General features: G+C 33.2%; 56 protein-coding genes (2 of these 56 cut by a window edge). 21 read left to right on the forward strand and 35 right to left on the reverse strand.

Annotated elements, in window-relative coordinates; translation table 11 throughout:
- The 5 genes from WPG_RS03120 to WPG_RS03135 all read right to left on the reverse strand — a co-directional run.
- Positions 1 to 1,107: the 5' portion of a putative porin gene (locus WPG_RS03120; protein ID WP_052471131.1), read on the reverse strand. 693 nt of this gene lie to the left of the window's left edge; 1,107 of the gene's 1,800 nt are visible here — the first part of the coding sequence; its start codon is at positions 1,105 to 1,107; the stop codon falls past the left edge of the window.
- A gap of 348 nt (positions 1,108 to 1,455) precedes the next feature.
- Complete coding sequence (locus WPG_RS03125) at positions 1,456 to 2,169, reverse strand: hypothetical protein (protein ID WP_045469230.1); 714 nt, start codon at positions 2,167 to 2,169, stop codon at positions 1,456 to 1,458.
- A 22-nt stretch (positions 2,170 to 2,191) separates the two neighbouring features.
- Positions 2,192 to 3,415, reverse strand: coding sequence for a RagB/SusD family nutrient uptake outer membrane protein (locus WPG_RS03130; protein WP_231850243.1), 1,224 nt, complete (start codon positions 3,413 to 3,415; stop codon positions 2,192 to 2,194).
- 30 nt (positions 3,416 to 3,445) lie between these two features.
- Complete coding sequence (locus WPG_RS18505) at positions 3,446 to 3,688, reverse strand: hypothetical protein (RefSeq protein ID WP_231850244.1); 243 nt, start codon at positions 3,686 to 3,688, stop codon at positions 3,446 to 3,448.
- Between the two features lie 18 nt (positions 3,689 to 3,706).
- Positions 3,707 to 6,931, reverse strand: coding sequence for a SusC/RagA family TonB-linked outer membrane protein (locus WPG_RS03135; RefSeq protein WP_045469233.1), 3,225 nt, complete (start codon positions 6,929 to 6,931; stop codon positions 3,707 to 3,709).
- Between the two features lie 214 nt (positions 6,932 to 7,145).
- Here WPG_RS03135 and WPG_RS03140 point away from each other — a divergent pair, with 214 nt between their 5' ends.
- The 5 genes from WPG_RS03140 to WPG_RS03160 all read left to right on the forward strand — a co-directional run bounded on the left by WPG_RS03140 (position 7,146) and on the right by WPG_RS03160 (position 12,629).
- Positions 7,146 to 7,748, forward strand: a complete 603-nt coding sequence (locus WPG_RS03140) for a ribonuclease HII (RefSeq protein ID WP_045469235.1) — start codon at positions 7,146 to 7,148, stop codon at positions 7,746 to 7,748.
- Positions 7,749 to 7,780: 32 nt separating this feature from the next.
- Positions 7,781 to 10,153, forward strand: coding sequence for a hypothetical protein (locus WPG_RS03145; RefSeq protein WP_045469238.1), 2,373 nt, complete (start codon positions 7,781 to 7,783; stop codon positions 10,151 to 10,153).
- Positions 10,154 to 10,444: 291 nt separating this feature from the next.
- The gene (locus WPG_RS03150) at positions 10,445 to 11,494 is read left to right on the forward strand and encodes a nucleoid-associated protein (RefSeq protein WP_045469241.1); all 1,050 of its coding nucleotides are present in this window, start codon (positions 10,445 to 10,447) and stop codon (positions 11,492 to 11,494) included.
- A gap of 12 nt (positions 11,495 to 11,506) precedes the next feature.
- The gene (locus WPG_RS03155) at positions 11,507 to 11,788 is read left to right on the forward strand and encodes a hypothetical protein (RefSeq protein WP_045469244.1); all 282 of its coding nucleotides are present in this window, start codon (positions 11,507 to 11,509) and stop codon (positions 11,786 to 11,788) included.
- A gap of 103 nt (positions 11,789 to 11,891) precedes the next feature.
- Positions 11,892 to 12,629, forward strand: coding sequence for a M50 family metallopeptidase (locus tag WPG_RS03160; protein WP_045469247.1), 738 nt, complete (start codon positions 11,892 to 11,894; stop codon positions 12,627 to 12,629).
- On the opposite strand, the gene lipB is transcribed toward WPG_RS03160, so the two are convergent.
- From lipB to WPG_RS17695, 3 genes are read right to left on the reverse strand one after another with little or no spacing between them, the layout of a single operon-like run.
- A complete protein-coding gene (lipB, locus tag WPG_RS03165) occupies positions 12,610 to 13,308 on the reverse strand; it encodes a lipoyl(octanoyl) transferase LipB (protein WP_045469250.1) in 699 nt (232 codons plus the stop codon). The genes WPG_RS03160 and lipB overlap by 20 nt on opposite strands.
- 3 nt (positions 13,309 to 13,311) lie before the next feature.
- On the reverse strand, positions 13,312 to 14,091 hold the full coding sequence (locus tag WPG_RS03170) for a hypothetical protein (RefSeq protein WP_045469253.1): 780 nt from the start codon (positions 14,089 to 14,091) through the stop codon (positions 13,312 to 13,314).
- Between the two features lie 39 nt (positions 14,092 to 14,130).
- Positions 14,131 to 14,289 (reverse strand): YqaE/Pmp3 family membrane protein, encoded by a 159-nt coding sequence (locus WPG_RS17695; protein ID WP_084221509.1) that lies wholly within the window; start codon positions 14,287 to 14,289, stop codon positions 14,131 to 14,133.
- A 112-nt stretch (positions 14,290 to 14,401) separates the two neighbouring features.
- Here WPG_RS17695 and WPG_RS17205 point away from each other — a divergent pair, with 112 nt between their 5' ends.
- The 7 genes from WPG_RS17205 (at position 14,402) to WPG_RS03210 (ending at position 23,591) form a co-directional block, all read left to right on the forward strand.
- The gene (locus tag WPG_RS17205; RefSeq protein ID WP_052471132.1) at positions 14,402 to 15,457 is read left to right on the forward strand and encodes a response regulator transcription factor; all 1,056 of its coding nucleotides are present in this window, start codon (positions 14,402 to 14,404) and stop codon (positions 15,455 to 15,457) included.
- Positions 15,458 to 15,566: 109 nt separating this feature from the next.
- Complete coding sequence (locus WPG_RS03185; RefSeq protein WP_045469259.1) at positions 15,567 to 15,974, forward strand: DUF1573 domain-containing protein; 408 nt, start codon at positions 15,567 to 15,569, stop codon at positions 15,972 to 15,974.
- A 113-nt stretch (positions 15,975 to 16,087) separates the two neighbouring features.
- Positions 16,088 to 16,978: a thioredoxin family protein gene (locus WPG_RS03190; protein WP_045469262.1), complete on the forward strand. Its 891-nt coding sequence runs from the start codon at positions 16,088 to 16,090 to the stop codon at positions 16,976 to 16,978.
- A gap of 57 nt (positions 16,979 to 17,035) precedes the next feature.
- Positions 17,036 to 18,724: a lysine--tRNA ligase gene (lysS, locus tag WPG_RS03195; RefSeq protein WP_045469265.1), complete on the forward strand. Its 1,689-nt coding sequence runs from the start codon at positions 17,036 to 17,038 to the stop codon at positions 18,722 to 18,724.
- Positions 18,725 to 18,727: 3 nt separating this feature from the next.
- The gene (locus WPG_RS03200; protein WP_045469269.1) at positions 18,728 to 19,633 is read left to right on the forward strand and encodes an endonuclease/exonuclease/phosphatase family protein; all 906 of its coding nucleotides are present in this window, start codon (positions 18,728 to 18,730) and stop codon (positions 19,631 to 19,633) included.
- Positions 19,634 to 19,759: 126 nt separating this feature from the next.
- On the forward strand, positions 19,760 to 21,007 hold the full coding sequence (locus WPG_RS03205) for a fibronectin type III domain-containing protein (RefSeq protein WP_231850245.1): 1,248 nt from the start codon (positions 19,760 to 19,762) through the stop codon (positions 21,005 to 21,007).
- A gap of 91 nt (positions 21,008 to 21,098) precedes the next feature.
- Positions 21,099 to 23,591, forward strand: coding sequence for a zinc-dependent metalloprotease (locus WPG_RS03210; protein WP_045469272.1), 2,493 nt, complete (start codon positions 21,099 to 21,101; stop codon positions 23,589 to 23,591).
- A gap of 75 nt (positions 23,592 to 23,666) precedes the next feature.
- Here WPG_RS03210 and WPG_RS03215 read toward each other — a convergent pair whose 3' ends face one another.
- The 7 genes from WPG_RS03215 to WPG_RS18170 all read right to left on the reverse strand — a co-directional run bounded on the left by WPG_RS03215 (position 23,667) and on the right by WPG_RS18170 (position 28,693).
- A complete protein-coding gene (locus WPG_RS03215) occupies positions 23,667 to 24,977 on the reverse strand; it encodes a hypothetical protein (protein ID WP_045469275.1) in 1,311 nt (436 codons plus the stop codon).
- A 97-nt stretch (positions 24,978 to 25,074) separates the two neighbouring features.
- On the reverse strand, positions 25,075 to 25,896 hold the full coding sequence (locus WPG_RS03220) for an alpha/beta hydrolase (protein ID WP_045469278.1): 822 nt from the start codon (positions 25,894 to 25,896) through the stop codon (positions 25,075 to 25,077).
- Positions 25,856 to 26,734, reverse strand: a complete 879-nt coding sequence (locus WPG_RS03225) for an alpha/beta hydrolase (protein ID WP_045469280.1) — start codon at positions 26,732 to 26,734, stop codon at positions 25,856 to 25,858. The genes WPG_RS03220 and WPG_RS03225 overlap by 41 nt, the downstream gene beginning before the upstream one ends.
- A 40-nt stretch (positions 26,735 to 26,774) precedes the next feature.
- Positions 26,775 to 27,467, reverse strand: coding sequence for a CPBP family intramembrane glutamic endopeptidase (locus tag WPG_RS03230; RefSeq protein WP_045469283.1), 693 nt, complete (start codon positions 27,465 to 27,467; stop codon positions 26,775 to 26,777).
- A 71-nt stretch (positions 27,468 to 27,538) separates the two neighbouring features.
- Positions 27,539 to 28,018 carry a hypothetical protein gene (locus WPG_RS03235; RefSeq protein ID WP_045469286.1) on the reverse strand — a complete coding sequence of 160 codons (480 nt, stop codon included), beginning with the start codon at positions 28,016 to 28,018 and terminating at the stop codon, positions 27,539 to 27,541.
- Positions 28,019 to 28,047: 29 nt separating this feature from the next.
- Complete coding sequence (locus WPG_RS03240) at positions 28,048 to 28,515, reverse strand: hypothetical protein (protein WP_045469290.1); 468 nt, start codon at positions 28,513 to 28,515, stop codon at positions 28,048 to 28,050.
- A 1-nt stretch (position 28,516) separates the two neighbouring features.
- The gene (locus WPG_RS18170; protein ID WP_171817148.1) at positions 28,517 to 28,693 is read right to left on the reverse strand and encodes a hypothetical protein; all 177 of its coding nucleotides are present in this window, start codon (positions 28,691 to 28,693) and stop codon (positions 28,517 to 28,519) included.
- 151 nt (positions 28,694 to 28,844) lie between these two features.
- Between WPG_RS18170 and WPG_RS03245 the strand changes: the two genes are divergently transcribed.
- The 3 genes from WPG_RS03245 (at position 28,845) to WPG_RS03255 (ending at position 31,304) form a co-directional block, all read left to right on the forward strand.
- Positions 28,845 to 30,344 carry a hypothetical protein gene (locus WPG_RS03245; RefSeq protein WP_045469292.1) on the forward strand — a complete coding sequence of 500 codons (1,500 nt, stop codon included), beginning with the start codon at positions 28,845 to 28,847 and terminating at the stop codon, positions 30,342 to 30,344.
- 90 nt (positions 30,345 to 30,434) lie between these two features.
- A complete protein-coding gene (locus WPG_RS03250) occupies positions 30,435 to 30,875 on the forward strand; it encodes a hypothetical protein (RefSeq protein ID WP_045469295.1) in 441 nt (146 codons plus the stop codon).
- Between the two features lie 102 nt (positions 30,876 to 30,977).
- Positions 30,978 to 31,304: a hypothetical protein gene (locus WPG_RS03255; RefSeq protein ID WP_045469298.1), complete on the forward strand. Its 327-nt coding sequence runs from the start codon at positions 30,978 to 30,980 to the stop codon at positions 31,302 to 31,304.
- 53 nt (positions 31,305 to 31,357) lie between these two features.
- Here WPG_RS03255 and hemL read toward each other — a convergent pair whose 3' ends face one another.
- Genes hemL through WPG_RS03270 form a run of 3 tightly spaced genes read right to left on the reverse strand, consistent with a single transcriptional unit; the run spans position 31,358 to position 34,360 of the window.
- A complete protein-coding gene (gene hemL / locus WPG_RS03260; RefSeq protein WP_045469302.1) occupies positions 31,358 to 32,644 on the reverse strand; it encodes a glutamate-1-semialdehyde 2,1-aminomutase in 1,287 nt (428 codons plus the stop codon).
- 1 nt (position 32,645) lies between these two features.
- Positions 32,646 to 33,452, reverse strand: coding sequence for a glucosaminidase domain-containing protein (locus tag WPG_RS03265; RefSeq protein WP_045469305.1), 807 nt, complete (start codon positions 33,450 to 33,452; stop codon positions 32,646 to 32,648).
- Positions 33,449 to 34,360: a 1-aminocyclopropane-1-carboxylate deaminase/D-cysteine desulfhydrase gene (locus WPG_RS03270; RefSeq protein ID WP_045475117.1), complete on the reverse strand. Its 912-nt coding sequence runs from the start codon at positions 34,358 to 34,360 to the stop codon at positions 33,449 to 33,451. The genes WPG_RS03265 and WPG_RS03270 overlap by 4 nt, the downstream gene beginning before the upstream one ends.
- 381 nt (positions 34,361 to 34,741) lie before the next feature.
- On the opposite strand from WPG_RS03270, the gene WPG_RS18175 reads away from it, so the two are divergent.
- From WPG_RS18175 to WPG_RS03295, 5 genes are all read left to right on the forward strand, one after another.
- Entirely contained in the window at positions 34,742 to 34,906 is a 165-nt protein-coding gene (locus WPG_RS18175; protein ID WP_171817149.1) for a DUF5522 domain-containing protein, read from the forward strand.
- Positions 34,907 to 35,033: 127 nt separating this feature from the next.
- Positions 35,034 to 37,028 (forward strand): urocanate hydratase, encoded by a 1,995-nt coding sequence (locus WPG_RS03280; RefSeq protein WP_045469311.1) that lies wholly within the window; start codon positions 35,034 to 35,036, stop codon positions 37,026 to 37,028.
- A 10-nt stretch (positions 37,029 to 37,038) separates the two neighbouring features.
- Entirely contained in the window at positions 37,039 to 37,605 is a 567-nt protein-coding gene (locus WPG_RS03285) for a DUF4136 domain-containing protein (protein ID WP_045475120.1), read from the forward strand.
- Positions 37,606 to 37,722: 117 nt separating this feature from the next.
- Positions 37,723 to 39,399: a SulP family inorganic anion transporter gene (locus WPG_RS03290; RefSeq protein ID WP_045469314.1), complete on the forward strand. Its 1,677-nt coding sequence runs from the start codon at positions 37,723 to 37,725 to the stop codon at positions 39,397 to 39,399.
- Positions 39,400 to 39,530: 131 nt separating this feature from the next.
- Complete coding sequence (locus WPG_RS03295; RefSeq protein WP_045469316.1) at positions 39,531 to 39,722, forward strand: cold-shock protein; 192 nt, start codon at positions 39,531 to 39,533, stop codon at positions 39,720 to 39,722.
- A gap of 69 nt (positions 39,723 to 39,791) precedes the next feature.
- Here WPG_RS03295 and WPG_RS03300 read toward each other — a convergent pair whose 3' ends face one another.
- The 4 genes from WPG_RS03300 to WPG_RS03315 are packed head-to-tail and all read right to left on the reverse strand — an operon-like array spanning position 39,792 to position 45,361.
- Complete coding sequence (locus WPG_RS03300) at positions 39,792 to 40,853, reverse strand: bestrophin family protein (RefSeq protein WP_045469318.1); 1,062 nt, start codon at positions 40,851 to 40,853, stop codon at positions 39,792 to 39,794.
- 54 nt (positions 40,854 to 40,907) lie between these two features.
- Positions 40,908 to 42,956, reverse strand: a complete 2,049-nt coding sequence (locus WPG_RS03305; RefSeq protein ID WP_045469321.1) for a thiamine pyrophosphate-dependent enzyme — start codon at positions 42,954 to 42,956, stop codon at positions 40,908 to 40,910.
- Positions 42,957 to 44,024: a branched-chain amino acid aminotransferase gene (locus tag WPG_RS03310; protein WP_045469324.1), complete on the reverse strand. Its 1,068-nt coding sequence runs from the start codon at positions 44,022 to 44,024 to the stop codon at positions 42,957 to 42,959. It lies immediately after the preceding gene.
- A 47-nt stretch (positions 44,025 to 44,071) separates the two neighbouring features.
- A complete protein-coding gene (locus WPG_RS03315; protein ID WP_045475122.1) occupies positions 44,072 to 45,361 on the reverse strand; it encodes a dihydrolipoamide acetyltransferase family protein in 1,290 nt (429 codons plus the stop codon).
- A 188-nt stretch (positions 45,362 to 45,549) separates the two neighbouring features.
- Between WPG_RS03315 and WPG_RS03320 the strand changes: the two genes are divergently transcribed.
- Positions 45,550 to 46,023, forward strand: a complete 474-nt coding sequence (locus tag WPG_RS03320) for an Lrp/AsnC family transcriptional regulator (protein ID WP_045469327.1) — start codon at positions 45,550 to 45,552, stop codon at positions 46,021 to 46,023.
- Positions 46,024 to 46,028: 5 nt separating this feature from the next.
- Here the strand turns inward: WPG_RS03320 and WPG_RS03325 are convergent, their stop codons facing one another.
- From WPG_RS03325 to WPG_RS03385, 13 genes are all read right to left on the reverse strand, one after another.
- Complete coding sequence (locus tag WPG_RS03325; protein WP_045469330.1) at positions 46,029 to 46,625, reverse strand: transferase hexapeptide repeat family protein; 597 nt, start codon at positions 46,623 to 46,625, stop codon at positions 46,029 to 46,031.
- Position 46,626: 1 nt separating this feature from the next.
- Positions 46,627 to 47,379 carry an enoyl-CoA hydratase/isomerase family protein gene (locus tag WPG_RS03330; RefSeq protein ID WP_045469333.1) on the reverse strand — a complete coding sequence of 251 codons (753 nt, stop codon included), beginning with the start codon at positions 47,377 to 47,379 and terminating at the stop codon, positions 46,627 to 46,629.
- A 1-nt stretch (position 47,380) separates the two neighbouring features.
- A complete protein-coding gene (paaZ, locus tag WPG_RS03335) occupies positions 47,381 to 49,879 on the reverse strand; it encodes a phenylacetic acid degradation bifunctional protein PaaZ (RefSeq protein WP_045469336.1) in 2,499 nt (832 codons plus the stop codon).
- Between the two features lie 2 nt (positions 49,880 to 49,881).
- Positions 49,882 to 51,090: a 3-oxoadipyl-CoA thiolase gene (pcaF, locus tag WPG_RS03340; protein ID WP_045469339.1), complete on the reverse strand. Its 1,209-nt coding sequence runs from the start codon at positions 51,088 to 51,090 to the stop codon at positions 49,882 to 49,884.
- Between the two features lies 1 nt (position 51,091).
- Positions 51,092 to 51,499, reverse strand: coding sequence for a PaaI family thioesterase (locus WPG_RS03345; protein ID WP_045469341.1), 408 nt, complete (start codon positions 51,497 to 51,499; stop codon positions 51,092 to 51,094).
- Positions 51,500 to 52,654, reverse strand: a complete 1,155-nt coding sequence (locus WPG_RS03350) for a 3-hydroxyacyl-CoA dehydrogenase NAD-binding domain-containing protein (RefSeq protein ID WP_045469344.1) — start codon at positions 52,652 to 52,654, stop codon at positions 51,500 to 51,502.
- Positions 52,655 to 52,663: 9 nt separating this feature from the next.
- On the reverse strand, positions 52,664 to 53,599 hold the full coding sequence (locus WPG_RS03355; RefSeq protein WP_045469347.1) for a threonine/serine dehydratase: 936 nt from the start codon (positions 53,597 to 53,599) through the stop codon (positions 52,664 to 52,666).
- On the reverse strand, positions 53,600 to 54,385 hold the full coding sequence (locus WPG_RS03360) for an enoyl-CoA hydratase-related protein (RefSeq protein WP_045469349.1): 786 nt from the start codon (positions 54,383 to 54,385) through the stop codon (positions 53,600 to 53,602).
- Between the two features lie 17 nt (positions 54,386 to 54,402).
- On the reverse strand, positions 54,403 to 54,903 hold the full coding sequence (gene paaD, locus WPG_RS03365; RefSeq protein WP_045469352.1) for a 1,2-phenylacetyl-CoA epoxidase subunit PaaD: 501 nt from the start codon (positions 54,901 to 54,903) through the stop codon (positions 54,403 to 54,405).
- Positions 54,897 to 55,652, reverse strand: a complete 756-nt coding sequence (gene paaC, locus WPG_RS03370; RefSeq protein WP_045469355.1) for a 1,2-phenylacetyl-CoA epoxidase subunit PaaC — start codon at positions 55,650 to 55,652, stop codon at positions 54,897 to 54,899. Before paaC ends, paaD begins: the two co-directional genes overlap by 7 nt.
- 100 nt (positions 55,653 to 55,752) lie before the next feature.
- On the reverse strand, positions 55,753 to 56,040 hold the full coding sequence (gene paaB, locus WPG_RS03375) for a 1,2-phenylacetyl-CoA epoxidase subunit PaaB (RefSeq protein WP_045469357.1): 288 nt from the start codon (positions 56,038 to 56,040) through the stop codon (positions 55,753 to 55,755).
- Between the two features lie 10 nt (positions 56,041 to 56,050).
- Complete coding sequence (paaA, locus tag WPG_RS03380) at positions 56,051 to 57,007, reverse strand: 1,2-phenylacetyl-CoA epoxidase subunit PaaA (RefSeq protein WP_045469359.1); 957 nt, start codon at positions 57,005 to 57,007, stop codon at positions 56,051 to 56,053.
- A gap of 17 nt (positions 57,008 to 57,024) precedes the next feature.
- On the reverse strand, positions 57,025 to 57,671 hold the 3' portion of the coding sequence (locus WPG_RS03385) for an FAD-binding oxidoreductase (protein ID WP_045469362.1). Its footprint extends 427 nt past the window's final position; only the last 647 of its 1,074 coding nucleotides appear in the window; its start codon lies beyond the right edge, outside the window — the gene reads right to left on this strand; its stop codon occupies positions 57,025 to 57,027.

Below are 57,671 nucleotides of genomic sequence, written 5' to 3' on the forward strand. Positions count from 1 at the left end.
ATTAATACCGCCTTTTAAGCTAAAATCTTTAAATAGCTTTACATTTATTTCACCATTTAAATGACTTCCAACGAATTCATCTGAGAGATTTACTCCTCCATTTCCTTTTATATTAAATCCTTTATAGGTTTTCGCATAAGAAGCTTCTACACCAAAATAATTCGACTTAATTCTATTAGGTATAGTTTCATTTGGAAATAATACTACACTATCATATCCATAGTTAAGGTCAGTAAAATTAACAGCGAACATAAAGTCACCTAATAGATTATTAGAATAATATAATCCAAGTGCTGATTTAAAATTCTCTAATTTAACTTTATCGTTAATATTGTTGGTAAAAGAATCACCAAAAAAACTTGTTACTGGAGTTGTTTGGGAAAACTGGTAATATTTATCTTCTAAAGAAATGGTATTAAATACAGCAAGTCTATTCTTACTTAATGAGTCTTTTATCTTTCCAAAATCATAAGAATGCTTGATATAAAATGTTTTACCTCTTAAAATATTTTCAGCATTTTCAAAATTAGGATCGAAAACAGACCTGTCAATAAAATCTTCGTTACCCGATTCAAAGTTTTCAAGATCTTCGTCCTTTAAACCACCGTTTTCTTGATTTAATATATCCTGCATAACAACATGTAACTTAGCGTCATATCTTTCATTCTTGGACTTAATATTTGACGTAAATCTAAAATTACCTGAACTGGTAAGTGAATTTTGATAATTACCTAACGACCTTAACCCTTTATAGGCAAGTGAAAAATTAAATTGTCTTGATAAATTAACAGCGATGAAAGCATCCAGCATTTGCCCTTGCTCAAAAGCAGTTTTGTATGTTAATCGTGTCCATGGAGTAGGCACTTCATAGTATCTAATATCATCACTTTCCATATAATTAAAATGACGAGCCCTTGCTCCGAACAAAGGTGATGTATTATCAGATAATAAATTAAATGTTAATGAATTATATGTTTGCCCTATATTGGCAAAAGGCATTAACCCAAAATTATCTCTTTGTAAGTAATTAAATTTATAATCCTTTTTAATTGACAATGTAGTATCTACCACTGAAGTATCAATCTCAGTATTAAATTGTAAGTACATATCTATAGAAGCCAGCTTTTTAAAACCTTTTGATTTTTTTTACAGCAGAAGAATCATTGGCAAATGGATTTTCACGATTTTCAACATTTCCTTTATTTAATTTTGTCTGACCTAGAATACCATAAGTGCAAAAAAGTGAAAGAATTAAAAATATGAAATGTTTTGAGTTTAACATGAAAAGATTTATATACAAAAACTATTATTAATGGATATTATTATGGCAAAAATAGATAATAATACTATAATTAAAATGTAAGTGTTAAAAGTTAAATAATAAACTTAAGTTAAATCCATAAAAAAACCACCTTAATAAAATTAAGGTGGTCTAAATATTATTAGATAGATATATTAATCTATTGTAAAAGTTTCTGTATTTCCTGTACCAGAAACTGTACCAGAAACTAATGAAGCACCACCAACTGATACATCATAAGCTGGTCCACCATCTCCCCAAGAATCATTAACTTCTAGAGTGTAAGTACCAGAGGCTAAACAGAAATCCCAACTGTAAGTTACAAAATCGTCAGCTGGATTATCATATGGTCCACCTGCAGCAACTTCAGATCCACCACCGTCTGTAAGAGACCAAGTTGTTTCATCTGGATAGTTATCCATAGTAATAGAAAGCGTCGCAATTGTATTAGGACAGTCTTCTGCTACGTTAATAGTTAAACTTCCACCTAAACTAGCTCCACTTAACTCAGCAAACTCAACTATTAATGTTTGAGCTACATACTGTAAATTAGCGTCATCTGTAACAGAAACTGGTAACACTCCTACATTAGAATTTGCAGGAATAGTCACTGTACTTGGTACAGAATAACTAGTTGCAAGAGTAGAACCTTCGTTTACTAATACTGAATAAGTACGGTCAGATCCTGTTTTATTTCCAGCGTATACCATTACATCTTTTGTTGATGTAGCATTTTCAGCAACTCTAAATGTAGTTGGACTAGATTCAAAAGTTACATAATCTACGCTATTTGAAGTAGCATCTTCATCACAGCTGTAAGCAGCTGTGATAAAAACACCAAGAACTATATATTTAAAAATTTTCTTCATGAGATAAGTCTTAGTTTATTAATTAGTTTTGTTCGTTAATGAAAACGTTACTTTGAATCTCTAATTCAGGGATTTCAAAAGTCATTTGCTCAGAGTTATGTGCAAAAGATTCACCTACAAAAGATAAGTGATTACTTCCTCTTGCTCCTGTCATCTGCTGATTACGCTTAAGCGATAAGTAAGATTTACCCTCACCCCAGAACTCTATACGAGTTTGTAAATGAATTTCATCTTGTAAAGCTGTTCCTGATAATCCATTTAAATAAGATGTATCTGGCAAACGCTGATCTAATACATTTGCTAATGCTGTTCTAGCTGCTCCATCTTGTCCCATCTTAGCTAATGCTTCTGCTTTTAACATATGTAATTCTGCAATTCTCATATATACGTAATCTGCAACTACTGTTCCACTTGGACCACCAATGATTCTACTAGCATCGTAAAACTTATCTAATGGCATTAAGTTATAATAACCTGTACCTGGGAAGAATTGTGCCTTTCTTGCATCATCTGCAGGAATTGCATCATATAAATTCTGATCGATTGCTTTTGCATCACCTGCCCAAGCATAACTGTATGAAAACGCATCAACTTGTCCCCACCAAGATACTAATCTCAATCCGATATCTGGGTTAAGGTCTACACCCCAAATCCATCCCGGAGTTGCTAAGTTGTTAAATCCACCTGTTATTTCTGCTGCACTCATTACTGTTGCACCAGACTCAGCGATAACTGCATCACATAGAGAAACCACTTCACCCATACGAGATACATCACGTGTTGCTGCAATAGTGTAAGCTAATACTGCTTTAGCTATTGTCTTATCAGCTTGTGTTTTTGTCGGTCTTGTATAATCCGCCATTAACACTATCGCTCTGTTTAAATCACTTTCAATTAATTCAAATACTTCTGCCGTTGTAGACTTACCAACACCAATGTTAGAAACACCTCTGTATATTGGAAGTATCTCCGCTGATGGATTATAATCATTAGACATGTACTGAGTTAAGTAAAAATAAGAGTGAGCTCTCATTGTTAAAGCTTGACCTAAATTTGCTCTGTTAGTAAGGTTTTCTGGATCAGCTGCCTCACCACCTAAAGCATCAATAACTGTATTTGCAGAACGAATTACTCTGTAGTAATGTCTCCAAACTTGGTAGTTATCAGTAAAGGTGAAATCTTCTGTACACTGATATTCAGTAATACTAGCTCTGTACCATCCATAAGTACTTACAGATAAAGCCATATCACTAGTTAGAAAGTCAGCAAATAAATCTTAAGCTTTATGACCAAAATCATCGTGACCAGTAGTACCACCAGTACCTGTTGTATACATATTTGAGTATACACCTTCAATGAAACCAGATAAAATATCTGGATTTGACTCAGCAATCTCACCAAACTGATTTATTGTTTGAAACCCACTTTCAGGTGCCTCATTTATAAAATCATCAGAACAGCCAAACACTGTTAGGACTAATCCCGAGATCATCATTAATTTAATTACACTTTTTTTCATTTTTCGCTTTTTTTTAAGTTAAAATTTTAATCTCACACCTAATGTAAATGTACTTAATGGCGCATATAATCTACGACCAGTATTTCCACTTTCACTTGTTCTTGGGTTGAAACCTTCTCTAGCACTTGTTAGAAACAAGTTATCACCAGAGACATATACGTTTACTAAATCTAATCCTGTTTTATCTAAGAATTTAGATGGTAATGTGTAACCTACTAAAATATTATTTAAAGCAAGGAAGTCAGTTTTAGTTAAAAATCTTGTTGATGTAGATGTACCATTAACGATAGCATTATCTGTTAATGCAGGTACGTTAGTGATATCACCTGGATTTTGCCATCTAGCTCTAATATCTGAATGGAAGTTATTACCAGCGGCACCAAAACGATCACTCATTAATTCACCATATTGGTTATCTAATGCGTATCCTCCTATTTGATATGTGAATTGTGTTGAAAGATTCCAGTTCTTATACTTAGCTGATAAACGGAAAGCACCAGATACATCAGGAATACCTCCTTTACCTACATACTTTTGAGTAGCTGCAGAGTAATCCTTAGTAATTGTTTTTCTGATATTAGCATCTTCATTTGCTGCTAAATACTGAGTTAATCCTAAACCAAGTTCTTCACCAGTATCTAAAATACCATTATCATTAGCATCATCATAATATTGATTCCACATTGGGGCACCATCTGAAGGATCTACACCAGCCCATTCTCTAATATAGAAATCAAAGATAGAACTACCTACAGAATATCCATAAGGAGCGTTTCTATTATCTAATATTTCTTGCTCTCCAGTCTGAGGACTGATATACATTTCTTTAATTTCGTTATCAGTGATTGCTCCGTTAACAGATAAATCTAATTTAAAATCACCTGAATTTATTATGTGACCAGTAAAATCAAATTCTAAACCATTGTTTCTAAGAACACCTTCATTAATAGTTAATGTTGCTACACCTGTAGATGCTGCATTCGCTCTTGTGAAGAATAAATTTTCTGTATCCTTGATAAAGTAATCAATAGAACCATCTAACCAAGAACCTAAACTAAATTCTACACCAGCTTGGTACTGCACTGCAGTCTCCCAAGTTAATTCAGGGTTCTGGAAAGTATCTGCTGGGAAAGAAAATGCACCAGCACCATTGTTATTTAAACTGAATGTATCTATACCTGTGTAGAAACCTACACCAGTTTCATCACCTGTAATACCATAAGAACCCTTTAACTTTAAATAGCTAAATACACTATCAGACATAAAATCTTCATTAGATATAATCCAAGCAGCACCTATAGAACCAAAGTTATCCCATTTGTTGAATGCGAACTTAGAAGACCCATCACGACGACCAGATAATGTTAAATAATATTTATCATCAAAATCATAATTAATCTGAGCAAAGTAAGACTCTAAAGTTCTTGCAGATCTACCACCTATTACTTGACCATTCTGAATAATATATTGATTTAGCTCATCAATATCTGGGTTAACCACCTTAGTTTTTGAAGATTCAATAAAGTTTGTTTCAAACCTATTACCTTCATGCGCCACTAATGCTTCTACAGAGTGATCTCCAAAATCTTTACGGTAACGTAATAACTGTAGGAAGTTTGTTGTTAATCTTTCTGTATTAGATTGTGTAATATTACCTTCATCATTTACTGCAGTTCCATAAAAAGGATTACCTACAGATTTAAATATCGCATTTGAATATTGCGCTCCAAATGTAGTTTCAAAAGATAATGCATCAGTTATTTTAAACTTCGCATTAAAGCTACCGTTTAATTCATGTCTATCTGTACCTACATGATCATATAATGCAGTACCAATTGGATTTAAAAGGTTGGCATTTGGTCTTGCTCTAAACCCAGAAGGAGTTCCATAATCTAACTGATTACCACCAAAAACTGGATCTGGTACCAATTGAGCGTTATCATCTCTTAAATAAACTGGGAAAAATGGTTGCATTTTATCAGCAAATTCAAAAACGTTTTCTGAACCAGCTGTTTGACCATTATTTAAACTTTCTGAAAATGCATAACCTAAGTTAGCACCAACAGTTAACCACTCTTTAACTTTAGAATTAACATTAATTCTTGTCGTGTATCTTTTATAACCAGTGTTTAAAGCATAACCATTGTCATCTAAGAAACCAAAAGACACAAAATATCTTGAATCAGCATTACCACCACCCATTCTTAAGTTAGCCTCTGTTCTGTAAGCTGCATTAAAAGCAACATCTTGATAACGTAAAGGATCATATTTTCTTGTAACACCTGCTCTTACAGATCTAGTTACTGGATCAATTAATTCACCACCATCAGCAGCATTCCACATATTATATCCTGGATCCACACTGTTTCCAAATAAATAAGAATTTGCAAAAGCAACAGGGTCTGCATTACCAGTTACACGTCCTCTTCCTAAGCCACCTTCCCAAACAAGAGCTATACTCTCTTCTGGAGAACTAATGACGTCGTAACGAGGAATTAATTGTGTATTGATACCAGTTCTTACGTCTAATTCAACATAAGATTCAGTAGAACTTCCACCTTTAGTTGTAATCAATACTACACCATTCGCACCACGAGAACCATAAATGGCAGTTGCCGTCGCATCCTTTAAGATCGTTGTTGATTTAATATCTGATGGGTTAATTGAGTTCAAACTCCCAGAGAAAGGAACTCCATCAATTACATATAGAGGAGATCTATTCCCATTAATAGAACCAAAACCTCTAATACGTACTGTTGAAGTTGTACCTGGCTGACCGGATGTGTTAATTACTGTTACACCGGCAGCTTCACCTGCAAGTGACTGAGATACATTAGAGAAGTTTTTCGTCTCAATGTCTTCAGATTTTACCACTGTAGCCGTACCAGCGTACGCCTTTTTGGTTGTGGTACCATAACCTACAACAACAACTTCATCAAGAGTATTACCCTCCTCTAAAGCTACGTCATAAGTATTACCAGCAGCGATTGTAACTTCAGAAGGCTCCATACCTACATAAGAAATTACTAATACATCTCCTTGATCAACCTTAATAGTATACTTACCATCAAAATCTGTTTGAGCACCACGAGCGGTACCTTTTACAATTACACTAGCACCAGGAAGGGGTAAACCATCTGAAGCAGTTGTAACTGTACCTGTGACAGTTTTTTCTTGTGCAAAAGAAAATTGCATCACGAACGCCATAAAAAGCGTTAATAACCATGTTAACTTTAATTTCATAAAACAATTATTTGAGTTAGTCTAGTTGCAAACATCTTAATTTAATATTAAATATACAAGTGTTTTTGCCAAAAAAATGTTAATACTTTTGCGAATTCATCAGCAATGCTTTCAAATCATTTTTTCAATGTTTTACTCAATTAACTCAGTATTTAGATGTAAAAACTGTAAAAGGGTTGCGTTAAAATTTTAACTTTGTTTAAACTTTAACATTTTGACGCTTCAAATTCAGTTTTCATCTTTCGATTTAGAATGTGGTACCGACGAGGCTGGTAGAGGTTGTTTGGCTGGCCCTGTTACTGCAGCAGCAGTTATCCTCCCTCTATCATTTAACAACACTTTATTAAATGACTCAAAACAACTTTCAGAGAAGAATAGAACTATTCTAAAGCCTCTTATTGAATCTAAAGCCGTAACGTTTGCATTTCAACATATTTATGAAACCGAGATTGATAATATTAATATCCTGAACGCATCTATAAAAGCAATGCATGGTTCTATTGAAAAACTTAAACCCATTCCTAAATACATAATAGTAGACGGCAACAAGTTTAAACCTTACAAATCCATTCCTTACCAAACCATTATTAAAGGAGATAGTAAATATTTAAGTATTGCAGCCGCTTCAGTATTGGCAAAAACGTATAGAGATGAATACATGGAAAAAATTCATAAAGAATTCCCCATGTATAATTGGAAACAGAATAAAGGTTATCCAACCAAAGAACATAGAGCAGCAATAAAAAAATATGGGATTACAAAATATCACAGAAAATCATTTAGATTATTACCTGAGCAATACCGTTTAGATATTTAACTTTTTATATTTGTAATCATAATACTATTTTAATGAAACGACTTGGTTTTTTATTGGTTTTGTTTTCCTTTCTATTAGGCTGTCAAAAAAACTACAACAAAACTAATTTCCCATATCAACTTATTCCTAAGCAAACAAAAACTGTTATAAAAGTAAATGAAGTTAACAGCTTTATAAATAGCATTAATAATCATGATGTACTTTCCTCTATATATAATAAGGAGCTTAAAAATGCATCTACTATTTTAAAACACCTTAACACAACACAACAAATATTTATTGGTATTAAGGAATCTTCAGATAAACAATCAGACTTTTTAATCCTTACAAAAAATGATTCTACATTGTTTGTAATTGATTCTATTCCTAATCATATTTCAGAATCCTTAATAAAATTAGATATTAAAAAAACACAAATAGACACTACAACATTCTACCATAAAATTATAGGAGGTGTATTTGCGGGATCAAGTAACTTAGAACTTCTGAAAGACATAGATACTGAAAAAGAAAACACCAAACTAAGCAAGTTAATTGAAACCACTGATGATAAATCCATCGCTTCAATACTATTTAAAGTAGACGCAACTAATTACTCAAAACTATTGTTTTCAAATTTGAATGATAATAGTGATGAATCTAATTACGGTGTTCTTGATATAGACTTCACAGATAAAAGTCTTCTGTATAATGGTATCATTACATCTAATGATTCAATCAATAATTATTTAGATAGTTTTAAAAATACTATTCCTCAAAAAACTAACACCCCAAAATTATCGCCTTTCAATACAAAATCCTTATTAAGTATTGCTTATGATGATTTCTCTGCCTTCCAAAAAAACTTAACTCACAGAACTAAGCAAACTATTGATAGTACAGAAACATTTTTAAATTTAACTAATGAGATTGCCTTAATAGATAATGCTCTGGTATTATATTCATTAGATCCAAACTTAATTCTAGAGTCTATTGAGGAAAAAACAAATATTGAAACATTTAGAGATATAGATATATACGAATTTGGTAACCCAGATTTTTTTCAATCACGCTTAACGCCTTTTATGAGTTTTGACAATGCCGAATTCTTTTCGGTTTACGAAAATTTTATTGTGTTTTCAAATTCTGTAGAATCATTAAAAGCTATACTAATTAATGCACTCAATAATAATACGCTAGCTAATACTGATGCATATCTTAGCATAAGTGAAAACCTTAGCGATGAAGCTTCATTATTTGTTTTTAAAAATTCTGATGGTTTATCAGAGGTTTTAGAGAAAAAAACAAAAGGCTATAACGCTAACGCTGTACAGTTTATATATGAAGACAATTATGCTCATATTAATGGCATCATTCAAAAGTTCAAAAAGAGAGCATCAACCAATTCAGTAATTGAAGCGTTTACCACTCAAGTTGAAGCAGAACTTATTTCATCACCACAAATTATAAAAAATCATGTCACCAAAGCACATGATATAGTTTTGCAAGATGTTCATAATATGCTTTACCTTATTTCTGATTCAGGAAGTATACTATGGAAAAAACAACTTCAGGGAAAAATACTTGGTAATATTGAGCAAATAGATATTTATAAAAATGGAAGATTACAATTAGTTTTTGCTACTTCTAATCGTATATACGTTTTAGATAGGAATGGTAATGATGTCTCTCCATTTCCATTAAAGTTTAATGATGCGATTACACAACCACTTTCTGTTTTCGATTATGATAAAAGAAAAAATTATAGGTTATTAATCACTCAAGGCAAAAACCTTTTAATGTATGATGTAAAAGGTAAATCTGTATCTGGATTTAATTACAACAATAATGGCTCAGATATTCTTACCCAACCAAAACATTTTAGAATAGGAAGCAAAGATTACATAACATTCGGTGCAGGTGAAACATTAAAAATATTGAACAGACAGGGAAAAGTGAGGATTAATGTTAAGGACAAAATTCGTTTTTCAGAAAATAAACTGTATTTATATCAAAATAAGTTCACCACTACTAATACACTTGGTCAATTGATACAAGTTGATACCAAAGGGCGATTAAATACTAAAGATTTAAACCTAACAGATAAGCATCATATTACTACTACAAGTAAAACTCTAGTTTCTTTGAGTGAGAATAAATTAAAAATTAAGTCTAGAACTATAGATTTAGATTATGGAGATTATACTATACCGAAAATCTTTTACCTCAACGATAAAATCTACGTCACTACTACAGATTTACAATCTAAGAAAGTTTATCTTTTCGATAGCCAAGCTAAGTCCATTCCAAATTTTCCTGTATTTGGGACTTCTACAGCAGAGCTACAGAAATTAGATAAGAGTAATGGTTTGGAGCTCATTACAAAAAGTGATGCTAAAACCATTGTGGTATACAAACTACATTAATTTTTCACCAATTATACATTTCATTTTTTAGTATCAATAGTTATCATTATTTTTATACAACTATTAATCAGTTACTTAACAATGAAAGAATTCAGAACATTGAAGTTACTTGTATAATATATTTGTTTCTTTTTTTGCTCCTTGAATTATAGACTCAAAAAAAGTAAACCATAACGATAACCAAATCTCAAGTCCTCGAGTCTGAAAACGCCAAATTTAATTTGGCGTTTTCTTATTTTTAAGCTCATGCTTTCGTAGTATTGTATAACTAAAAAACACATCTTTTTTGCTATGATAAAAAGACAAAAAGCTTCAATCAAAAGTTGTATTATTCATAAAGTTGGCAACAAATTTAATGACACAAAAAATGCATTTTCAGATACTACTATAGATTTTGACGAAGCCACTTATAATCTTATGTTGCCATATCTATTAAAACCTTTTGTAAGTGCTACTGAAAGTTATCGTTTTCATCATCATAGTGATATAGGACTCAATGAGATTAACACTTATAGCGAGCAAATTTTTAAAGATGAAGCAGATTTTGTAGAAGTATCAAAACACATTGTAACACATCTATTTGAGCAAAGCAATTCTGCACAAATAAAAACAGGAGATGTCTTAGTTTGTCATTTTGAAAACGTGCAATACGAAGACTATTTCACAGATGCATTTGGCATCTATAAAATTGAAAATAAAACAGAGTTTTTTCAGACGTATTTAGAATCTGGTAGCTACGATATTTTAGTGCAAAAAGGCATACAAGCCAAAAAGGTAGATAAAGGCTGTTTAATCTTAAATACCTCTGATATGGAAGGCAAGATTGTATTTAGTGTAGATAACAATACTTACGACACGCAATACTGGATTAAAAGCTTCTTAAATATTAAATATCCTGATGACTCTAACCAACATACCAAGAACTGTATAGAGTTATGCAGAGAGTTTTCTAAAGAAGTATTACAACCAAATTTTGGCGGACAGGCCCAAAGTAATTTCTTAGCAAATACGGTTGATTTCTTCAAAGAAAATGAAATTGTAAATATCGAAACTTTTAAAGAACAAGTCTTTGACGAAGAAGATCAAATACAACTATTTGAAGACTATAAAAAAACCTACGAAGCTGAAAATAAGGTCCTCATTAGAAATCAATTTGATGTCTCTGAACGGGTCTTAAAAAAGCAAAAACAAAAGATTAAAACTGAGATTAAATTAGACACCAACATACAAATAAAGCTTGATGTGGATGCACCAGATGCATCAGCTGAATATTTAGAGCGTGGCTACGACGATGAGAAAAAAATGCATTTTTATAAGGTGTTTTTTAATGCTGAAAACTAAAAATAAATACTTATGAAAGTTTTCATTAAACTATTTGTAATAGTTTTTATTCTCCATATCACATTAGGATTTTCAATGTCATATATAGTTGGTAATTCTGAACCTAATCTTCTAATTAAAATCATCGATGAGATTATTTCTTTCCCAACAAGTTTATGGAATAGATTAGTACCAGAAAAAGGTGTCTATGCCGCTACTTCAAATGTGTTTTGGCTTGTGATTTTTTTCAATGCACTAATTCAAACACTTGTAATATTTAGATTGCTAAAATTCTTAAAAAAGAAGAAAATATAGATAAACTAAGCTTTAAAAACTCATTGAAATATTTCAAGAGTTTATAATTATTTTTAAATTAACAAATCTATTTTAAAGCTATAACTGACATTGTTTATTTAAAATGGCTAAGTACTTTAAAACAAATTATCAAGCAATTCTAGGATTTATTCTAGCCTCAATTATTTTAGTTCTTATTTGGCGGACTTACTATGGGTATTACATTTTATATACATTTACTATTCTTGGCACTTGGTTTCACGAAATGGGTCATGGCATTACGTCTATAATTGTAGGCGGTAGTTTTACGAGATTAGAAATCTTTAATAATGGTTCTGGTTTAGCATTCAGTAGTTATTTGGATTCTAATTTTTATTTAGATAAGAATATTTCACTTGGATTAGTCTCAGCTGCTGGATTGTTTGGACCACCTGTAATAGGTTCTGTTTTTATTTTAATGAGTAAAACATATAAACGCTCTAAAATAATATTATATCTCCTTTCTGCAGTGATGCTAATATCTGTAGCCCTTTGGGTAAGAACTTCAGTAGGAGTAGTTATTATTTTATTTTTAGGAGTACTTATACTTTACATTGCCATCAAAGGAAATGAAACATTACAACAATTAGTAGTACAATTTCTAGGTGTAATTGCATGTATTGATACCTCTAAACAAATAAATTATTTATACACAAAAAGTTTTGTAAGCAATGGTATAGAAAAGCTATCAGATACAGGTTCTATGGCAGAGCGCATAGGGTTTTCTCATAGTTTTTGGGCAACTATGATTCTTATATTAAGTTTTTCAATGCTTTTATATAGCTTGTTTTTAAGGAATAGAATTAAACGAACTTCGCATTAAAAAGGCTTTTAAAATGTTTTAAAAGCTTTTCTTTTACTTCACCTTCATCAACTTTCTCAACACCCAATTCGTTATTTAGAGTGGTCACAGCTTTACCTTTAATACCACAAGGAATAATATTATCAAAATAACCTAAATCTGCATTAACATTTAATGCAAAGCCATGCATGGTTACCCAGCGACTTGCTCTTACTCCCATAGCACAAATTTTACGCGCAAACGGAGTATCAACATCTATCCATACACCAGTTTCACCAGGACTTCGTTCTGTTTTCAATCCATATTCTGCTAAAGTGAGAATAATCATCTCTTCTAAAAAGCGAAGATATTTGTGTATATCTGTAAAGAAATTATCTAAATCTAAAATAGGGTAACCTACAATTTGTCCAGGTCCATGATAAGTTATATCCCCTCCTCTATTAATTTTATAAAATGTGGCTCCTTTTTCGTTAAGTTGAGCTTCAGAAAGTAACAAATTAGACAAATCTCCACTTTTTCCTAATGTATAGACATGCGGATGCTCTACAAAGAGAAAGTGATTATCTGTAACCAAACCTGCATCTTCTCTTCTATTCTTTATTTTGGTATCTAAAATGGCTTTGAAAAGCACTTCTTGATAATCCCAAGTGGCTTTAAAATCTTTAAGACCTAAATCCTGGAGCTGTACAATTTTATTCAAACCTTAATCTTCTAAAACCACATCTAAATTCATTACTGAAGCATCACTATTTATAGCGTTCCAAGACACCTTATAAACAACGGTTTTGCCATCCTCAGATATTACAGCATTTGTGCTTGAAACCGACTTTAACTTTTTAGGGAATTTATAAGTGAGTGTATAAAATGAGTTAGAAAACAACTCTTCAAACTGTTTCTTAAACATATCATCTTCATCGTCTTCCTCTACTTCTTCCATATCATCATCTAATTTTAATTCTGGTTGAAATCTAGAAAACGTATTATTCTCAAAACTAAATGAAACTTTGGCGGTTTGGGTAAGCTCATCTAATTGCTGTTTTGGTGCTTTTCCCTCCTTATTACTCATCTCTTTTACATAATCCATAGCTTCATCAGTCTCTTCATATATAGTTTTTAACTCGTCAAAAGCTTTAAATTTCTTAGACATTTCAAATTTAAAAATACCCTTCTCTTCATCCATTTGCACCTTTAACACCATATCTTTTAACTTATCAAACTCTAAACGTTGATCATCAGTAAGCGCTGTAATACTGTCTTTATGGGTTTTGTATAAATCGTTAAAAACTACAGTAGTATCTATCTTTTCTTGTATAGGACTTTCTTTTGATGGAGGTCTATTTGCATTGGCGTAATCTAACATTGGTGCCATATCAAAAGCAGTCATATAGTGTCCACTCATATCTTTATCAAAAATGATAGATTCAGTAACATTACAGCTCGTTAAAAAACAAATAGATACAAATAATAAAATCAATTTTTTCATGCGTGATTTATAAATTTTATAAAGCACAAAGATACGGATTTATCGCTCAGGATTGTTTATTATTACTAAGGCTGCAATGACGCCTGGAACCCAACCGCATAACCATAATAAAAATGTAATAATAAATGAACCACAGCCTTTATCTATTACTGCTAAAGGTGGGCAAAAAATGGAAAGTATAACACGCCAGATACTCATAATGTCGTTTTGATGATTTGATGTATTGATATGACGTTAATTGGTTGAATTTGTTACATTATTTTAACTTCAAGTTGTTTCAAAATATTTTTAAATTATGTAGATTCGTCTTATGCGATTAAAATTTGTTTTGCTCTTTTTTGCTTTATCACTGTTTTGCGAGGCGCAATATTCGTTTTCGGGTTATGTTAATCCAGATGAATGGCAGAATTCTGTATATCTCTCTATTGTTGAAGATTACCGAAAAATGTCTGGTGTATATTCCGAGCAAATTATTGCAAAAACTATTGCAGACGAATCTGGCTTTTTTGAATTTAAAGGCAATATACTCGATACCGAAAATCGAATTTATCGTATACATGTAGATAAATGTTCGGATGGTCAACAAGATTTTAATCACTTCAATGGCCACTGTAATGATAGTGAAGAACTCTTATTTATTGCAAAGAATACAGATACTTTAAAATTGCCTTTCTCTTTCGGGAATCAGATATTTTGTTCTATTGAATCGAGCAACCCAAAAGCTAATGCTTTTGTAAAAATAGATTCTCTTAAAAGTGATATGCGTTTTGCTTATGGCGAATTTAGAAGTGAAGCTAACAGAAAATTGAATAACAAGAAATGGTTTAAAACGCTTCAGTATTTTGGTGAAGCTTTAAATGAACCTATCGCAGAGCTATATATTTATTCCTATTTATCGGATAGAACTAGTGATTTACACAATTATTATGTCGAAGACTTAAAAGACAATGACTACTATGACAATCTCAAATCGAGACTAGAAACCAATTACCCAAATGCGCCTTATACGCGACAATATGCTAACGAACTAGAAGCAGATCGCTATATGTTGGCGGCTTCAAATGGGGACATAAATTTTAATTGGAATTATTATCTCTACGGAATTATAGCATTTTCTGGAATTCTGAATCTCTTTCTACTTTATCGTAACTGGCAACGTAGGCAATCAACAACTAAAGATTTAAAAGCAAAATTATCCAAGCAAGAGCAAGTGGTTTTAGATCATCTACTACAAGACAAAACGAATAAGGACATTGCAGAATCGCTTTTTTTAAGTGTTAGCACTGTAAAATCGCACACCAATAACATTTATAAAAAGTTAAATGTACAATCTAGAGATGACGCAAAGTCCCTGTTTATCAAATAGTTAAAAAATTCAACCTAGGTACTAGTACCGATTTCCAACCTTAAATTTTCAAAATTCACATTGACATACTCGATGTTTGTTTCATTATTAATTATAAAACATTTTAATCATGAAACGAACTATTAACATTGTAATCCTTTTAGTCTTAGCGTTAAGCTTTTTTAATGCAGCACCAACAGAATTTGACAAGAGCAACTCTAAAGTAGCTATCATAAAATTTAAAACACAAGTTGTTGATTATGGTACTATTATTCAAAATTCAGAAGGTACAAGTCTCTTCACGTTTACAAATAAAGGTGATGCCCCACTTTTAATCACAAATGTAAAAACCATTTGTGGTTGCACTGTTCCAAGTTATTCTAAAACACCTATTCTACCAGGTGAAACAGGTCAGTTAAACATTAAGTACGATACTAAAAGACTAGGAGCTTTTACCAAAACAATTACTGTGACTTCTAATGCTGAAAGCGGAAATAAAATCCTTAAGATTAAAGGGAATATTATCGCTGCTAAATAAGAATCAATTGTCATACTAACTGCAGTCGAAATGCTTTAAGAACTAAACTCTAAGCTTCTCGACTGCACTCAAACAGACAAACTCACTTCAATTCTAATCTCAAAATCGTCATAATGAAAACGAATATTGTATCAATCATAAGTTCACTTATATTAGCCTTTCAGCTCAATGCACAATCTTTAAATCAAGAAATAATTACAGAAGGAAAGACACCATATTTGCTTGGCAAAATAGATAAAAGCGGTTTAGAAGGAGATAATTATAAATCATGGTTCAATACAAATCACAAAGATTATGTACCAAATACTGCAATCACTAGCCAAATAGCTTCAGAATTAAGAACCTATTCAATAACTCTATTTATGGGCACATGGTGTGGAGATAGCAAAAAAGTAGTGCCAAGACTTTATAAAGTTTTAGAAGCTAGTAATTTCCCGATGAATCAATTAACCGTTGTAGCTGTTAGCAGACAACCTGGTATGTACAAACAAAGTCCTCAGCACGAAGAGAAAGGTTTAAATATACATCGTGTACCTACTGTAATTTTCTATAAAAATGGAACGGAAGTTAATCGTATTGTTGAGCACCCAGTTAAAACTTTTGAAGAAGACATTCAGAAAATCATCACTAATAATGACTATAAATCAAACTATCAAATCGTTACTAAAGTTGATGACATCATAAAAAAGAAAGGGATAAAAGGATTAAAAAGAAAGCAAAAAAAACTTTTAAAGACTTACAAAGAAAAAGTCTCTAGTATGTACGAGCTAAATACGTACGGTCGTATCCTCTTTAGTACTGATAGAAAAGAAGAAGCTATTGCCGTATTTACTTTAAATACAGAATTATTTCCCGACCAAGCAAGAAGTTTTATGAGTTTAGCGAATACTTTAGGTGTTTCTGGTTATAAAGAAAAAGCAATTAAAGTGCTTGAAAAAGCTGTGATTCTTCATCCTGAAAACGAAGACCTTAAAGAAAATTTGAAGGTCATAAAATCAAATTAAAAAGTAGTTCTCTAATTTTTCTAAATAGTTTAATTTTGCAGTTCTAAAATAACAAGAATGCAACTTTCAGAACAAGAATTAGTACGACGCGAAAAGTTAGAAAAATTACGTGCTTTAGGGATTAATCCTTATCCAGCAGATTTATTTCCAGTAAACCATACTTCAAAACAGATTAAATCTGATTTTACTGAGAGTAAACAGGTTATTATCGCAGGTCGTCTAATGGCTATTAATGTTCAAGGAAAAGCTTCTTTTGCGCAATTACAAGATAGCGAAGGTCGTATTCAGGTATATTTTAATAGAGACGAAATTTGTACTGGTGAAGATAAGTCCATGTACAATGATGTCTTTAAAAAACTAATTGATTTAGGAGATTTCGTTGGTATTGAAGGAGAACTTTTTACAACTAAGGTTGGTGAAAAAACCGTTATGGTGAAACAATTTCAACTACTAAGTAAAGCATTGAAACCATTACCAATTCCAAAACAAAAAGATGGAGTTACTTATGATGCGTTTACAGATCCTGAGCAACGTTATAGACAACGTTATGCTGATTTAGCTGTAAATCCACATGTCAAAGAGGTTTTCGTAAAGCGAACAAAGTTATTTAACGCCATGCGTCAGTTTTTCAATGATGCAGGTTATTTTGAAGTAGAGACACCTATCCTACAACCAATTCCCGGAGGTGCAGCGGCTCGTCCATTTATAACTCATCACAATAGTTTGGATATTCCATTATACATGCGAATAGCTAACGAGTTATACTTAAAACGTTTAATTGTTGGAGGTTTTGATGGAGTTTATGAATTTTCTAAAAACTTCCGTAACGAAGGGATGGATAGAACGCATAATCCTGAGTTTACTGCTATGGAAATTTATGTGTCTTACAAAGATTATAATTGGATGATGGATTTCTGCGAGCAACTCTTAGAGCATTGTGCTATTGCTGTAAACGGAACTTCTGAAGCAACTTTTGGTGAACACAATATCAACTTCAAAGCGCCATATAAGCGTATTACGATGCGTGATTCTATTTTAGAATTTACAGGGTTTGATATTTACAATAAATCTGAAGATGAAATTAGAGCTGCCGCGAAAGGTATGCATATCGAAGTCGATGAGACTATGGGTAAAGGCAAACTGATTGATGAGATTTTCGGTGAGAAATGTGAAGGCAAATACATACAACCAACGTTCATTACGGATTATCCAAAAGAAATGAGTCCATTGTGTAAAGAGCATAGAGAAAACCCTGAATTAACTGAGCGTTTTGAGTTAATGGTTTGCGGTAAAGAAATTGCAAATGCGTATTCTGAGTTAAATGATCCAATAGATCAGCGCGAGCGTTTTGAGCACCAATTAAAACTGGCTCAAAAAGGTGATGATGAAGCTACTGAGTTTATAGATCACGACTTTTTACGTGCTCTAGAATACGGAATGCCACCTACATCTGGAATGGGAATTGGTATGGATCGATTGATTATGTTCTTAACAAACAATCAAAGTATACAAGAAGTATTATTCTTCCCTCAGATGCGACCAGAGAAAAAACAAGTTGCTTTAAGCGACAATGAGAAAGCAATTTTTGAGATTTTAAAATCTCAAAAACGAATGGACTTAACAGTACTTAAATCTCAATCTGGATTAAGTAATAAAGGCTGGGATAAAGGCATAAAAGGTTTAGGCAAACATGGACTAACTAAGGTTGAAAAAACTGATGAAGGCTTGTTTGTAGAAATGGTATAAGCCATGATTGAATTATTAAAAAAAAACAAAGCATATCTACTCATAGGATATGCTTTGTTGTTAATAATTCATTTTGTAGTAAAAGATAAATTTTACTTTACTGGTATAATTTTTTATTCGTTTCCATTACTTATTTTAATTCTTTTATTGTTATTAATTACACCCCTGTTCTACAGCAATAAAAAATATTTTATTTTTCTAATCTTTTCAGGTTTAGTATTTTCTATTTATTGGTACAAAAATTATCACGTTTCTCATGTTAATCAAAATATAAAAGGAAAAGTGAGTTCAATTTTATTTTGGAACATAGCGACTCAAGAGGATTACAATATTAAAATACTATCAAATATCATTGCAGATGAAAATATTGAAACTATAATACTTGTGGAAGCATACCATAAAAAAAATAGTTTCAATAAAGATTTTCAAACTTTAATAGAAGATTACAATATTTTGTTTTTAAAGCATGATATGATTGTTTTATCTAGAAAAAAAATCGAACTAGTAAATGAAATATACGAGCAAGAAAGCTTTAAACTCAATCATTTGAAAATTGGTGAAGAATACCCAAAAACTATTGTTATTGTAGATATTCGTTCAACCCCTTTTTACAACAGAGAAAATGCTCTAGGGCAAATAATCAACTATTCTAAAAAATATAAAGCAGATATCATTTTAGGTGATTTTAATACGCCTCATAGAAGTGTTTATTTTAAAGCTTATAGAGACAACTATCAATCCTTTAGAGATTATCAGAATGGGTTTACTGCTACTTGGCCATATGGCATACCTTTATTAGAAATAGATCATATTTGGATTAATAATAGTTATAAGCCATTAAGTTTAGAAAAACAAAACTATGCAAGGTCTGATCATTCACTTCTCATCGGAAAATTTCAAAAAAATTAAACGCTTTTTATCTTAATTCAATAGGTTAAGTTGGTAATAGTACTTAATCAATTAATACTGAAACTGTTAAAAATCCATTCATTTTTAGTAAATTGTCATCGCTAGAAAAAGAAAATTCCCCCAAAAATGAAAAAGTTAACTATTTTATTTGTCTTTGCTTTTATTTTACATGCTTGTGATAAGGATGATAGTTTTACACCAGTTTGCGATATTGTAACTAATGTAGCTGCAAATTCAATAACTCGAAATTCAGCAATAATTACTTGGAACAATACAGATGACTCAGCATCTTATACTCTAGAATATGGCATATCAGGATTTGTACTAGGCAGTGGCGTAATAGTTTCTGAAACTAATCTCTCAACTCAACTTACAGCTTTACAGGCCAACACAACTTACGATGTGTATATTCAAACCATTTGTAGTTCCAATAATTTAAGTAGTTACACCAATGTCTATAGTTTCACAACATTAGAACCAGCAGTAGTGCCTGAACTTAGGCCTACCTTATCCGAATTAAATTTGTTTTCTAATAATTTATACGATTTAAATATTACCTCGCTAGCTTTTGAATACAATCTTAATACAACCTTGTTTTCAGATTTTGCGCACAAACAACGTCTTATAGCTCTGCCAGATGGCACAAGTATGACATATGATGGTGATGGATTACCTATTTTCCCTGACAATACAGTTATAGCTAAAACCTTCTTTTATAATAATAACGAACGTGATTTAGATGAGGGCAGGCGAATTATTGAAACTAGAGTCCTTATTAAAATTAATGGTAATTGGGAGTCTGGAAATTATAAATGGAACGGCGAACAAACTGAGGCTTTTCTTGACCTAGACAGTAGTATACTTCCAGTATCTTGGATTGATAATGATGGGATTACACAATCTGTAAATTATAAAATACCATCTAATACAGATTGCTTTACATGTCATCAGAGTTTTGACAATCTTAAACCTATTGGCCCAAAATTAAGAAGCATGAATTTTAATGTAAATGGTAGTAACCAATTACAAGGATTTATAGATAATGGTCGATTAAATGGTATAACTAATTCGACAAGTGTTAGATCGCTTCCTAACTGGGAAGATGATACTTACTCTATAGAAGATCGTGCTAGAGCTTATTTAGATGTCAACTGTGCAAGCTGTCATATTCCAGGTGGTCAGTGCGAAGATCAATCAGACACTAATTTTGCTTATGAGACTTCACTAGTAGATTCGAAGATTGTAGAAAGAAAAGAAACTATTGAATTTAGAATATCGGACTATAATGAAGGGATAAGCATGCCTCTTATTGGGACAACTATTCTTCACACAGAAGGAGTAGAACTCATTCAAGCTTATTTAGACACACTTTAAGAATCACGTTAAAAAAATACTAAAATCGGTTAAGATTTTGAAAGATTTTTAACAGAATCCGTACTTTCATAAAAATTTAACAAAACCGACTATTTTGAAACACTTATCAATTAAACTACTTCTAGTAGTTTCAGTATTCTTGGCATTTTCATGTTCTACAGCCAAGAAAGCTAGCAAATCGAAAAAAGGTACAACTGCGATGGCAAAACCGCCAGCTAAGAAACCTGGTAAAAATGATATTAAACCTTACAATAAGGTTATTACTAAAAAAGCAAAAACCGATAAAGGGCTATTTGCTGTTCACAAGGTAGATGACAAGTATTTTTATGAAATTCCAGATTCTCTTTTCGAAAGAGAAATGTTAATGGTAACTCGTATTTCTAAAACTGCAGCCGGATTAGGCTTTGGTGGAGGAAAACTAAGCGAACAAGTATTGCGTTGGCAAAAGAAGGATAAAAAAGTGTTACTACGTATGGTATCTCACCAAGTGGTAGCTGCAGACTCATTACCTGTGCACGAAGCTGTTGTAAATTCTAATCTAGAACCAGTGATAGCTACATTTCCTATAAAGGCATTCAGTAAAGATTCTTTAAACACTGTTATTGATGTAACAAATTTATTTGCTAAAGATGTGAAGCCATTAGGTTTTCCGCAAAGAAGAAGACAGCAATATAGAATTACACGTTTAGATGGTCAGCTTTCATATATTGAAAGCCTTAAATCGTATCCTACAAACATTGAGTCTAGGACTGTAAAGACATATTCTGCAGGCCGTCCACCTTCAAACTCAAATACTGGAGCAATTACTTTAGAGATTAATAATTCTATGATTTTATTACCTAAAGTACCTATGCAGCGTCGTATGTTTGATCAACGTGTAGGATGGTTTACAAGCGGAACTACAGATTATGGTTTAACAGCACAAGAAAGTAAAAGGTTAACTTACCTTGATCGCTGGAAATTAGAAGTTAAAGAAGAGGATATTGAAAAATTTAAGAGAGGTGAGTTAGTTGTTCCTAAGAAGCAAATAGTTTACTACATAGATAGAGCTACACCAGATCAATGGAAAAAATATATTAAGCAAGGTATTGAAGATTGGCAAGTTGCTTTTGAAGCAGCAGGTTTTAAAGATGCGATAATTGCTAAAGATCCTCCAACTGCAGAAGAGGATCCAGAGTGGTCTCCAGAGGACGCACGCTATTCTGTTGTACGTTATTTAGCTTCACCAATACCAAATGCTAACGGACCACACGTTAGTGATCCACGTTCTGGTGAAATTTTAGAAAGTGATATTAATTGGTACCATAACGTAATGACATTATTACGTAACTGGTTCTTTGTACAAACTGCAGCGATTAATCCAGATGCACGTGGAGTTGCTTTTAAAGACGAAGTTATGGGACGATTGATTCGTTTCGTATCTGCTCACGAAGTAGGACACACACTCGGCTTACCTCACAACATGGGAAGTAGTGTTGCGTATCCAGTAGAAAAATTGAGAGATCCAGAATTCACAAAAAAATATGGAACTGCACCATCAATTATGGACTATGCGCGTTTTAATTATGTTGCACAACCAGGAGATGAAGGTGTGGCTTTAATGCCAAATATTGGTATTTATGATAAGTATGCAATTGAATGGGGTTACAGACCTATTTTAGATGCTAAGTCTGCTAAAGAAGAAAAGAAAACTTTAGATAGTTGGATTTTAAAACATGCTGGAGACCCAATATATCGCTTCGGAAGACAGCAATTTGGTGTAATTGATCCAAGTTCTCAAACTGAAGATTTAGGTGATGATGCTGTGTTAGCATCAGAGTATGGTATTGCAAACCTTAAAAGGATTGTACCAAATCTAATTGAGTGGACATCTGAAGATGGAAAAAACTACAGTGATCTACAAACTATGTATGGTCAAGTACTTGGTCAGTTTAATCGCTATATGGGACATGTCGCCTCTAATATTGGTGGTGTATATGAAATATATAAAACATATGATCAAGAAGGAGCTGTTTATACACATGTAACTAAAGAGCATCAGAAAAAGGCTATGAAATTTTTACAAGATCAATTATTCTCTACCCCATCTTGGATGTTAGATGAAAATATCTTTAATAAAATTGAAAGTGCTGGTAGTATTGAGCGTGTAGGAGGCATTCAAACTAGAACCTTGAACAACATGCTCGATTTTGGTAGAATGCAACGTATGCTAGAAAATGAAACTTTAAATGGTTCTGATGCTTACGGTCTTTATGATATGATGAAGGATGTTAGAAAAGGTTTATTTAGCGAGCTACGTTCTGGTAAGAGAATAGATATTTACAGACGTAATTTACAACGTGCCTATATTGAGCGTTTAGAGTTTATAATGAACAATGAACAGCCATCGATACCAGCTCAATTTAGAAGATTCTTTGGTGGTACATCAGTAAATGTTAGTCAATCAGATATTAGAGCTGTAGTAAGAGCAGAACTAAAATCTTTACGTAGCCAGTTGCGTTCAGCTCGTGGTGGAGATGCTATGAGTAGAATTCATATCTCAGATGCTGTAGAACGTGTAAATGATATTTTAGATCCTAAATAAGAAATAGGTTTATATAATTTAAAAAGGCTTCAAGTTATCTTGAAGCCTTTTTTATTCGAGAATTTGAAATTCTTTTTAATCCTCACCTGTCAGTTTCAAATTCTCAATATCATTCTCAATAGACAAAATTAACAAGCTAGTTGCTGTACAAAATACAGGACTTGTAATACAATGGTGTCCATTCCAGCTACCATCGTCATTTTGTATTTTCATTAATCTTCCTGAAACATTATCATACCAAGTTTTCCAGTCATCATCATCATTTACAACCATAGATTCTCCAGTTTGTAAAAAACTTAAAAATTCTTCACCTCCATTATTCCCAAAACCTGACATCACATCATTTCTCTGGGCTTGTACTTTTGATGCATTATAAACATTATAAGAAGATGTATAAGCAATAGCTTCACCTTTTGTCATACCTATATCTTCCAAATTCTCGACAGTTACCTTGTCATCTACTTTCAATTTACCTTCTTTTTTGGCTTTGGCGATTAACTCTCTAGCTTTCCTCGCATCTTTAGCTGAACCTCTTACAGAATTGCTAACTGAATACAATATTATACCAGCACCATCAGCTGTCTTTACCGATTTAGATTCTTCATCATAATTACTATTTAAATATTGTTTTTGGCTTGTTACTACTACTTCATCTAAAGTTGCACCAACCGAACCAGCAGATTCTAAAGCACTAGTTGCCAAACCAGATTGTAAAACACCAGCCCAACCAGCACCTCTGACTTTACCGTCAGACCCTGTTGCTTTCTGAATTTTATCCACACATATATCTAAGCATTTTTCAACACGTCTTTTAGTTTTCTTATCTATTTTACCTTTTAATAAGTTTGAGAAGAATTGAGCCGTTAATACTGCATCTATATTATTTCCTAATTTCCTTTGTATCTGTGTTCCTGTTTCAGAAGTTATAAAAGCATCATCATTAGAAATACTTTCTACTTGAGTTAATAAAAACTCCAATGCCTTATTAAGTTGATCTTTATATCCCCCTTTTTTGAGTGTACTTCCACTTCTAAGGATAGCCATAGCAACCATAGACGTTGTTGCAGGATCAGCCTCAACTGCATGAGGATTCATCTCACCTTGCCTGCTATGACTTCCTGCTCCATAACCCCCATTTTCTAGTTGTGCTTTTGCCAACCAAACTAAACCATCACTGACGACAGGTTGTATATTCTCTTTAATTTTAAATTGGGCATAACCTTCAGAAGATTGTTCACCAAAAGTGGTCATAAATACGCAACCTTTCTCTCTTTTAACTTCAGCTATTTCTTTTACATCTGAAGTTTTATTAATAGATAAAACTGAAACAATAGATAACATAACTAAACCTATTATTCCTACTAAAACTTTTAACTTTGTTCTCATAATTTTTCGTTTTTGATTCAACTAAAAGTATTATGATAACTAGAGAATAGTAATGTAAAATGAGTGTGTTCAGCTTTTCAATGAGTAAAAACCCATTTCAAGGAAGTATTGTTTTTATAGTTTTATGATAACTGTCAAATTCAATAAGATTATTATGGTCTCCACCTTTAACTGTCACTAAATTCAAATTAATTAAGCCTAGTTCTGAAAGTTTCTTGCCTGATGAATATGGCACAACACTATCGTCAGTACCATGAATTATGGTTATTGGACACTTAGCGTTAGGTAAGTACTGATGAGTCGGGAAATGATACTTTAACAATTGCTTTACAGGAAGCATAGGAAAGCGATGTTCTGCAACATCTAAAATACTATAATAAGGTGTTTCTAAAATGAGTTGTTTAGTATTGTTGCGTGAGGCCAAATAAGATGCTATTCCTGTTCCTAAAGACCTTCCATATAAAGTGATTTTATCTTCAGAATAGTTTTTCAATAAATAATCATAACAATATTGTGCATCCTTATAAAAACCCTGTTCACTTAATTTACCTACACTTTTTCCATAGGTCCTATAGTCCATTATTAAAACATCGTAATTCATGGCTGAGAAATATTCAGTTATAGTTCCCCATCGACTTAAATCACCAGCATTACCATGAAAATAAAGAATGACTCCTTTTGGATTATTTACTTTAAAGTGAAGTGCATTTATAGTTACGTTTTCTTCAGTTTTTAGAAATAATTCTTCAAAATCATAATTAAATTGATATTTATAATCTTGTTCTAAAGTTGTTGGCAGAAATAATATTTTTTCCTGAAAAAAATAAAGTGCAGATCCTATCATAACATATAAACCAAAAAGAACAATTGCGAACTTTTTAAGCTTTCTTTTTAGATTTTTTTGAAGAGTGAATGACATTAATACTTGTAGTTTCTAAATCTAAGGTTTTGGGTTGACTATTTAGGATATCATCTAACATATTGTGATACGATTCAAAATTATTTAAATTTTTGTGTCCACCTCCAATTACCGTATGCAGTTTAGTAAGTTTTGGTTTTATTTGAGATAATTTCACGCTTGTTTTATAAGGAATCAACTTATCGTGTGTACCATGAATAATATGAATAGGACATTGTACATATTTCAACCATTTATAGGTTGGTAACGGATATTTTATCAATAAAGACAATGGCATAAAAGGAGCATAACGCGCTGTAACTTTGGTTAGACTATAATATGGTGCATCTAAAATCAATAGTTTTGGATTATTCATTGATGCCAATTTTGTTGCAAAACCTGAACCTAAAGAGCGACCATAGAGAATGATTCGGTCTTCTGTTGTTAATTTCTTTATCTCGTTATAAACTAATTGTAAATCGCGTTTAATTGCTTTTTGAGAACGTTTCCCTGTACTCTTTCCAAAGCCACGATAATCTACCATTAAAACATTGTAACCATGTCTGGTAAAGTCTACAGCGAATTTTCCCCAACCCTTTATACTTTTAGAATTTCCTTTGAGATATAACACCACACCTTTACTTTCACCTTTTGGAAAAAATCGTAAGCCATTAATAACAGCTCCGTCTCTAGTTTCTAAATTATACTCTTTTGTTTCTTGGTTTTCGTAATCGAACTGAAAATCCTTGGGCAACTTTTCTGGTTTAAATAACATATAATCTTGCAAGTAGTACAAGGCAATACTTATACCAATATATATTGCTAAAATTAAAAGTGCGGTTGAAACCCAGTATGCCATAATTCTATCTTACTTCCTACAAGATAGGAAAATTTAAGTATTACAAATATTTCATAAATACATCAGCAAAAGGGTCTTGATTTACAACAGTGTAATAAAACAATGCACCTAACCAGCCGTGACAAACCCCTAACACATAAATATTCTTAATCTTTAAATACACATACCCATAAAATAAAGCTAGAATAAATGTACCTAACATTAACCAACTTGAAGGATAATGAACAACTGAAAACAGAATAGCAGTAGAACATATAATTACTCCCTTTTTAAGTTTTAGACTCTTTAAACTATTGAGATTACCTGCAACCAAACCAATAGTTAAAAATTGTTGCACGCTGCCCCAAATTGGATAGGTAATTAATAGTGGCAAAATGTGCCAAGTCATATTTAAAGTACCTTGAAAATAGCCGATGAGAAAAAAAGATAGAATCGAAATGATTGCAAATGGCAAAACAAGTTTTAAAACCGATTTAAAATTATCTAATCTAAAACCCCAATCCTTAAGTACTAAACTATCCTTTTTATAACGATACCAAACGTAACTAGACCAACCAAAAATTGTAATTAGCACAAAAGGTAATCTCATATTTAGATAATCTACAAATAGAAATTTTCCTATAGCTGTTAGAGTGACTGCACTAATTTCAATAAGTCTTATTCTATCAGAAACAGGTCGTGTAAGTTTTGTATTGGAAAACTCCGTGAGGTATTTTGTTAATCTATTTTTCATGATCTGTTTAATTTAAAACCTCGCAGCTCTAAACCAATCTACGAGGTTTTGGGTTACTAACTAACCTATCATCAAAAAAAGAATATCATATACACAATGATGCCTTCAGCGATACCTGTAACAATAGACATTCCAAGAATATCTTTTATCTTACTTCGTAAAAAAAATACAGCACTTAATATGGCAATTATACCTGCTAACAAAATCTCTAATGCATCTATTTTAGAGAGTAATAAAGTAATTCCTGTGAACGCAATTGTTATCCCAAGAGTTATTAATCCAAATTTTAGAATCTCTTGTTTTGTATAATTCCCTTCAATAAAACCTTTTCGTAAATCACGTAATATTGAAAGTATAAATAGTAATGGTACAACTGATAGAAATGGGGCAAAAACCACTTTAATACCTTTTACAACAGATAGATTATTATAAAAGAAAAAAGCAATAGCCATGAAAGCTAATAATCCTGTTACTATTATAGTTTGAAACGTAAATAGTAATTCTCTCTTCCCAGAGTTAGTCTTAGTCTTTGGTGTTTTAATAATGTTCATAATTTTTAAATTTTGATGATTATTTTAATCTAAGCAGACAAAAAGAAAATATGTATTGCTAAAGCCATAAGCACTCCACTTAAAATACCATTAGCTTTAAGGTTATTGTATAAAAGAAAATTCATCACATAGGAACTAATTGTTGTTGAGTTTATAAGGTGTGCAATTACTAAAGCATCTTCAAGTTTTTTATGTATTAGAAACTCTAGAAATTGCATTACTAATATCACACCAACTACAGTAACCAATAATAGAAAAGTAGCTGGCTTTTGATTTTTAATCTTATACTCATCTGTGTTTTCTGGCAGAAAATGTTCAATGACTATAAATCGGACAAAAAACAATAGTGGTAATGGAAACAAAACTGATGCAATAATTTTTATAACATCTTTTAGTGTTTTTATTTCATCATATCCTAGAAAAACCAAATAGATAAATACAAAAACAGAAATACCAGTTGTAATGAAAAACGCAATATTTAGATTTTTCAACTTCATTCTAATAACTCGTCAAATAAGTAGTACCTAATGTATTATTCGCCAAAAAGTCAACTTTACTATTATAAGAGTCTATTAAATAATTAGAAATTGATTTTGAATGTATCGCTACCAAACTCATAGTTATAGCAAACACACAAATCTTAATAAATTCTTTAGTTTTTGGTTTAAAATTCATAATAATTGTTTTGATGATTATGAGACAAATCTGCGGCTTAAATTTCAGTGATAAAAACTAATTTTATTAAAATACTGACGATATATTTTTTTTAAATAATTATAAATAATATTATTTTTATTTATTTATAATAATAATTAATGACGATTAAATGATTAATCTAAAATCTATAATTAAAACTTTAAACTCAGAAGAACAGCAAAAATTCATCTCTTACCTTCATCAAAAAAACAAAAGAAAGAATACAAAAAACATTCAGTTATTTAAGCTGCTATCTCATCCTGAAAATGATTCTATAACGATTTGCAAACAACTTTACAAAACAGAAAAGAGTAATGCCTATCATGCACTTAGAAAGCGATTATTTCAATCTTTAATTGACTTTACAGCAAATAAAAATCTAGAAGATGAGAATTCTATAGATATGAAAATCATTAAATACATTCTAGCTTCTCGTACATATCTTCTTCAGAAAAACTTCGATATAGCTTATAAAATTTTAGATAAGGCCGAACATTTGGCAGATGAATATTCACTATTCCCTATACTTAATGAAATTTATCATACTAAAATTCAGTATGCTTCAGATTATCCAAAAGTTGATTTAAAAACTTTAATTTATAAGCAACAAGAAAATCAAAAAAAACATCAACTCGAAGATCGATTAAATGTTGTTTACGCCGAGTTAAAAACAGTTTTAAATGCTATTAGCTATGAAGGTAAAATCATAGACTTTGAGACCGAGCTTAATCACATTCTAAAAGCGTCTCATATAGAACTTAATCAATCATTATCTTTTAAATCTTTATATCAAATATTAGCAATTGCCAATATATCTGCTTCAGTGACTACAAAATATTTTCAAATTGAGGATTTTGTTTTAAAGAGTTATGACATCCTAAAAAGGAAGAAGGAAACAGACAAGCAATTATATTATCAAATTCAGATTGTATATATTATTGCTAATACGCTTTTCAGAAACAAAAAATTTGAAGCCTCTTTAAATTATATTTCTGAGATGGAACAACTCATGCAATCTAATAGAAGTGTTCACAAAAAAGAGTTCACCTTAAAGAAAACTTTAGTTAAAGCTCTTAACCTCAACTATACCAAACAACAAGAAGAAGCTATTGCCCTAGTTGAAAACAGCATTGAAAAAAAACATAATGACTTAGAATCAATGTTAGACTTGCATCTGTCACTTTTAATGTTCTATTTTCAAAATGACGAATACCATAAAGCCAAATTAATAGTATCTAAATTCTATCACACAGATAAATATTATATTGAAAAAGCTGGAATCGATTGGGTTATTAAAAAGAACGTTGCCGAACTTTTACTATATATAGAACTACAAGAAGATAATTTATTTTATTCAAGACTTAAAAGTTTCAAACGTCGTTACACCAATTATCTCAAAGACACCAATCAATTAAGAATCATGACTTTTTTAAATTTTGCTGAGCAATATTATAAAAAACCTGAATCAATAGTTACTGAAAAATTCAAAACTAAAATTAGAAATTCATTTGAATGGTCATCTGCTTACGAAGAAGATATTTTTGTCTTAAGCTCTTTCGCTTGGTTAAAAAACAAAATAGAACAAGGAAATCTCTACCAAACAACACTTCTTCTAATAAAAACAACCTAATTGTTAAAATTACTGTTAAATACTGAACTCTAATTAAACTAAACAAATGAGGCTTGGTCTTAACTAACATGACATAAAACAATTATAAAAATGAAAAAAATATTAGTAATTGCCTTGGCACTATTTACTTTAAATGGTGTGGCACAAGAAAAAAGAAAACGATCCTCAGAACGCCACGAAAAAATGGATATGAGAAAAGATATGTCTCCTAAAGATATTGCAGATTTAAAATCTAAAAAAATGACCTTAAGACTAGATCTTACAGATGCTCAACAACGAAAAGTGCACAAATTAATTTTAAATCAGGCTGAAGTTAATCAGAACAAAAGAAAAGAACGCAAAGGTTATGATGAAAAAAGAGAAAAACCGTCTAAAGAAGAGCGTTTAAAAATGCAAAATCAAAGATTGGATCAAATGATAGCATTAAAACGTGAATTTAAAACGATACTGACAGCAGAACAATATGCAAAATTTGAAAAAATGCAACCTGAAAAACAAAGACGCAAAGGAAAACGAAAAAAAAGACAATAGTTAATATAACTTTAATCAAAAAAAGTATCGCTTAGGCGATACTTTTTCTTTTAATTGAATAAAATTGTTACTTTAGTATCCAAATTAAATAACTAATCCATAATGAAAAAGTTAATTACACTGTGTTTATTTGTATTTGCAATGCTTTTAGGAACTGAGTCAGCAATAGCACAGACCAACAAGAAAGAAGTACATGCGCAAGCTGCACAAAAAACTGAAGCTTTAAGAAAATATGTAAAGTTTAATGATACTCAGAGAGATCAGGTTTACCAAGCAGTAAAAGAATACACACAAGCAACTTTAGATCTTAAGAAAGTAGCTGTCGTAGAAGAAGTTGTTGTTGAAAAAATTGAGAAATTACTCGAAACTAAAATGCAAGGTATTTTAACTGATGAGCAATTTGAGCGATACAAAACATTTACTGAATAGCAGTTCAAAAGAATTATAAATAAAAAAGCCTCACAAATGTGAGGCTTTTTTATTTATAATTCTTTTGCAATCTCTTCAACTGCTGTTATAGTTTCATTTAAATCTTGATACGTCAATGCGTCTGTTATAAACCAAGTTTCAAATGCGCTAGGTGCTATATAAATACCTCTATCTAACATCCCATGAAAGAATTTTTTAAAGGTGTCATTATTTCCTTTTGTAGCAGAATCGAAATCTATAACTGCAGCTTCCGAGAAATGCACTGAAATCATAGAGCCAATTCTATTAATAGTATGCACTACATTGTTCTTGTTTAAGGCATCTGATATTCCTTTATGGAGGTATTTAGTTTTCTCCTCTAACCTATTCATTAATCCTTTGTCAGTATTAATAGATTTTAACATAGCCAAACCTGCTGCCATGGCCAATGGGTTTCCACTTAATGTTCCAGCTTGATAGACTGGTCCAAGGGGTGCTAGATGATTCATAATTTCATTTCGAGCTGCAAAGGCACCAACTGGCAAACCTCCACCTACAACTTTACCAAAACATACAATATCTGCATTAACATTCATTAATTCTTGCACACCACCTTTTGCGAGTCTAAAACCCGTCATAACCTCATCAAAAATCAAAAGAATATCATTAGTATCACAAACAGCTCTTAAACCTTCAAGAAATCCATCTACTGGAGGAATGCAGCCCATGTTTCCAGCTACTGGCTCTACAATAATTGCGGCAATTTCATTTTTATTAGCTTCTACTAATTCTTTTACATTATCAATAGCATTAAATCTAGCCAATAAAGTGTCTTTTGCAGTACCTTGGGTAACTCCAGGACTGTTAGGAGTTCCAAACGTAATCGCACCACTTCCGGCAGCAATTAAAAACGAATCACTATGCCCATGATAGCAACCAGAAAACTTTATAATCTTATCTCTTTCAGTAAACCCTCGAGCTAAACGAATTGCACTCATACAAGCTTCTGTTCCTGAATTTACAAAACGAATTTTGTCAATATTTGGAACCATCGAAACAGCCAATTCAGCGATTTCAGTTTCTAGAGCAGTTGGCATACCAAAAGATGTACCAGCCTTTGTTTTTTCTACAACAGCATCTACAACAGGAGGAAATGCATGACCTAGTAACATTGGTCCCCAAGAATTGATATAATCGATAAATCGATTACCATCTTCATCATATACATATGCTCCTTTAGCTGATTTAGCAAAAATTGGTGTACCACCAACAGCACTGAATGCCCTAACAGGAGAATTAACTCCACCAGGAATTACTTCCTTTGCAGCTTTAAATAAAGCACTACTTCTTTGATATAACATATTATTTATTCGGAATCATTATTTCTTGACCTAAAGCTAAATCATTTGAGGTCATATTATTTAAATCTTTTATGGCTTTTACTGAAGTATTGTATCGTTTTGCTAGCGAATATAGGGTATCACCATTTACAATCACATACTTATATACTCCACTATTAATACGAACTATTTTAGGTGTATTTCCGCCAAGAACCTCTTGGTCATATTCATACAATTTATAGCGCTCTATTAGATTAATTAACTTTTGAGGATATTTTCTATCCGTGGCATAGCCAGCTGCACGTAAACCTTTGGCCCATGCTTTATAGTCATTAGGTTTCAACTTAAAAAGTTTCGCATAACGCTTACGACCAGTTAAAAACTCAGAATGATCTTTATAAGATGATTCAGCTTTTCTGTATTTCCTAAAGCATTCTTGAGACTTATCATCATCATGATAGATTTTTGCTCCTTTCCATCCATGACATTTAATTCCGAAGTGGTTATTAGCCTTAACTGCTAATCGACCACGACCAGAACCAGATTCTAAAATACCCTGAGCTAAAGTTATACTTGCAGGTATTTTAGATTTTCTCATTTCATCTTTTGCAATAGTTGCATATGTAACAATATACTTATCTATTGACGAAGGAATTTTAGCTGTCTTAATTTCTTTTATATCAGTTTCAGAAACTCTTGTTTCTTGTTTCTTATTAATGACCTCCACCTTTTTACTGTTCTTCTTCTTAGTCACAATTCCTTTTTTAGGACCACAACTAAAAACAACAATACTAAGTATCACTAATATGTATATATAAATTACTTTCATTCGTTAATTAAAGGCATATTCTTACGTTTCAATTTTAGATTCATACCTGCTATACCTTGTAAACCCCCAGTATGAATAGCTAATATTTTTGATCCTTTATGGAAAAAATCATTTTCAATTAAATCAACTATTCCGTACATCATTTTACCCGTATAAATGGGATCCAGAGGAATATTATAATCGCTTTTAAATCTATTGATAAATGTAATTAGTTCCGGTTTTATTTTTCCATATCCACCAAAATGATAATCTGTAACTAAATCCCAATTATCATTCTTTGCAAATTTACGAATATCTTGTTTTAAAAAGTCTCCTTTTAACGCAGGAAAACCTAATATTTTTTGATGATTCTCTGATGCATTTAAAATACCAGAAATAGTACCGCCTGTGCCAACACTGCAACATATATAATCAAACTGACCATCATCTTTAGATATTATTTCTTCACAACCTTTAACGGCCAATTGATTTGTACCGCCCTCTGGAATTAAATAAAATTCACCCAACTTCTTTTTAAGAGACTCAATATAATTAGAGTTAGATTTTCTTTTGTAATCCTCTCGAGAAACAAATAAAAGTTGCATACCACAAGACTTTGCAAAACTTAAGGTTGGATTACTTTTAATTTTCCCATCAAGCTCTTCACCTCTTATAATTCCAATGGTCTTAAAATTATTTATTTTACCAGCATAAGCCGTTGCCAAAATATGATTAGAAAATGCACCACCAAAAGTTAATAAAGTATCTTCTTTTAGCTTATAAGCTCTAAATAAATTGTATTTGAGTTTTCTATATTTATTACCAGAAATATGAGGATGAATTAAATCTTCGCGCTTTAAATAAAGTTGAATATTATAATCATCCTTCAGAGGAATTTGTTGGACTATTGCAGTTCTTGGAGAATCCATATTAGGCATCAAAAATAATGTATAAAATTCCAAAAAGTTCGTTTATCCAAAAAGTTTAAATTAGGTTCATTTTCATATGCCTCTCGTTCAAATGAAATATTTTTATAGGCCAATTTCCAATTTTTATATTTTATGAGTCTAATTAAAAATTCTAAAGTATAAACAATAAAGAAAGGAATAACCAATAACTCAAGTTGCTGTCTTAAATGTATTCTTTCGTGATTTATTAAAGTTCTTTTCCCTTTCAGAGCTTTATGCTTTAGAAGCATAAAAGGAAATAATGTTATCCCAACATAACCTCTTGGCACAATATATTTTGAAATTAAAATCACAATTTATTCTATTCAAAAATCAATCCAATTTACATTATCTTTGTTAAACATGAAGGAATTTGTCCCAATTGAAGACGGGGATTATTATTTAACACCCGAAGGCTATCGTTGTTTCACAGAACAATATCACTTAAAAAGAGGTTATTGCTGTGAGAGTGGCTGTAGACATTGCCCTTATGGGTTTAATAAAAAAACAAATACACAGAAAAAATAAATTTGGATTTAATTTTAATGACATATAAAGTTAAAGTCGCGAATATTCACCATCGTGTGGATATTCGTTATCCCTAGATTAATCATATTCAAACTCAGAATATGTAATAATCTAAAAGAACTATAAAATGACATTTAAAGAACAAATATTAGAAGGTATTCCAAATATTTTACCTCAACCAAAATTGTATGACTCTTCAATAAATCATGCTCCAAAACGAAAGGAGATATTGTCAACTGAAGAAGAGACTTTAGCGCTTAGAAATGCATTACGCTATTTCGATAAAAAACATCACAAAGTTTTAATGCACGAATTTAAAAATGAATTAGATACTTACGGTCGAATATACATGTATAGACTAAGGCCCGATTACGAAATGTATGCGAGACCAATTGATGAATATCCTGCCAAATCAAAACAAGCAGCAGCTATAATGCTCATGATTCAGAATAATTTAGATTATGCTGTTGCACAACACCCTCATGAATTGATTACCTATGGTGGTAATGGAGGTGTTTTTTCCAATTGGGCTCAATATAGATTAACCATGAAGTATTTGGCTGAAATGAATAATAGGCAAACCCTAGTCATGTATTCTGGTCATCCTATGGGTTTATTTCCTTCACACAATGAAGCACCAAGAGTTGTAGTTACCAATGGGATGATGATTCCTAATTATTCCAAACCGGATGATTGGGAAAAATTTAATGCCTTGGGTGTTACCCAATATGGGCAAATGACTGCAGGAAGCTATATGTATATTGGACCTCAAGGAATTGTTCATGGAACAACAATTACGGTTCTTAACGGCTTTAGAAAAATAGATAAAGAACCTGAAGGAAACCTATTTGTAACTTCTGGATTAGGTGGTATGTCTGGTGCACAACCAAAAGCTGGAAATATTGCAGGCTGCATAACCGTTTGTGCAGAAGTGAACCCAAAAATTACTCAAGTAAGATTAGATCAAGGTTGGATTGATGAAAAAATTACAGATTTAGATAAGCTTGTTGATCGCGTTAATAAAGCAAAAACTGAAAAAGAAACCGTTTCAATAGCTTATTTAGGGAATATTGTTGATGTCTGGGAAAAATTTGATGAAGCTAATATTCATATTGATTTAGGTAGTGATCAGACTTCACTGCACAATCCATGGGCTGGAGGTTATTATCCTGTAGGTTTATCTTTTGAAGAATCTAACGAGATGATGGCTAATAGTCCTGAACTTTTTAAAGAAAAAGTAAAAGAAACATTACGTCGTCATGCTAAAGCGATTAATAAGCATACTGCTAAGGGCACATATTTTTTTGATTATGGGAACGCCTTTTTATTAGAAGCTTCCAGGGCAGGTGCAGATATAATGTCTAAAAAATCTTCTATAGGTCGTGAATTTAAATACCCTAGTTATGTACAAGATATTATGGGACCTATGTGTTTTGATTACGGCTTTGGTCCATTCCGTTGGGTTTGTGCCTCAGGAAAACCTGAAGACTTAACAAAAACAGACAAAATTGCTTGTGATGTTTTGGAAGAGATAATGAAAGATTCACCAGAAGAAATTCAACAGCAAATGGCTGATAATATTCAATGGATAAAAGGAGCTCAAGAAAACAAATTAGTCGTAGGTTCTCAAGCTAGAATATTATATGCTGATGCAGAAGGTCGAATGAAGATAGCTCAAGCCTTTAACCAAGCCATATCAAGCAATGAAATTGGTGAAATTATATTAGGCAGAGATCATCATGATGTCTCAGGTACTGACTCTCCATATCGTGAAACTAGTAATATTTATGATGGATCTCGCTTTACAGCAGATATGGCAATTCACAATGTAATTGGTGATAGTTTTAGAGGAGCAACTTGGGTTAGTATTCACAATGGTGGTGGAGTTGGATGGGGAGAAGTAATTAATGGTGGCTTCGGCATGGTTCTTGATGGTACTAAGGAAGCATCAAAACGATTAAAACAAATGTTATTTTGGGATGTTAACAATGGTATTTCAAGACGAAGTTGGGCCAGAAATGAAGGAGCAATTTTTGCAATAAAACGTGCTATGGAAGTTGAACCTAATTTAAATGTAACTTTACCTAATCTAGTTGATGATAATTTATTTGAAACAAATTAAAAAAAGCGATATGAAGAAACTATTAAAATTCACACCCATTTTAATGTTTGCCATCCTTCTATCTTCTTGTAGTTCTGTAAGAGTTGCAGCAGATTATGATAGGGAAGCAAATTTTGACGATTACAAGACCTTTGCATTTTTTAAGCCTGGTATTGATAAGGCTGAAATAAATGATATTGATAAACGTAGAATATTAAGAGCCATTGAAGCTGAGTTAATGGCTAAAGGCATGACCAAGTCAGAAAATCCAGATATGCTAGTAAGTATATTCACCAAATCTAACCAACGTGTTGATATTTATAACAATGCTTGGGGTGCTGGTGCTTGGGGCTGGGGAGGTTTCAACCGATGGGGTTGGGGCTGGGGACCAGGTTTAGGTTGGGGAGGTGGAAACCAAGTTTCCACAAAAACCGAAGGTGTCTTATATATAGATTTAGTTGACACTAGTAAAAAAGAGTTAATCTGGCAAGGTTCAGGAACGGGTTATTTAGTCACAAAAAATGTTGAAAAAAAGGAAGCTCGTATTAAAGAATTTGTAGCAAAAACAATGGTACAGTTTCCACCTGAAAAAGGTTAAAAAAGAACTTTATATAAATTGAAAGTACTAGTAATCTAGTGCTTTTTTTGTTTCTATTAATTGATTAGGCTATAAATCTAAATACTATATCTTTGCCGACTTGTAAAGAAATATATTATGATACTAGGCCAAACCACAAGAAAAAACTTTACTCAAAACCCTAAGAATGATATTCTTTCAGGATTAACAGTCGCTTTAGCATTAGTACCTGAAGCTGTAGCATTTGCATTTGTTGCAGGTGTTGACCCACTTGTTGGACTCTACGGAGCTTTTATGATGGGAATTGTAACAGCGTTATTTGGTGGACGACCTGGAATGATCTCGGGAGCAACTGGAGCCATGGCCGTAGTCATGGTACATTTGATTCAGAAAGGAAATGAAGTTGGCTTAGCTTTAGACACACCAATTGAAAACCTTGGGTTGCAATGGCTATTTATTACATTACTATTAGTTGGTGGAATCCAAATATTAGCAGGAGTTTTTAAACTTGGTAAATTTGTACGTTTGATTCCGCATCCTGTAATGATGGGATTCGTTAATGGTTTAGCTATTGTTATTTTTCTTTCGCAATTGGGCTTATTTCCTAATGCAGTGCCTAAAGAAATTTCTATTTGGTCAAATACATCAGATTGGTTTTCTACATTATTTACTAATGCAGCATTCTGGAAAATGATGGGCTTTATTTGCCTAACAATGGGTATAATGTACGGGCTTCCTAAACTCACAAAAAAGATTCCTGCAGCGCTTATCGCTATAATAGTTGTAGCATGTATTACCATTTTTGGTGGTATTGAAATGAGTACTGTAGGTTCATTTATAGCTGATGGAGGTGGAAAAGGTTTAAAAGGTAGTTTACCAACGTTTCAAGATCAAATATTTGGGTTTTTTAGCACCTTATCTGGTCATTGGAGTTTAATCTTCTCAACTGCGTTTATACTTGCCGCGGTAGGTTTAATTGAATCTCTAATGACATTAAATCTTATTGATGAGATGACAGAAACAAGAGGAAGTGGTAATAGAGAATGTATTGCTCAAGGTGGTGCGAATATGCTTAATGGTTTATTTGGAGGAATGGGAGGCTGTGCTATGATTGGTCAATCCATAATCAATGTAGATTCTGGTGGGCGTGGGCGTTTGTCTGGAGCAGTTGCCGCAATTGCTTTACTTTGTTTTGTGTTATTTGGCGCACCTTTAATTGAACAAATACCAATTGCTGCCTTAGTTGGCGTAATGTTTATGGTTGTCATTGGAACATTTGCTTGGTCTAGTTTTAGAATTATTAGAAAAATACCTATTTCTGATGCGATCGTTTTAATAGCAGTTTCTGCAATCACAGTTTGGCAAGATTTGGCAGTTGCAGTAATTGCTGGAGTTATTATTTCTGCGTTAGTTTTCGCATGGAAAAACGCCACTATGATTAGAGCGAGAAAACGAATTCAGCCAGATGGCACAAAAACTTATGAAATTTGGGGCCCACTTTTCTTTGGATCTATTCAGAATTTCAATTCAAAATTTGATGCCAAAAACGATCCTGATAACGTTGAAATAGATTTTGTAGAATCTCGTGTAAGTGATCATTCTGCACTCGAAGCAATTTTCAATTTAGTAAACAAATACGAAGCTGAAGGTAAATCCATAAAGCTAAAACACCTTAGTGAGGATTGCAAACAACTAATGTATAAAGCCAGCCCTAAATTTAAAGAAGTAATTATTGAAGATGTGGATGATCCAAGATACCATTTAGCAGCTGATCCTGAAAAATTCACAAAACCACTTTCTGAATATAACATTTAATCGTAGCTATTGGCCATCCTTATAGACTAAGGATTAGCTAGTTACCTTTTTTTGTTTACGATTAAAAATATAAAATAACTGAAAATCAATTAATTAGAGTACATTCGCATCTTAATTTAATATATTTTAATATGAGTACTGGTACAGTAAAATTTTTTAATGATTCTAAAGGTTTTGGATTCATAACAGAAGAAGGAAGCGACAAAGATCATTTTGTACACATTTCTGGTTTAGTTGATGAAGTAAGAGAAGGTGACAAGGTAGAATTCGATTTAACAGAAGGAAAAAAGGGATTAAATGCAGTAAATGTAAAAGTTATATAAATAAACATATATATATCTTACAATCTTTTTAGAATACAGCCTATCTTTTTAGATAGGCTTTTTTAATGCTTACATCTGCACATTTTTTTCCTCCGGAAATTGACTCGGTATTTGACTTGGATCTTCATCTAACATTTGTCGTAAATCAATTTCAATACCTCGAGCAATTGTAGAAATTGGAACATCGTTTGGTCCTCCTTCAAAAGGATTCTCACCAGTTCTTGCTACGCGTTCCATAGTATGAAACGCCCAAGAGACTATTGCACAAAAAGGTATAGCAATCCAAATAAAATATTTACCGACTATATAAAAGTCATTCACCATAGTATCACCGATTTCTGCAAATTCTGGAATTAATCCAAATGGAATAAGTATTGTAAAAACTCTAGTTAAATAAAGTCCTAAGCTCGCATATTGTCTAGGATAAGGAAAATTTTTGATACGTTCTGATTTACCTTGGTGTGTAAAAAGAGACTCCAATACATTTTCTAACTCAAGAAAAGCAAACTCCCAAATAACACCTTTCTCCTTTAGTCGTCTTATGTGCTTAGATTGTAAATATAAAAGTGCTGTTTGTTTATTCCCTTTTGACAATACGTAAGAACGTTCTTCTTCAGACAAATACATCATTAGATTATCGTCTAAGGTCGAAACCTCCTCAGGAGTATGAATCATATTACTCCATTCTCTATTTGTTTTTGATTGATGTTGTGTCTCCCAACTTTTCTTTTGACGCATGGCGTACCGTAAAGCAGTCATCCACGCAATATGCCTGTAAATGAGGACCTTCTTATGATTTTTTAATTCATCATCAGAGATCGGCTCATCACAATACTCATTGGTAACCATATCTTGAATTTTCATTCCCCAAGTACGTGATGTATTAACGATGGCTCCCCAAATCATCCGAGCCTCCCAAATACGACCGTATGCAGAGTTGTTCTGAAAACCCACTAAAAATGCTACCGCTGTACCAATAAGTGCTACAGGTGTCCATGGTACATTTAAAAATGTGAATCCGAAAACTTTGTAGAGAATTGTTATAATTCCAGCATAAAGAAGATATATAAGTGTCTCACCTCTTGTCCAAAGCACCATGTCTAGGACTGAGTATCGTTTTTTAGTTAGCATTTAGTTGATTTTAAATATTCTTAAATATACAGAAAATGTCTAATAAAAGAACGTCTAGTAATTGAGTAAAGCTTCTATTTTATCCTTTACCTTTTCAGTAGATGGTATCATTGTTTGCTCTAAAGTCGAATTTAAAGGAATAGCTGGCATATTTTCACTACCAATGGTCATTACTGGCGCGTCTAAATATTTAAAGCATTCTTCTTGAATTTTTCCAGCTAAAGCTCTAGCAAAACTATTGTTAGAAGGTTCTTCTGTAACCACTAAACATTTGCTTGTTTTCTTGACCGATTTCATAACGGTGTCTTCATCTAAAGGAAATAAAGTTCTCAAATCAATAACTTCAATTTGGTCTTGCATGCTCATTTCTTCTGAAGCATTCATTGCCCAATGCACTCCCATACCATAAGTTACAATGGTAAGTGTTTCTAAATTTTCTTGTTTCCAGATTTCTTGTAAAACCCAAGCCTTTCCAAATGGCAAGACATAGTCTTCACTTGGTTCAACAGAAGTTGCTCCTTGAGTTCCTGGCACTTTAGACCAGTACAAACCTTTATGTTCTAAAATCACCACGGGATTGGGATCGTGATACCCAGCTTTCATCAAACCTTTTAAATCTGCTCCGTTACTTGGATAGGCAATTTTAATACCTCGAATATTAGTAACCACACTTTCAACTGAAGATGAATGGTAAGGTCCACCACTCCCATAAGCACCAATTGGTACTCTTAAAATCATACTCACTGGCCATTTTCCGTTAGAGAGATAACAACTTCTACTAACCTCTGTAAATAATTGATTTAAGCCTGGCCAAATATAATCGGCGAACTGAACTTCAACTATTGGTTTCAATCCAACCGCTGACATACCAACAGTAGAACCAACGATAAACGCTTCTTGTATTGGTGTATTAAAAACGCGATCGTCACCAAATTTTTGTGCTAATGTAGCCGCTTCTCTAAATACTCCACCTAAGCGTCCTCCAACATCTTGTCCATACAACAAACATTCTTTATGCTCTTTCATCAGTTCTTCAACTGCGAATAAAGCACAATCAACCATCACTACCTTATCAGCACCTTCAGGTTCTCGAGTTCCTTTTTCTTCTGTTATTGGTGTTGGTGCAAAATCATTTGTGTATAAATCTTCTGGTTTTGGGTCTTCAGCTTTTAAGGCTTTTTCAAAATCTGATTGTACTTTCGTTTTCGCGGAATTTTCTATTGCATCCACCTCGGTTGAAGAAAAACCAGCATCTAATAATTGTTGTTTAATTACAGGATAAGGATCTCGAGAACGTGCTTCTTCCAAATCATCTCTGTACCATTCCATTCGTACTCCAGACGTATGATGGTTTAATAAAGGAACCTTTGCATGTACTAAAAACGGTCGGCGCTCTTTTCGTATAGTATTAATTACTTTTTCTAAAGCTTCATAGCTTTCTGTAAAGTTTGCCCCATCAATAGAAATAGCTTCCAATCCATGAAACCCTGCTGCATATTCAGCTGCATTCTGAGCTCTAGTCTCAGCTTCATTGGCAGATATATCCCAACCATTATCCTGTACCAAATATAGAATTGGCATTTGCTTTAATGCTGCCATCTGAAAAGCTTCAGCAATCTCTCCTTCCGTTACAGAAGCATCACCAAGTGAACAAACTGAAATCGGATTTTCAATTGAATTATCATTTAAACCTTGTAATTCTTTGTATTGCATTCCCATAGCGACACCAGTTGCTGGAATTGCCTGCATACCAGTTGCAGAAGATTGATGAGGGATTTTAGGCTTATCATCATCCTTTAAACTAGGATGTGAGTAATACGATCTTCCAGCAGAAAAGGGATCGTCTTTCTTTGCTAACAATTGCAACATTAAATCATAAGGCTCTAAGCCAAATGATAATAACATGGCATCATCTCTATAATATGGAAATGCAAAATCTTGTGGCAGTAATTGTAGTCCTAATGCAATTTGAATAGCTTCATGACCACGAGAGGTTGCATGAACGTACTTGGAAACCTGTTTAAAATTAGCTTCGTATAATTCGGTCATTGCTTTGGCTGTGCAAAGCTTTGAATATGCCTTTTCGAGTATTGCTTTTTTCATTTATGCCAATTCCGTTTCCACTTTAGTCATCCATCCAAATTTATCTTCAAGCTGACCTGTTTTAATAGCATTTAAAGAATCATTTACTTCTAAACCTACAGGACTTTGGTCAGATACATGAATGGTTTCACCTTCTATACCTATTTCTTGAATATAAGCAATACCCACAGCCGTTCCTGTTCCAAAGGCCTCTTCCAAAGTTCCATTACTTGATGCTTCTTTTATTTCATCAATCGTAATTTTGCGCTCAGTCACGTTATAATTCATAGCCTTAAGCATTTCTATGACACTAACTCGCGTTATACCATGCAAAACTGATCCATCCAATTCTGGGGTAATAAACTCTCCTTTAATTTTGAAGAAGATATTCATCGTACCCACTTCTTGAATATATTTGTGTTCAGCAGCATCTAACCATAATACTTGGTCGTAACCTTTTGATTTTGCTTGTTCTGTAGGTCGAATTGCAGCTGCGTAGTTTCCAGCAGCCTTTGCCTCACCAGTGCCTCCATGTGCAGCTCTTATATATTGTTTTTCTGCCCATAACTTTATTCGCTTACTAAAAAATGGTCCAGCTGGTGAAGCCATAATAATAAACTTATAATATGTAGCTGCTCTCATACCAATAAATGGCTCATCTGCATACATAAATGGTCTCAAATATAATGCGCTTCCATCCTTAGGAGGAATCCAATTATGTTCTAAACCGACTAATTCTTTGAGTCCATCAACGAATAAATCTTCTGGAACATTTGGCATTCCCATACGATCAGCACTCAAATTCATACGCTTAGCATTATCCTCTGGTCTAAACAGCATTGGTTCACCTTTAGTATCCTTATAAGCCTTCATGCCTTCGAATATAGCTTGACCATAATGTAGTGCCATTGCGGCTGGATGCGTTGGAATCATTCCCATAGGAACAATTCTTGGATTTACCCATTCTCCATTTTCAAAATCACAAATAAACATGTGATCTGTAAATGTGGTTCCTAGTGGTATATTGTTGAAATCTAAAGCGTCTACTTTAGAGTTTTCTACTTTAGTTATTGAAATATTATAACTCATATTATTAGGTTTATGAGATTCTGAAACGCGTTCAGAATGACAAGTCTTTATATTTTTCTGTTGGTATCAAATTGTTCAAAATAGTCAGCAACTCTTCGCACAAAACTTCCTCCTAAAAAGCCATCAACGACACGATGATCAAAAGAAAGCGATAAGTACATCATACTTCTAATAGCGATTTCATCTCCGTTTTCAGTTTCGATAACTTCTGGTCGTTTCTTTATTATTCCTAATGCAAGAATAGCAACCTCTGGTTGATTAATAATTGGAGTTCCCATAACACTTCCAAAGGTTCCTACATTAGAAATAGTAAACGTGCTTCCTTTTATGTCATCACCAGACAACTTATTTTCTCTTGCTTTTTGAGCAAGCTCATTAACATTGGTAGCTAAAGCTTTTAAATCTTTAGCATCTGCATTTTTAACGACAGGTACAATTAAGTTTCCACTTGGTAATGCTGTGGCCATACCAATATTAATATCTTCTTTAACTATGATATTATTCCCATCAACTGATGCATTAATATTCGGAAAATCCTTAACAGCTTTTGCTACAGCTTCAACAAATAAAGGTGTGAATGTTAATCGCTCACCATGCTTTTCTTGAAATGCCTTTTTATTAGCGTTTCTCCAATTCACCATATTGGTTAAATCTGCTTCTACATAAGCTGTGACGTGAGGCGACGTATGTTTAGAATAGACCATATGGTCAGCGATCATCTGACGCATACGGTCCATTTCTACAATTTTCCCTTTTCCTTTTTCAAATGTCAATTGCGGTATACGATATACCGTTGGATCTTTAGTAATGGGCTGTGCAAATTTATAAGGTCGTCCCTCTTCTATATATTGAAATAAGTCACTTTTACGCAACCTTCCATCGTTTCCAGTAGCTGGAATGCGTGCTAATTCTTCAAAACTGATATGCTGCTCTTTCGCTATTGATCTAATTAAAGGCGCAAAGAAATTATTAGAATTTGAAACTGAAAATGACGTCGAACTTGAAGGTGTTTTAACTGATTTTGGTCTTTTTTGAGTTTTCTCTTTATGTTGAGACTTCTCGACTGTGCTCGGAGTGACATCTTGGTTCTTTTGTGCATTCAAGTTCGATTTCACTTCCGAAACTTCTAGTAAGGCAATAACTTCACCAACAGGAACGACATCTTTGGCCTGAAACATAGTTTTAACTAAAGTCCCTGAAGCGGGAGCTGGAACTTCATTATCAACCTTATCCGTTGCGACTTCTAAAATAATATCACCTTCTTCAAAAGTATCGCCTTCACTGATCAACCAATTTATTATGGTGCCTTCAGTAATACTCTCACCCATTTTGGGCATCTTAAGCTCAAATTCTTTCAATCTACTTCTAATTAATTTAGAAATAAAGATAAGTTATATAGATTTTTTCAATCTTAATTAACTTTAAAAATACTCATAATAAGAATTTAATTCTTAAAATATATGTTTATAAAGTTTTATATTCTTTTTATTCTTAATTTTGCGATGATTAAAAACATAATATCCTTATGGCTCATAATCTTGACAAAATAGACACTCAAATACTTGCTATACTTCAAAAAGACAGTAATCGAACAACAAAAAGCATAGCTACAGAGCTAGGAATGACAACGTCCCCGGTTTTTGAACGTATTAAAAAACTAGAAAAAGAAGGTTATATTAAAAAGTATGTTGCTGTTTTAGACAATAAAAAAATAGGATTAAAGCTAACCGTTTTTATAGGTATCACTTTACAAGGTCATACTCGAAGCTATTTAGAAAAGTTTGTAAAAGAAATTAATAATTTTCCTGAGATTGTAGAATGTCATCGTGTAAGTGGAAATTTTGATTACCTACTAAAATTAGTAGTTGAGGATATTGAAGCTTACGAAACATTTATCATCTCTAAATTGACACTCCTTCCTTATTTAGGAAATGTTCAGAGTCTGATTACACTATCTACTGGAAAGGAAACTAATGAAATTGATTTGAGTAGGATATAAAATAATTACTTTTTAAAAGTTTCTCTGAGCGTTTTATAAATATCATCTTGAACTTTCATGTTTTCTGGCACTTCTCTTAATGGTTCTACAACTTTTAAGAATTCATGACAATCAGATGGCAATTGCTGATAAAGTTCAGTACCTTTTGTCTTCCAAGCTATCATTTCGTCAGTAACTCCTCTAATCACTTTTCCAGGATTTCCGACAACCAAACTTCTGTAAGGAATTTTTGTTTCGGCTTTTATAAAAGACATCGCACCTATAATACATTCATCACCAATTTCGGCATCATCCATAATTACGGTATTCATACCAATGAGACAATTTCTTCCCAAGTTAGCGCCATGAATTATAGCTCCATGTCCAATATGCGCACTTTCTTTTAAAATAATAGATTTACCAGGAAACATGTGTACTGTACAGTTCTCTTGCACATTAACACCATCCTCTAAAATAATCTGTCCCCAATCACCACGAATTGCAGCTCCAGGACCTATATAACAGTTTTTACCAATAATAACATTTCCTGTTACTGCAGCCAAAGGATGCACAAAACTACTTTCGTGAACAACTGGTATGTAGCCTTGGAAGCTGTATATCATTTTACTTAAATCCTTTTAATTTCTCTTTTGTAAACTCAGACAGTACTAAACGTCCACTTGTTTGAGCACGTTCAGCCAAAAGTTCATCCCAATCGTCTGTACCTTTCCAGAATACTTTTTTCATTTCTAACATAGCTTCCGTATTGTAAGTACATAAATGCTCTGCAGTTGTTTTAATAGCTTCATCAAGTTCTTCAGTACTTTCATAAACATGCGTAAATAAGCCTTTTTGTTTAGCCCATTCTGCAGGATAAAATGAATTAGCATCAATGGCAATTTGCGACATAGCACTTAATCCCATTTTACGTTCAATAGCTGGTCCAACTACGAAAGGTCCAATCCCAATATTTAACTCACTTAACTTAATGGCTGCGAATTTAGTTCCCATGCAATAATCGGTAGAAGCTGCCAATCCAACTCCACCTCCAACAGTTTTTCCTTGGATACGTCCTATTATAAACTTAGGACATTTACGCATGGCGTTAATGACATTAGCAAAGCCAGAAAAGAACACTTTTCCCGTAGAAGCATCATTAATATTTATCAATTCCTTAAAGCTTGCACCAGCACAAAACGTTCGGTCTCCACCACTCTTTAGAACTATGACTTTAATCGCATCATTCTGACCAGCTTCAGTAATAGTATTCGCCAATTTTGCTAGTATATCTCCTGGTAGAGAATTGTGTGCAGGATGAAAAAATTCTATGTAACCTACTTCGTTTTCTATGGTTTGTTTTACGTATGGTTTTGTCATATTATATTAATCCAAATTGTTCAAAATGGTGATTTAAGTGCTTACGCTCCATTAAATACCATTCATATTTATTTAATTCTCCAAAAACCATATTGTTCAATATTGCATCTGGATTTTCTTTAAAATACTCTAAATAAACTTCACGTTGTGCTTTAAATTTCTCAAGCGCTGTGGCAAAATCTTCATGCTTCAAGTCATCAAGTGTATCCTTTTCTAACAAAGGAAACTGAGAATTTTGAGGAAACTTATTATAGTTCCATAAACTGTTTTTTACTTTCTCTAAAATCTTTTCTGGTGTAGAAATTTCAAAATCTTGAATTTCACCTGCAGCTATTTTATAGGTATATTCTAAATGCTCTAACATATGCTGAGGCGTCATAATGCCCCATTTAGGCTTTGTATCCTTTGAAAGCTCACTTAAGCATTCTTCAATTTTTTCAGTAGTCATTTCAACAAATGTTTCTTGCTTCTTCTGAACCATGGTCAATACCGTTGCTAATGCCACTAATTCGTCATCGGCATCAAAGATTTCAGCAAACCATTTTACGATTCCGCTTGGATGTTCAGCGCTAGCAACATCACGATCAATTTTTTGCTTACATGTTAAGCGCACATAAATCGTATCGTTATGATATAACGGTCTTAAGAAACGACATTCTTCTAACCCATAATTTGCAGATACCGGTCCTTTATTAGGATGTACAAATAATCCTGCCGCAGCCGAAATTATAAAATAGCCATGAGCAGTTCTTTTTTCAAAAATACTTCCATCCAAAGATGTAATATCTGTATGCGCATAAAAATGATCCCAAGTTACATTTGCGAATGAAATGATATCTGTATCTGTTATAGTACGCTTATGAGTTTTCATTGACATACCTGCCTCAATATCTTCCCAATGGTATTTAAAAGGATGCTGTTCTGCTTCCTTATACTTAGCATTCTGTTGATAAATGCCTGTTATTTCTGTAATCGTTGTTGGTGAACCTTGAATTGCTGTACGTTGCAAATAGTGTTTAATACCACGCATACCCCCCATTTCTTCTCCACCTCCAGCACGTCCTGGACCTCCATGCACCAAATAAGGTAATGGCGAACCATGACCTGTACTTTCCTTAGCGCTTTCCCTGTTGAGTACTAAAATACGACCATGATGACTTGCTGCATTAACAACATATTCTTTAGCTATTTTATCATCATTAGTAGCAATAGAAGATACTAGTGAGCCTTTACCCATTTGAGCCAAAATAATGGCTTCATCTAAGTTTTTATAAGGCATTATGGTACTTACTGGACCAAATGCTTCACGCACATGAATAACAGTATTTTGAAATGGATGATCTGCCCTTAAAAGTATTGGGCTTATAAAAGCACCTTTTTTAGCATCTGCTCCAATAGTTTCTATTTTATCTAAATCACCATAAACAATTTGAGCTTCTTTAGTCAAATCAGTGACAGACTCTCTAACTGCATTAACTTGTTGTCGACTCACTAAAGATCCCATTCTTACTTCCTTAAGTCTTGGATCACCAATAGTCACTTTATCTAAAGCTTTCCCTAATGAAATTTGAACATCTTCTACTAGGTTTTCCGGCACAATAATTCGTCTTATCGCAGTACATTTTTGCCCAGCCTTAACGGTCATTTCTTTCCGAACTTCTTTTATGAATAAATGAAATTCTGGTGTTCCTGGCACAGCATCTTCTCCTAATATCGAAGCGTTTAATGAGTCTGATTCCATTGTAAATGGCACAGATTCTTGAATTAATCTTGGATGTGCTTTTAGCAATCGACCAGTCTGGGCAGAACCAGTAAAGGTCACTACATCTTGAGATTCTACTGTATCCAAAATAGTTCTTACTGTTCCATTAATGATTTGAAGTGCTCCTTCTGGAAGGATTCTTGAATCAATAATAGTTCTAGCAACAGCTTCTGCTAAATAAGATGATGAAGGAGCTGGTAAGACCACAGCTGGCATTCCAGCCATCCAATTCACTGCACATTTTTCTAACATTCCCCATACTGGGAAATTGAAGGCGTTAATATGAACAGCAACTCCTTTTTTAGGCACCATGATATGATGTGCCATAAAACGTCCACCACGTGATAAATCTATAGCATCACCTTCTACGTGATACGGTTGATTTGGAAATAGTTTTCTCAAGGATGCATTAGCAAAAAGGTTTCCAAAACCTCCTTCGATATCAATCCAACTATCTACTTTGGTTGCTCCGGTTCTATAACTTAATTCATAGAACGCATTTTTTCTTTTGGTAAGATATAACGCTAAACTTTTAAGCATGTTTCCACGCTCTTGAAATGTCATTTTACGAAGTGTTTCACCACCTTTTGTTCTTCCGTAATTAAGTATTTCTGGAATATCTAATCCTTCAATGGCTACACTCGTGAATGCTTCACCAGTTACGGCATCTAGAATTGGTGTTCCTTCTTCTTTACCTGTTGTCCAATTGCCTTGAACATAATGTTGTATTTTTTTCATAATTAAACGCGTTCAATTATTGCCGCATAACCTTGTCCTACTCCAATACACATCGTTACCAACGCATATCTTTTGTTCTGTTCATGTAATTCTAAAGCTGCAGAATACGCTATTCTCGCTCCTGTCACACCCAATGGATGGCCAATAGCAATCGAACCGCCATTTGGATTTAATCTTGAATCATCATCTGCTAATCCCCAAGCTCTCGTACACGCTAATGCTTGGGCAGCAAAAGCTTCATTTAACTCAATTACATCCATATCATCCATTGTCAATCCAGCTTTTTCTAAAGCTTTATTTGATGCTTGAACTGGACCAATGCCCATAATTCTAGGCTCAACGCCTACCACAGCAGAACTTACAATTCTAGCCAATGGTGTTAAGTTATATTTTTTAACCGCATCTTCTGATGCTATAATTGTTGCAGCGGCACCATCGTTTAATCCTGATGAATTTCCCGCCGTAACACTTCCGCCTTCTTTTTTAAAGGCTGCTCTTAGTTTTCCTAATACTTCTAATGATGTGTTTGGCTTTACAAATTCATCTTTTGAAAACTGAATGGGATCTTTTTTACGTTGTGGTATTTCTACAGTGACTATTTCTTTTGCTAGTCGTCCGTTTTCTTGTGCTTTTGATGCTTTCATCTGGCTCCAATAGGCAAACTTATCTTGGTCTTTTCGGGAGATATTATATTTTTCTACTAGGTTCTCAGCAGTAACACCCATTCCATCCGTGCCATATAATTTATGCATTTTAGGGCTTATAAAACGCCATCCAAAAGTTGAATCATACATTTTAGAATCCCCTCCAAAAGCTGTAGACGGTTTAGCCATGACGTATGGACCTCTTGTCATATTCTCTACACCACCAGAAATAAACAGATCGCCATCTCCTGCTTTTATAGCACGATTGGCATGAATGATTGCAGATAATCCTGAGCTACATAATCTATTAACTGTTTCACCTGGAACTGTAAAGGGTAATCCAGCCAGCAAAGAAGACATTCTCGCTACATTACGATTATCCTCACCTGCTTGGTTAGCACAACCCATTATCACATCGTCATATGCTTCTTTTGGAATATTTGGATTTCGTTTTACAACTTCTTCAATCACTAACGCTCCTAAATCGTCCGTACGAACAGCTGATAATGTGCCTTTATAATTTCCTATTGGTGTACGCACACCGTCTATAATATATGCTTCATTCATATTATTCTTCCCATTCTTTTTGAGTTCTATAAACCACACCTTTAAAAAGTGCGACTAATTCATCACCACGTTTTACTTCGATAATATTAAACCCTAATTTGTTATTTACTTTTTCAATCACAGATTCAGCAACCAACTCATCTCCTTCATCTAATGCTTCAATATGATTGATGCTTGTTTCAATCGATACTGAATATTTGCCATGTGTATTTGCTGCAAACCCAAAAGCTGTATCTGCTAAAGAATAGCTAATTCCACCATGAGCTTTGTTCATGCTATTAAGCATGTCCTTTCTAATGGTCATTGCCACTTTACATCTGCCAATCTCACATTCTAAAATCTCAATACCTAACCATTGACTGTAGGCATCTTGACTCAACATTTTATATGGAATCTGTTCTCCTTTCATTTAAAAGAACGTCTTACTTTCCTTATTCATTTTGCGTAATAATGGACTACAACGATACCTGTCTTCGTGATACTCATCGTACAATTCATCTAACTTAGACACACACCAATTTATTCCCTTTTCATCTGCCCAAGCCAATAAACCTTTTGGGTAATTTACACCTTTGGTCATCGCATTATCAATATCTTTTGCTGATGCAACATTCAAAAACAAAGCATCTGCAGCTTCATTAATTAACATTACTAGAACACGATCGAATATCTGTTGCGCTAATACTTTATCTTCTTTTGGTTCTGGTTTAATAGCTCCTTCCGAATAATCATAGTATCCTTTTCCTGATTTACGACCCAAATAACCAGCTTCTGAAAGCCGTTTTTGTGTAAATGCCGGCTTATATCTTGGATCGAAATAAAATGCTGTAAATACAGTTTCTGTAACTGTATAATTGACATCATTGCCTATAAAATCCATTAATTCAAATGGTCCCATTCGAAAACCACCCAAAGATTTTAAACTATGATCTATAGTCGCAAAATCTGCTATGCCTTCTTCATAAATTCGCAATGATTCCCCATAGAAAGGACGAGCGACTCTATTGACAATAAAACCTGGTGTGTCTTTAGCGACAGCTACTACTTTTTTCCAATCAGAAATCGTATCAATGGACCTCTGAAGTACAGCTGCAGATGTTTGAATTGCAGGAATCACCTCAACTAGTTTCATTAAAGGCGCTGGATTAAAAAAATGAATACCGACACAACGTTCTGGTTTTTCTAAAGATGCTGCTATAGACGCAATTGATAAACTAGACGTGTTTGATGCTATGATACAATCTTCAGATACGTAACCTTCAAGTTCTGAAAAGACTTTCTTTTTTATCTCAAGGTTTTCAACAATCGCTTCAATGGTCAAGTTTGAGTCTGATAAATATTTCAAGTTATCTACATAACTAATATTAGACTGAATTCTATTCTTTTCATCAGCATCTATTCGCCCCTTTTCAATAAGGCGATTTAATATTTTCTCAAGGCTTGCCTTAGCTCTATCTAAAGCAGCATGATTAGTATCGTATAACTTTACTGCGCAACCTGAAGTAGCTGCAACTTGTGCAATACCACTTCCCATTGTTCCTGAACCTATAATTCCTATGTTCATAGTTTTATATTAAAACGGTAGATTTTTTACATCTACATTACCGCCAGACAAAATAATGCCGACGCTTTTATTTTTAAATTCTTCTTTTTTCTTCAAAACGGCCGCAAAAGGTACAGCACATGAAGGCTCAATAATGATTTTCATGCGCTCCCAAATGAGTTGCATCGCATTTACAATTTCGTCTTCTTCTACACGTATAATCTTATCGACATGCTTTTGAATAATCGGAAAATTGCGATCTCCTAAGTGCGTTCTTAGACCATCTGCAACCGTATGAAAACTATCGTTAGTTTCAATTTCACCGGATATTAAAGAACGATACGCATCATCTGCTTCCATTGGCTCACCACCTATGACTTTGCAGTTATTAGAAAAATAATGCGCTGCCAAAGCCGTTCCTGCAATAAGACCTCCTCCTCCAATTGGTGTTAAAATTACGTCTAATTCTGGATATTCCTCCAGCAATTCCATAGCAGCTGTACTGTTACCATAAATCACCTCATCTTGGTTAGAAGGATGTAAAAAAGATGCTCCATTTTCTTCCCTTATTTTATTTGCTGTAGCTTCTCTAGCCTGAGGTGTAGATTCGCATTCTATAATTTCACCTTCGTAAGTTTTCACACCATCCTTTTTTACTTGAGGTGCATTTTCTGGCATTACGATGTACGCCTTAACATCTAATTTTTGAGCTGCTAATGATACCGCTTGTGCAAAGTTTCCTGAAGAATGAGTTACCACTCCGCGTTTTCTTTCTTCTTCTGAAAGCGATAGAATTGCATTAGCCGCTCCACGCATTTTAAACGCTCCCATTTTTTGGAAGTTCTCACATTTAAACACAATATTGGCACCTACCATTTCATTTATTAAGCTCGAACTTAATACTGGAGTTTTATGAATAAATGGCTTTATTCTATTATGAACTTCTATGAGGGTTTCTTTAGTCAATTAGTTGCCTTTGAAATTTGGTTTTCGTTTTTCTATAAATGCTGCAACTCCCTCTGCATAATCATTACTAGTTGCTGCTTCAATTTGTAATTTAGATTCTAAAGCCAATTGATCTTCTAGAGTATTAGTCATTGACTTATTAAACAACTCCTTAATTAAGCCTAAGGCCTTAGTTGGCATATTGGCCAACTTAATTGCCAATTTAGAGATCGTTTCCTCAAATTCTTCTACAGAAACAGATTTATAAATCATTCCCATTTTTTCGGCTTCTTCTGCTGAAATCTTATCACCTAACATCGCTAACGCTTGTGCTTTCTGAAAACCTATTAAGCGCGGTAAAAAAAACGTACCTGCACTGTCAGGAACCAAACCAATTAAACTAAAGGCTTGAATAAAACTCACCTTCTCGTGAGCCACAACAATATCACAAGCTAATGCGATATTAGCTCCTGCTCCAGCTGCCACACCATTAATAGCTCCAATGATTGGTTTTTTAATTGAGCGTAACCTTGTAATTATTGGATTATAATGCTCTTCTAATATTTTTTTAAATCCTGGGTTCAATTCAGGATTTGTTACTTCTTTTAAATCTTGACCAGCGCAAAAGGCTTTTCCGTTTCCTGTTAGCACTATTGCTCTTACATCGGCATTAGTTTCACAGTCATCTAAAATAGATTGAAGACTTAATGCCATTTTACGATTGAAGCTATTAAACACTTCTGGTCTATTTAGCGTTATGTGCGCTATTTTATTTTCAATCTTTACTAGAATTGAATTATTACTCATATCTATGTTTTTGCTGTCTATCTAAGACATTTAAAATAATCAAAAGGTTCTTGGCAATCATCGCATTGAAACTGCGCTTTGCATGCTGTAGAACCAAACTGACTTACTAATCGTGTATTTGTCGATGCACAATTCGTACATTTCACAATACGTTTTCCATTCAACAAAACATCTTTATCAGCGTCTGCTTCTAAAGGTGCTGCTATACCATAATCTTCTAATGCTTTACGACCTCTTGGCGTAATCCAATCAGTTGTCCAAGCTGGATATAAAATTAAATCAATTTCAGATTCATAACCAGCTTCTTTTAATGCTTTTTTAATATCATCACCTATCACATCCATTGCTGGACAACCACTATAGGTTGGTGTGATTTCTACCTTGACAATATCATTTAAAAAAATCGCGGAACGCACTACTCCCATATCCATAATAGACAAAACTGGAATTTCAGGGTCTGACACCTGTTCCAGTATTGAAATTAATCTATGATCAATATTTTGTTCAGTTGTTACCATTCCATATTTGGATACGTACGTTGCATATATTGCAAGTCACTTAACAAATAGCCTAAATGCTCTGTATGAATGCCTTCTTTACCACCTTTTTGAAAGTATTTAGATTCTGGTATTTGAAGTGTTACTTCTTCTAAAAGTTCACCTACTTGATTATAGTAGTTATCCTTTAATTTAGTAACATCAACACCAATTCCTTGAGCAACCATAGCTTTATCCGCTTCGGTTTGATGAAACAGCTCGTCAGTGTATGTCCATAAATCATCAATGGCTTCTTGCATTTTTGTTTTACTTTTTTCTGTTCCGTCACCTAATCGTTTTACCCAATCTGAAGAGAAACGTTCATGATAACTCACCTCTTTAATGCACTTATTCGCTATTGCAGATAATATAAGATCTGAGCTTTTCTGTAATTCTGAAAGAAATGCTAAATGATATACGTCGAATAAAAACTGACGTCCTAAGGTATATGCAAAGTTTGTATTAGGTTGCTCTACTAATAATACGTTTTTGTAATCGCGTTCTTTACGTAACATAGCAATATCATCTTCGGTTCTGTCATCTCCCGCTATCTTAGCTGCATATTGAAAGTAGCTCCTCACTTGCCCAAATAAATCCAATGAAATATTAGTACAAGCAATATCCGTTTCTAGGCTTGGACCATGGCCGCATAATTCCCCCATTCTTTGTCCTAGAATAAGGCTGTTGTCTGCAATACCGAGTATGTAATTATATAAGTTTTCGTTTTTCATGTTTACTTTCCGCGAAAGTGGAAATCGTTTTAATTAAACATTTAAATAATTTTATGTGTTTCCCGATTTCTCGGGAATTGTAATTAGAGTAAAACTCAAATTACATATGTTTTACTTCGTCTGGTAAATCATAAAATGTTGGGTGACGATATACTTTATCTTGTGCTGGCTCGAATAGCTCACCATTATTTTCAGGATTTGACGCAGTAATGTTTTTAGATTCTACTACCCAAATACTAACACCTTCATTTCTTCTGGTATATACATCACGTGCATTTTCTAGCGCCATATCAGAATCCGCAGCATGTAAACTACCACAGTGTCTGTGTTCTAATCCGTTTTTACTTCTAACGAAGATTTCCCATAAGGGCCATTTTTTTGTTGACATGATCTTATTATTATACTGCTTGTTTTTCTTTTCGTTCTTGTTTCTTACTCGCATGAGCCATTGCCGCATCTCTTACCCATTCGCCTTTCTCCCATGCTCCAACTCTTGCTTTCATTCGTTGCTTATTCATAGGCCCATGACCTTTGACAACTTGCCAAAATTCATCCCAATCGATTTCACCGAAATCATAACTTCCACGCTCTTCATTCCATTTTAAATCTGGATCTGGGACAGTCAATCCAATTAAATCCGCTTGTGGTACTGTTTGATCAATAAACTGTTGACGTAAATCGTCATTAGATTTACGCTTTAATTTCCATTTCATTGATTGTGCTGTATGTATAGAAACATCATCTGTTGGCCCTAACATCATTAAACTTGGCCACCACCAACGATTCAATGCATCTTGCGCCATTTCTTTTTGTTCTGGTGTTCCGTTTGCAAGCTTTATCATGATTTCATAACCTTGACGTTGATGAAAACTTTCTTCTTTACATACACGAATCATTGCTCTAGCATAAGGACCATAAGATGTATTACATAAAGGTACTTGATTGATAATCGCTGCACCATCCACTAACCAACCAATAGCTCCCATATCTGCCCAAGTAATAGTTGGGTAATTAAAAATACTCGAGTATTTGGCCTTACCTGTATGTAATTGTTCATACATCTCTTCTCTAGATATACCTAAAGTTTCTGCAGCAGAATATAGATACAATCCATGACCTGCTTCATCTTGTACTTTTGCCAACAAAGCAACTTTACGACGCAACGATGGTGCTCTTGTGATCCAATTACCTTCTGGCAGCATACCTACGATTTCAGAATGTGCATGCTGAGACATTTGCCTTATATGCATCTTACGATACTTTTCTGGCATCCAATCCTTGGGCTCAATTTTTTCATCACGTGCGATACGTGTTTCAAATTGTACTTCTAAATTTTTTATTTGTTCTTCACTCATAATTTTGAGTTTTATTTTTATACATCGAAATCAACAACTACTTTATCAGAAGTAGGTACTGCTTGGCAGCTTAATACTAAATTCTGCGACACTTCTTTATCGTCTAAGGCATAATTAATTTTCATTTCTACTGATCCATCAATAACCTCACATTTACAAGTACTACAAACACCACCTTTACAAGCAAATGGTAAATCCGCACCAGCGCCTAGTGCAGCATCTAAAATATTATCATATTCTTTTGTCATGGTAAATAAAAACTCTTTACCACCATCTACAATTGTTACTTCTGTACCTTCTACATTTTGTTGCGCCAAACGCTCGGCTCTCTTAATATCTTCTTCAGATAGACCAGTTACAAATAACTCGTAATGCACCAATTCTTTTGGTAAACCTACATTAATAAGATATTCACTAACGTAATTCACCATCTTCTCCGGTCCGCAAAGGAATACTTCATTAGTATCAGGTACATCTATAAACGTCTTGGCTAGTATCTGCATTTTTTCATCGTCAAATCGTCCATTAAACAACTCTATATCTCGTCGCTCTTTGGTTAAGAAATAATAAATTTCTAAACGTCCGAAATAAGTATTTCTTAACTGTTCTAATTCCTCTTTGAATATAATCGATTTAGCCGTTTTATTTACATAAAACAATTTAC

It is taken from the genome of Winogradskyella sp. PG-2 (genome assembly GCF_000828715.1).
Taxonomy (GTDB): domain Bacteria; phylum Bacteroidota; class Bacteroidia; order Flavobacteriales; family Flavobacteriaceae; genus Winogradskyella.

What these genes read in the sequence shown, in the direction of transcription:
- WPG_RS03125 (WP_045469230.1), bottom strand. Translation starts at nt 2,169, where the DNA reads ATGAAGAAAATTTTTAAATATATAGTTCTTGGTGTTTTTATCACAGCT.
- WPG_RS03130 (WP_231850243.1), bottom strand. Translation starts at nt 3,415, where the DNA reads ATGGCTTTATCTGTAAGTACTTATGGATGGTACAGAGCTAGTATTACT.
- WPG_RS18505 (WP_231850244.1), bottom strand. Translation starts at nt 3,688, where the DNA reads ATGAAAAAAAGTGTAATTAAATTAATGATGATCTCGGGATTAGTCCTA.
- WPG_RS03135 (WP_045469233.1), bottom strand. Translation starts at nt 6,931, where the DNA reads ATGAAATTAAAGTTAACATGGTTATTAACGCTTTTTATGGCGTTCGTG.
- WPG_RS03145 (WP_045469238.1), top strand. Translation starts at nt 7,781, where the DNA reads ATGAAACGACTTGGTTTTTTATTGGTTTTGTTTTCCTTTCTATTAGGC.
- WPG_RS03150 (WP_045469241.1), top strand. Translation starts at nt 10,445, where the DNA reads ATGATAAAAAGACAAAAAGCTTCAATCAAAAGTTGTATTATTCATAAA.
- WPG_RS03155 (WP_045469244.1), top strand. Translation starts at nt 11,507, where the DNA reads ATGAAAGTTTTCATTAAACTATTTGTAATAGTTTTTATTCTCCATATC.
- WPG_RS03160 (WP_045469247.1), top strand. Translation starts at nt 11,892, where the DNA reads ATGGCTAAGTACTTTAAAACAAATTATCAAGCAATTCTAGGATTTATT.
- WPG_RS03170 (WP_045469253.1), bottom strand. Translation starts at nt 14,091, where the DNA reads ATGAAAAAATTGATTTTATTATTTGTATCTATTTGTTTTTTAACGAGC.
- WPG_RS17695 (WP_084221509.1), bottom strand. Translation starts at nt 14,289, where the DNA reads ATGAGTATCTGGCGTGTTATACTTTCCATTTTTTGCCCACCTTTAGCA.
- WPG_RS17205 (WP_052471132.1), top strand. Translation starts at nt 14,402, where the DNA reads ATGCGATTAAAATTTGTTTTGCTCTTTTTTGCTTTATCACTGTTTTGC.
- WPG_RS03185 (WP_045469259.1), top strand. Translation starts at nt 15,567, where the DNA reads ATGAAACGAACTATTAACATTGTAATCCTTTTAGTCTTAGCGTTAAGC.
- WPG_RS03190 (WP_045469262.1), top strand. Translation starts at nt 16,088, where the DNA reads ATGAAAACGAATATTGTATCAATCATAAGTTCACTTATATTAGCCTTT.
- lysS (WP_045469265.1), top strand. Translation starts at nt 17,036, where the DNA reads ATGCAACTTTCAGAACAAGAATTAGTACGACGCGAAAAGTTAGAAAAA.
- WPG_RS03200 (WP_045469269.1), top strand. Translation starts at nt 18,728, where the DNA reads ATGATTGAATTATTAAAAAAAAACAAAGCATATCTACTCATAGGATAT.
- WPG_RS03205 (WP_231850245.1), top strand. Translation starts at nt 19,760, where the DNA reads ATGAAAAAGTTAACTATTTTATTTGTCTTTGCTTTTATTTTACATGCT.
- WPG_RS03215 (WP_045469275.1), bottom strand. Translation starts at nt 24,977, where the DNA reads ATGAGAACAAAGTTAAAAGTTTTAGTAGGAATAATAGGTTTAGTTATG.
- WPG_RS03220 (WP_045469278.1), bottom strand. Translation starts at nt 25,896, where the DNA reads ATGTCATTCACTCTTCAAAAAAATCTAAAAAGAAAGCTTAAAAAGTTC.
- WPG_RS03225 (WP_045469280.1), bottom strand. Translation starts at nt 26,734, where the DNA reads ATGGCATACTGGGTTTCAACCGCACTTTTAATTTTAGCAATATATATT.
- WPG_RS03230 (WP_045469283.1), bottom strand. Translation starts at nt 27,467, where the DNA reads ATGAAAAATAGATTAACAAAATACCTCACGGAGTTTTCCAATACAAAA.
- WPG_RS03235 (WP_045469286.1), bottom strand. Translation starts at nt 28,018, where the DNA reads ATGAACATTATTAAAACACCAAAGACTAAGACTAACTCTGGGAAGAGA.
- WPG_RS03240 (WP_045469290.1), bottom strand. Translation starts at nt 28,515, where the DNA reads ATGAAGTTGAAAAATCTAAATATTGCGTTTTTCATTACAACTGGTATT.
- WPG_RS18170 (WP_171817148.1), bottom strand. Translation starts at nt 28,693, where the DNA reads ATGAATTTTAAACCAAAAACTAAAGAATTTATTAAGATTTGTGTGTTT.
- WPG_RS03245 (WP_045469292.1), top strand. Translation starts at nt 28,845, where the DNA reads ATGATTAATCTAAAATCTATAATTAAAACTTTAAACTCAGAAGAACAG.
- WPG_RS03250 (WP_045469295.1), top strand. Translation starts at nt 30,435, where the DNA reads ATGAAAAAAATATTAGTAATTGCCTTGGCACTATTTACTTTAAATGGT.
- WPG_RS03255 (WP_045469298.1), top strand. Translation starts at nt 30,978, where the DNA reads ATGAAAAAGTTAATTACACTGTGTTTATTTGTATTTGCAATGCTTTTA.
- hemL (WP_045469302.1), bottom strand. Translation starts at nt 32,644, where the DNA reads ATGTTATATCAAAGAAGTAGTGCTTTATTTAAAGCTGCAAAGGAAGTA.
- WPG_RS03265 (WP_045469305.1), bottom strand. Translation starts at nt 33,452, where the DNA reads ATGAAAGTAATTTATATATACATATTAGTGATACTTAGTATTGTTGTT.
- WPG_RS03270 (WP_045475117.1), bottom strand. Translation starts at nt 34,360, where the DNA reads ATGGATTCTCCAAGAACTGCAATAGTCCAACAAATTCCTCTGAAGGAT.
- WPG_RS18175 (WP_171817149.1), top strand. Translation starts at nt 34,742, where the DNA reads ATGAAGGAATTTGTCCCAATTGAAGACGGGGATTATTATTTAACACCC.
- WPG_RS03280 (WP_045469311.1), top strand. Translation starts at nt 35,034, where the DNA reads ATGACATTTAAAGAACAAATATTAGAAGGTATTCCAAATATTTTACCT.
- WPG_RS03285 (WP_045475120.1), top strand. Translation starts at nt 37,039, where the DNA reads ATGAAGAAACTATTAAAATTCACACCCATTTTAATGTTTGCCATCCTT.
- WPG_RS03290 (WP_045469314.1), top strand. Translation starts at nt 37,723, where the DNA reads ATGATACTAGGCCAAACCACAAGAAAAAACTTTACTCAAAACCCTAAG.
- WPG_RS03295 (WP_045469316.1), top strand. Translation starts at nt 39,531, where the DNA reads ATGAGTACTGGTACAGTAAAATTTTTTAATGATTCTAAAGGTTTTGGA.
- WPG_RS03300 (WP_045469318.1), bottom strand. Translation starts at nt 40,853, where the DNA reads ATGCTAACTAAAAAACGATACTCAGTCCTAGACATGGTGCTTTGGACA.
- WPG_RS03305 (WP_045469321.1), bottom strand. Translation starts at nt 42,956, where the DNA reads ATGAAAAAAGCAATACTCGAAAAGGCATATTCAAAGCTTTGCACAGCC.
- WPG_RS03310 (WP_045469324.1), bottom strand. Translation starts at nt 44,024, where the DNA reads ATGAGTTATAATATTTCAATAACTAAAGTAGAAAACTCTAAAGTAGAC.
- WPG_RS03315 (WP_045475122.1), bottom strand. Translation starts at nt 45,361, where the DNA reads ATGCCCAAAATGGGTGAGAGTATTACTGAAGGCACCATAATAAATTGG.
- WPG_RS03320 (WP_045469327.1), top strand. Translation starts at nt 45,550, where the DNA reads ATGGCTCATAATCTTGACAAAATAGACACTCAAATACTTGCTATACTT.
- WPG_RS03325 (WP_045469330.1), bottom strand. Translation starts at nt 46,625, where the DNA reads ATGATATACAGCTTCCAAGGCTACATACCAGTTGTTCACGAAAGTAGT.
- WPG_RS03330 (WP_045469333.1), bottom strand. Translation starts at nt 47,379, where the DNA reads ATGACAAAACCATACGTAAAACAAACCATAGAAAACGAAGTAGGTTAC.
- paaZ (WP_045469336.1), bottom strand. Translation starts at nt 49,879, where the DNA reads ATGAAAAAAATACAACATTATGTTCAAGGCAATTGGACAACAGGTAAA.
- pcaF (WP_045469339.1), bottom strand. Translation starts at nt 51,090, where the DNA reads ATGAATGAAGCATATATTATAGACGGTGTGCGTACACCAATAGGAAAT.
- WPG_RS03345 (WP_045469341.1), bottom strand. Translation starts at nt 51,499, where the DNA reads ATGAAAGGAGAACAGATTCCATATAAAATGTTGAGTCAAGATGCCTAC.
- WPG_RS03350 (WP_045469344.1), bottom strand. Translation starts at nt 52,654, where the DNA reads ATGAACATAGGAATTATAGGTTCAGGAACAATGGGAAGTGGTATTGCA.
- WPG_RS03360 (WP_045469349.1), bottom strand. Translation starts at nt 54,385, where the DNA reads ATGAGTAATAATTCAATTCTAGTAAAGATTGAAAATAAAATAGCGCAC.
- paaD (WP_045469352.1), bottom strand. Translation starts at nt 54,903, where the DNA reads ATGGTAACAACTGAACAAAATATTGATCATAGATTAATTTCAATACTG.
- paaC (WP_045469355.1), bottom strand. Translation starts at nt 55,652, where the DNA reads ATGAAAAACGAAAACTTATATAATTACATACTCGGTATTGCAGACAAC.
- paaB (WP_045469357.1), bottom strand. Translation starts at nt 56,040, where the DNA reads ATGTCAACAAAAAAATGGCCCTTATGGGAAATCTTCGTTAGAAGTAAA.
- paaA (WP_045469359.1), bottom strand. Translation starts at nt 57,007, where the DNA reads ATGAGTGAAGAACAAATAAAAAATTTAGAAGTACAATTTGAAACACGT.